The sequence below is a fragment of the Flavobacterium sp. genome (assembly GCF_040379285.1).
In the GTDB taxonomy this organism is placed as follows: Bacteria; Bacteroidota; Bacteroidia; order Flavobacteriales; family Flavobacteriaceae; genus Flavobacterium.
Genome location: NZ_JBEILJ010000008.1, coordinates 1 through 57,671 on the forward strand (window position 1 = coordinate 1; position 57,671 = coordinate 57,671).

General features: G+C 40.4%; 40 protein-coding genes, 1 tRNA gene and 1 pseudogene (1 of these 42 running past the window's edge). 28 read left to right on the plus strand and 14 right to left on the minus strand.

What is annotated here, in order from left to right; genetic code table 11:
- Both ABWO12_RS03050 and ABWO12_RS03055 read right to left on the minus strand, forming a co-directional pair.
- Positions 1 to 317 (minus strand): annotated as a pseudogene (locus tag ABWO12_RS03050) (IS982 family transposase); the annotation flags it as partial.
- 195 nt (positions 318 to 512) lie between these two features.
- Complete coding sequence (locus ABWO12_RS03055) at positions 513 to 2,621, minus strand: outer membrane beta-barrel protein (RefSeq protein ID WP_353087113.1); 2,109 nt, start codon at positions 2,619 to 2,621, stop codon at positions 513 to 515.
- Positions 2,622 to 2,913: 292 nt separating this feature from the next.
- Between ABWO12_RS03055 and ABWO12_RS03060 the strand changes: the two genes are divergently transcribed.
- From ABWO12_RS03060 to ABWO12_RS03070, 3 genes are all read left to right on the plus strand, one after another.
- Positions 2,914 to 3,516 (plus strand): Crp/Fnr family transcriptional regulator, encoded by a 603-nt coding sequence (locus tag ABWO12_RS03060; RefSeq protein ID WP_094411946.1) that lies wholly within the window; start codon positions 2,914 to 2,916, stop codon positions 3,514 to 3,516.
- Between the two features lie 59 nt (positions 3,517 to 3,575).
- Positions 3,576 to 3,929, plus strand: a complete 354-nt coding sequence (locus ABWO12_RS03065) for a hypothetical protein (protein WP_353087115.1) — start codon at positions 3,576 to 3,578, stop codon at positions 3,927 to 3,929.
- 70 nt (positions 3,930 to 3,999) lie between these two features.
- Entirely contained in the window at positions 4,000 to 4,203 is a 204-nt protein-coding gene (locus tag ABWO12_RS03070; RefSeq protein ID WP_353087117.1) for a hypothetical protein, read from the plus strand.
- 70 nt (positions 4,204 to 4,273) lie between these two features.
- Here the strand turns inward: ABWO12_RS03070 and ABWO12_RS03075 are convergent, their stop codons facing one another.
- Entirely contained in the window at positions 4,274 to 6,052 is a 1,779-nt protein-coding gene (locus ABWO12_RS03075; RefSeq protein WP_353087119.1) for an AMP-dependent synthetase/ligase, read from the minus strand.
- 114 nt (positions 6,053 to 6,166) lie between these two features.
- Between ABWO12_RS03075 and ABWO12_RS03080 the strand changes: the two genes are divergently transcribed.
- Entirely contained in the window at positions 6,167 to 8,095 is a 1,929-nt protein-coding gene (locus tag ABWO12_RS03080) for an LTA synthase family protein (protein WP_353087121.1), read from the plus strand.
- A gap of 3 nt (positions 8,096 to 8,098) precedes the next feature.
- Positions 8,099 to 8,680 carry a dual specificity protein phosphatase family protein gene (locus ABWO12_RS03085; RefSeq protein WP_353087122.1) on the plus strand — a complete coding sequence of 194 codons (582 nt, stop codon included), beginning with the start codon at positions 8,099 to 8,101 and terminating at the stop codon, positions 8,678 to 8,680.
- A 60-nt stretch (positions 8,681 to 8,740) separates the two neighbouring features.
- Here ABWO12_RS03085 and ABWO12_RS03090 read toward each other — a convergent pair whose 3' ends face one another.
- The 4 genes from ABWO12_RS03090 to ABWO12_RS03105 form a co-directional block, all read right to left on the minus strand.
- A complete protein-coding gene (locus ABWO12_RS03090) occupies positions 8,741 to 8,977 on the minus strand; it encodes a hypothetical protein (protein ID WP_353087124.1) in 237 nt (78 codons plus the stop codon).
- Positions 8,978 to 9,038: 61 nt separating this feature from the next.
- Complete coding sequence (locus tag ABWO12_RS03095; RefSeq protein WP_353087126.1) at positions 9,039 to 9,488, minus strand: hypothetical protein; 450 nt, start codon at positions 9,486 to 9,488, stop codon at positions 9,039 to 9,041.
- Positions 9,489 to 9,558: 70 nt separating this feature from the next.
- On the minus strand, positions 9,559 to 13,212 hold the full coding sequence (gene purL / locus ABWO12_RS03100) for a phosphoribosylformylglycinamidine synthase (protein WP_353087128.1): 3,654 nt from the start codon (positions 13,210 to 13,212) through the stop codon (positions 9,559 to 9,561).
- 120 nt (positions 13,213 to 13,332) lie between these two features.
- The gene (locus tag ABWO12_RS03105; protein WP_353087130.1) at positions 13,333 to 14,955 is read right to left on the minus strand and encodes a hypothetical protein; all 1,623 of its coding nucleotides are present in this window, start codon (positions 14,953 to 14,955) and stop codon (positions 13,333 to 13,335) included.
- 153 nt (positions 14,956 to 15,108) lie between these two features.
- Here ABWO12_RS03105 and ABWO12_RS03110 point away from each other — a divergent pair, with 153 nt between their 5' ends.
- The 18 genes from ABWO12_RS03110 (at position 15,109) to ABWO12_RS03195 (ending at position 38,579) form a co-directional block, all read left to right on the plus strand.
- Positions 15,109 to 15,531, plus strand: coding sequence for a PaaI family thioesterase (locus ABWO12_RS03110; RefSeq protein ID WP_353087132.1), 423 nt, complete (start codon positions 15,109 to 15,111; stop codon positions 15,529 to 15,531).
- Entirely contained in the window at positions 15,531 to 16,580 is a 1,050-nt protein-coding gene (locus tag ABWO12_RS03115; protein WP_353087134.1) for an isochorismate synthase, read from the plus strand. Before ABWO12_RS03110 ends, ABWO12_RS03115 begins: the two co-directional genes overlap by 1 nt.
- A gap of 30 nt (positions 16,581 to 16,610) precedes the next feature.
- Positions 16,611 to 17,327 carry a bacillithiol biosynthesis deacetylase BshB1 gene (bshB1, locus tag ABWO12_RS03120; RefSeq protein WP_353087135.1) on the plus strand — a complete coding sequence of 239 codons (717 nt, stop codon included), beginning with the start codon at positions 16,611 to 16,613 and terminating at the stop codon, positions 17,325 to 17,327.
- A 217-nt stretch (positions 17,328 to 17,544) separates the two neighbouring features.
- A tRNA-His gene (locus tag ABWO12_RS03125) sits at positions 17,545 to 17,620 on the plus strand.
- A gap of 68 nt (positions 17,621 to 17,688) precedes the next feature.
- Complete coding sequence (locus ABWO12_RS03130) at positions 17,689 to 18,243, plus strand: hypothetical protein (RefSeq protein ID WP_353087137.1); 555 nt, start codon at positions 17,689 to 17,691, stop codon at positions 18,241 to 18,243.
- Positions 18,244 to 19,018: 775 nt separating this feature from the next.
- Positions 19,019 to 20,959: an alpha-1,4-glucan--maltose-1-phosphate maltosyltransferase gene (locus tag ABWO12_RS03135; RefSeq protein WP_353087139.1), complete on the plus strand. Its 1,941-nt coding sequence runs from the start codon at positions 19,019 to 19,021 to the stop codon at positions 20,957 to 20,959.
- Positions 20,960 to 20,981: 22 nt separating this feature from the next.
- Positions 20,982 to 22,604, plus strand: a complete 1,623-nt coding sequence (locus ABWO12_RS03140) for a trehalose synthase (protein ID WP_353087140.1) — start codon at positions 20,982 to 20,984, stop codon at positions 22,602 to 22,604.
- A gap of 163 nt (positions 22,605 to 22,767) precedes the next feature.
- Positions 22,768 to 24,675, plus strand: a complete 1,908-nt coding sequence (glgB, locus tag ABWO12_RS03145; RefSeq protein ID WP_353087142.1) for a 1,4-alpha-glucan branching protein GlgB — start codon at positions 22,768 to 22,770, stop codon at positions 24,673 to 24,675.
- Between the two features lie 177 nt (positions 24,676 to 24,852).
- Positions 24,853 to 27,252 carry a glycoside hydrolase family 31 protein gene (locus tag ABWO12_RS03150; RefSeq protein WP_353087144.1) on the plus strand — a complete coding sequence of 800 codons (2,400 nt, stop codon included), beginning with the start codon at positions 24,853 to 24,855 and terminating at the stop codon, positions 27,250 to 27,252.
- Positions 27,253 to 27,282: 30 nt separating this feature from the next.
- Positions 27,283 to 28,101, plus strand: coding sequence for a M48 family metallopeptidase (locus tag ABWO12_RS03155; protein WP_353087145.1), 819 nt, complete (start codon positions 27,283 to 27,285; stop codon positions 28,099 to 28,101).
- Between the two features lie 71 nt (positions 28,102 to 28,172).
- The gene (locus ABWO12_RS03160; protein ID WP_353087146.1) at positions 28,173 to 29,477 is read left to right on the plus strand and encodes an MFS transporter; all 1,305 of its coding nucleotides are present in this window, start codon (positions 28,173 to 28,175) and stop codon (positions 29,475 to 29,477) included.
- Between the two features lie 30 nt (positions 29,478 to 29,507).
- Entirely contained in the window at positions 29,508 to 30,062 is a 555-nt protein-coding gene (locus ABWO12_RS03165; protein ID WP_353087148.1) for a lipocalin family protein, read from the plus strand.
- 223 nt (positions 30,063 to 30,285) lie between these two features.
- The gene (gene lon, locus ABWO12_RS03170; protein WP_353087150.1) at positions 30,286 to 32,739 is read left to right on the plus strand and encodes an endopeptidase La; all 2,454 of its coding nucleotides are present in this window, start codon (positions 30,286 to 30,288) and stop codon (positions 32,737 to 32,739) included.
- 124 nt (positions 32,740 to 32,863) lie between these two features.
- Positions 32,864 to 33,892 (plus strand): type IX secretion system protein PorQ, encoded by a 1,029-nt coding sequence (gene porQ / locus ABWO12_RS03175; protein ID WP_353087152.1) that lies wholly within the window; start codon positions 32,864 to 32,866, stop codon positions 33,890 to 33,892.
- Positions 33,893 to 33,904: 12 nt separating this feature from the next.
- Positions 33,905 to 34,597 carry a (d)CMP kinase gene (gene cmk, locus ABWO12_RS03180; protein ID WP_353087154.1) on the plus strand — a complete coding sequence of 231 codons (693 nt, stop codon included), beginning with the start codon at positions 33,905 to 33,907 and terminating at the stop codon, positions 34,595 to 34,597.
- Between the two features lie 65 nt (positions 34,598 to 34,662).
- A complete protein-coding gene (locus tag ABWO12_RS03185) occupies positions 34,663 to 35,907 on the plus strand; it encodes a nucleoside permease (protein ID WP_353087156.1) in 1,245 nt (414 codons plus the stop codon).
- Between the two features lie 220 nt (positions 35,908 to 36,127).
- Complete coding sequence (gene rpsA, locus ABWO12_RS03190) at positions 36,128 to 37,888, plus strand: 30S ribosomal protein S1 (protein ID WP_353087157.1); 1,761 nt, start codon at positions 36,128 to 36,130, stop codon at positions 37,886 to 37,888.
- Positions 37,889 to 38,078: 190 nt separating this feature from the next.
- Positions 38,079 to 38,579, plus strand: coding sequence for a fasciclin domain-containing protein (locus ABWO12_RS03195; protein WP_353087183.1), 501 nt, complete (start codon positions 38,079 to 38,081; stop codon positions 38,577 to 38,579).
- Between the two features lie 64 nt (positions 38,580 to 38,643).
- On the opposite strand, the gene ABWO12_RS03200 is transcribed toward ABWO12_RS03195, so the two are convergent.
- The 3 genes from ABWO12_RS03200 to recG all read right to left on the minus strand — a co-directional run bounded on the left by ABWO12_RS03200 (position 38,644) and on the right by recG (position 44,503).
- The gene (locus tag ABWO12_RS03200) at positions 38,644 to 39,363 is read right to left on the minus strand and encodes a hypothetical protein (protein WP_353087159.1); all 720 of its coding nucleotides are present in this window, start codon (positions 39,361 to 39,363) and stop codon (positions 38,644 to 38,646) included.
- A 136-nt stretch (positions 39,364 to 39,499) separates the two neighbouring features.
- On the minus strand, positions 39,500 to 41,923 hold the full coding sequence (gene pheT, locus ABWO12_RS03205) for a phenylalanine--tRNA ligase subunit beta (protein ID WP_353087161.1): 2,424 nt from the start codon (positions 41,921 to 41,923) through the stop codon (positions 39,500 to 39,502).
- Between the two features lie 474 nt (positions 41,924 to 42,397).
- On the minus strand, positions 42,398 to 44,503 hold the full coding sequence (gene recG / locus ABWO12_RS03210) for an ATP-dependent DNA helicase RecG (protein WP_353087163.1): 2,106 nt from the start codon (positions 44,501 to 44,503) through the stop codon (positions 42,398 to 42,400).
- An 84-nt stretch (positions 44,504 to 44,587) separates the two neighbouring features.
- Between recG and ABWO12_RS03215 the strand changes: the two genes are divergently transcribed.
- Positions 44,588 to 46,696 carry a M1 family metallopeptidase gene (locus tag ABWO12_RS03215; protein WP_353087165.1) on the plus strand — a complete coding sequence of 703 codons (2,109 nt, stop codon included), beginning with the start codon at positions 44,588 to 44,590 and terminating at the stop codon, positions 46,694 to 46,696.
- A gap of 32 nt (positions 46,697 to 46,728) precedes the next feature.
- On the opposite strand, the gene ABWO12_RS03220 is transcribed toward ABWO12_RS03215, so the two are convergent.
- Positions 46,729 to 47,169, minus strand: a complete 441-nt coding sequence (locus ABWO12_RS03220) for a lipocalin family protein (RefSeq protein ID WP_353087166.1) — start codon at positions 47,167 to 47,169, stop codon at positions 46,729 to 46,731.
- Positions 47,170 to 47,659: 490 nt separating this feature from the next.
- Between ABWO12_RS03220 and asnB the strand changes: the two genes are divergently transcribed.
- The 4 genes from asnB (at position 47,660) to secDF (ending at position 55,878) form a co-directional block, all read left to right on the plus strand.
- Complete coding sequence (gene asnB / locus ABWO12_RS03225; protein ID WP_353087168.1) at positions 47,660 to 49,276, plus strand: asparagine synthase B; 1,617 nt, start codon at positions 47,660 to 47,662, stop codon at positions 49,274 to 49,276.
- 316 nt (positions 49,277 to 49,592) lie between these two features.
- The gene (gene gyrB / locus ABWO12_RS03230) at positions 49,593 to 51,533 is read left to right on the plus strand and encodes a DNA topoisomerase (ATP-hydrolyzing) subunit B (protein ID WP_298204370.1); all 1,941 of its coding nucleotides are present in this window, start codon (positions 49,593 to 49,595) and stop codon (positions 51,531 to 51,533) included.
- 151 nt (positions 51,534 to 51,684) lie between these two features.
- On the plus strand, positions 51,685 to 52,620 hold the full coding sequence (locus ABWO12_RS03235; protein ID WP_353087170.1) for a malate dehydrogenase: 936 nt from the start codon (positions 51,685 to 51,687) through the stop codon (positions 52,618 to 52,620).
- A gap of 222 nt (positions 52,621 to 52,842) precedes the next feature.
- Positions 52,843 to 55,878 (plus strand): protein translocase subunit SecDF, encoded by a 3,036-nt coding sequence (secDF, locus tag ABWO12_RS03240; protein ID WP_353087172.1) that lies wholly within the window; start codon positions 52,843 to 52,845, stop codon positions 55,876 to 55,878.
- A gap of 283 nt (positions 55,879 to 56,161) precedes the next feature.
- Here secDF and lgt read toward each other — a convergent pair whose 3' ends face one another.
- The 3 genes from lgt to cysS form a co-directional block, all read right to left on the minus strand.
- Complete coding sequence (lgt, locus tag ABWO12_RS03245; RefSeq protein ID WP_353087174.1) at positions 56,162 to 57,088, minus strand: prolipoprotein diacylglyceryl transferase; 927 nt, start codon at positions 57,086 to 57,088, stop codon at positions 56,162 to 56,164.
- Positions 57,089 to 57,153: 65 nt separating this feature from the next.
- Positions 57,154 to 57,399, minus strand: a complete 246-nt coding sequence (gene yidD, locus ABWO12_RS03250; protein WP_353087176.1) for a membrane protein insertion efficiency factor YidD — start codon at positions 57,397 to 57,399, stop codon at positions 57,154 to 57,156.
- A gap of 4 nt (positions 57,400 to 57,403) precedes the next feature.
- Positions 57,404 to 57,671, minus strand: partial view of a cysteine--tRNA ligase gene (gene cysS, locus ABWO12_RS03255; protein WP_353087178.1) — the final stretch only. The gene runs 1,217 nt beyond the window's last position; only the last 268 of its 1,485 coding nucleotides appear in the window; its start codon lies beyond the right edge, outside the window; it ends in the stop codon at positions 57,404 to 57,406.

A 57,671-nucleotide genomic window follows, 5' to 3' on the forward strand; every position in this document is an offset into this window, starting at 1 on the left:
AATTTACATATCTCTAAAGGAATGCTGTCAACAATAAAATAGTCTTCAAAACACAGAAATTGAGCTGCTAATTTTATTCTAATTTTTTCTGAAAACAAAAACAGCTTTTTTCGTCTTTTATTAAACTGACTTCTTTCAATTAAATTTGGGATTTCGCCTAATGAAATCTGTTTGAAAAATGAATTTTCACTGTCAATTGACATAAATTATGCTGTTAAACTCAATGCAACTACTTCTATATCAGACATTTTTTTCTACCTACGCCTAATTAAATTATAATTCACAATTGCTTCGCCAATTCGCTTTGCTCGGGTCAAAGAACTTATAACTTCTAAAACTCTAAAATAATTATTAACTATATTTGTAATAAATGTTGGTTATTTGGTGACTTCAAGATGCTGATTTTCAGCATCTTTACCAATATTTTTTCAATTTATTTTACTTCAAATAATTACACCCAACGGGTTATTAAGTATCAAAACTAAACCTACAAGTTGACACTTGCAGATTTTTTAATTTCCAATAGTGGTTTGCTCTTCTTTAGTTTCCTTATTTAACAAATTAGGATCTTCTTTGGCCAATTTATTTTTGGTTGGAATTTTATAATTCAACGTAAAACCAAATCTTCTAGTGTCGTATTTACTTTCAATTAATACCGGCGTGCCAATAGCTGTTAAACCTTGTCTGTTGGTGTTAAGCACATCATCTACGAATACAGAAAGTGTTAATTGGTCTTTAAGAAATTTCTTTGAAAAGCTTAAATCCAAACTCTCATTGAAAGGTTGTTGGGCTACAAAATAGAAATAATTACCTCTTACGGTAGTGGTGTTGTAATTGGCAACAAACTTAATGTCTTTGGGTAACACAATTTGCGACATCAAGTTCAACATCCAAAATCCACGGGTATCGAGATTGGGAATTTGATGCATTTGATAGCCTGCATAAACATAAAGAAAGTTAATTTTGTCTGGATTGAAATCGAACTTCATGGTTTCTTTCAATCCTTTGGTAAACAACATATAAGGCAATGGTAATCCGATATTAAAATTGTGAATCTTAATTTCATCGATATTCACCGCAGTGTTAGAAACCTGGTTGTCATTAACAAAAACCCTGTTCACCACTTGATTGTTGGCCACACTTACATTATATCCGATAAATGCGTAATCAAAAGCACTGATTTTTACCTCATAGTTGTCAAAAATAGTGGGTTGTAATTGAGGATTTCCGGTATAGTCAACATTGGGATTTTGGTAATTGGTATTGTTCGGATTTAACGATGACGTGCTGGGCAAGCTTATCTTTTTATTGTAATTGACGTTAAAGAAAACCTTCGGAATAAAGTTGTATTGTAATGTTGCATTGGGGAAAAATCGGAATTGCTTGAACGGAATTAATTCCTCCGTATCGGTATTTCCGGTAATTTTATAATCTTCGGCTCTGGTTCCTAAAATGAAATCAAACTTTTTAAATTTTGTTTGGAATTCTACATAACCGGCGGCAGTTCTTCGAGTGTAATCCAAATTAGTAACGTCGAAGTTTTGGGTTTCAAAAGCCAATTCATCCACCAAGGTTCCTACGCTAAATTTACCTTCATCAAGGATTTTAAAGGCTTGAGAATAATCTACTCTGAAATTAACATAAGCTTGATTTGAAGTATTCTCTAAAATATCCGTGTTGAACAATCTGGAATCTAAATTAAAATCTACCTCATTTCGCGCATAGTTCAATCGGACATCCAATTTTTTATCCTTATCGTCAAAACGCTTTTGATATGTAGCCACGGCATCTTGTCGTAACGTTTTGGTTTTGCTGGCATCATTGGAAATAAAACCTTCCCCAAAACCCTCGGTATCGGCACTCGATTTGTTAAAGTTGACATCATAATTCAACAAAAGTCGGTCTTTCTTAAAATCGAAAGTAATGGCCCATATAATAAAATTATTTCTCCCTATCCTATCCGCATCAGTATCAGATAAATTAGTAATTGTGTTATCGGCTTCTTTCTTGGTGATATCGGACCATAATGCACTTTCCCTATAATTTTGGCCAAGGTTGAGTTGCCAACCGAAAAGACTGTTCTTGGCACTCAACAATAAACTGTTGTTGAATCTGGCCCGTGTTTGGTCGTACGCAGTAAAGTTAGCACCAGAACTGTAAGTAGCACTTATGTATTTTTTGGCTTTTTTACTGGTAATGATATTTAAAATAGCACCGCCGGAAGTAGCTGGAAACTCAGCACCCGGTTGGGTAATAATTTCTATTTTTTCTACCGCATTAGCCGGCATACCTTCCAAGAAAGCATTTAATTCGTTAGAAGAGATATTCAAAGGTCTGCCATCCATAAAAACATCCAATTGTTTGCCTTGGTACATCATACCCGCAACATCGGAAACAATTAATCCGGGTAACTTTCTGAGTCCTTCCAAAACCGATCCGGAATTCAAGTGCGCTTGACCGGCAAAATCAAAAATTGTTCTGTCCGCTTTTTGTTCAACCGCTTTCTTTTTTTTAGTTATGATAACCTCTTTAAGTTCATTGACTTTTTCCTTTTTTTCTTGGGCTACGCCTTTACTGATGGAGAGAATAAAAAGGCTATACGTTAAATACTTAAGTTTCATATTAAATACATTTTAATTATAAGACTATATCATTTTAAAAATGTTACACCAATAGTGTCCTAGATAAAAAAAAGAATGGTTAGTTTTTAGCTCAAAGTTTATCTTTTTGGTATACAAAAAAACAAAACTCCATTCTTTATGATGAAAATCAAAATACGCAGGGGGTTCGTTTTGAAAAGTGAACATTCAATACAATTTATATCAATAAAACAGCTATTTTTATTGAACCTGAAATTTATTTAGGACAGGATTGATTTGTAATATAAACTTGAAACCGACTAAATGAAAAACTATGAAAGAATATATTGAACAGAATAAAATTTTACTTAATCACTTTAAACCATTAGAAGAAAAACACATATTGGATGAGGTAAACTATTCTATTAAAATAAGACAAATCAAAAAAGATGAGCATATTTTAAAAGAAGGCAATTCATCTGATACAATTACCTACATTATCAAAGGATGTTTTAGACAGTATTCTGAATTACAGGGTAATGAAGTAAATTTTCTTTTTTATTTTGAAACCGATTTCGTTTTAGATTATTTAAGTTTTTTAACGAATAGTTTTTCAAAATACAATATTATAGCCATTGAAGATTCTACCATCTTAGAAATTAAAAAGAAAGACCTTAATGCGTTAAAAAGTAGAGATGTATTATGGGATTTATTCTTAAAAAATGTAGCAGAAAAAGAAATCATCAGATTATATAAAAGAAATGAAGTATTACTCACTTTAACACCAGAAGAACGCTATTTAAAACTTTTAGACGTTCATCCGCAAATAATGCAGCGAGTGTCACAAAGAAAAATAGCAACATTTATAGGTATTACAGAACAATCCTTGAGCAGAATTAGAAAAAGAATTTTTACAAAACCGCCGAACTTACCTTAAGTTAATACGACTTGCTTTAGACTAAATGTAGTTTTGTGTAAAATTCAAAACTTACTATTATGAAAATCAATTCAAAAATTCACGGTACATTAGACTACGCATCTGTTTTATTTCTTTGGGCATCACCAACTCTTTTTGGATTGCCTGAAAACACATCTTACTTCACCTATGTTTTAGGTTTTATACATTTGACCCTTACTATTTTAACCGATTTCGATTTAGGGTTAATTAAAGTGATTCCACTTAAAATACACGGCATTATTGAAGCTGTTGTAGCCGTTTTATTAGGTGTAACGGCATTGTTTTTAGGAAGTATTGAGGGTACTATTGCTCGAAATTTCTATCTGATTTTCGCAGTTGTATTAGCTGGTCTATGGTTTTTAACTGAATACAAGAAAAACACCTTAGAATAAATAAATGATTTAACATATCCCTAGGGTGAAACTATTTGAAGTAAAATAAATTTGATAAGTGTCACTCAAGATGCTAAAAAAACAGCATCTTGAAGAAAAAATTGTCTATAAAACCATGGATTATGCACCCAAAATGAAGCAAGAAGGCATGGAGGTTTGGTTGTGCAACCCCGAAAAGAAAAAGGAAGAGACGCATATATTAGTACCCATGGCCGAAACCGTAATGCGACAGGTTGCCTTTCCAAAAATGGTAAAAATAGTCTCCAAAGAATAAGCTATAACACCTAAAAAAACACCCCTTATGCTCCTGCCATTGGGGTGTTTTTGTGTGGTAAATTTTTTAGCTATTCTTCGCGATAAATGGCATCGTAAAGGTGCTGGTATTTCTCTTTTATTGCTTTGCGTTTTAATTTTAAAGTAGGCGTTAATTCACCCCCGTCAATACTCCACAGGGTGGGCGTAAGTTCAAATTTTTTGATGCGTTCCCAATTCCCAAAACGTTCATTGATTTTATCTACTTCATCCTGAATACGGGCTTTCACTTGCGGATTTTGTGCAATTTCTTCGGGTGTTTTGCCTACCGTTTCATTATGGCGTTTGGCCCATTCTCGGATAAAGTCAAAACTCGGTTGAATCAACGCAGCCGGCATTTTTTCACCATCGCCAATCACCATAATTTGTTCAATAAAAAACGATTGTTTCATGGCATTTTCAATCATTTGTGGGGCAATGTACTTTCCGCCAGAGGTTTTAAACATCTCTTTTTTACGGTCGGTAATATGCAAAAAGCCCATTTTGTCAATTTCTCCAATATCACCCGTGTGGAAATAACCGTCTTTCAAGACTTCTCCCGTCAACACAGGGTCTTTGTAATAGCCCATCATTACGTTGGGACCTTTACACAAGATCTCACCATCTTCAGCAATTTTTACGGTTACATTTGGAATCACGCGCCCCACACTTCCAACTTTAAATCCGAAGTTTTTCTGATCGTTTACCGAGATTACTGGCGACGTTTCGGTCAACCCATAACCCTCCATTACAGGCATTCCCGCAGCAGCAAACACTCGAATTAACCGATGTTGCAGCGCGGCACTTCCCGAGACCATAACATTTAATTCGCCACCCAGACCTTCTTTCCATTTGCTAAAAATGAGTTTTCGAGCTAATTTGAGTTGTAACTCATACCACGCTCCATTAGCGCCATACGGTTCGTAACGCAACCCAAGATTTAGCGCCCAGAAGAACAAGGCTTTCTTGATTCCGGATAATTCGGCTCCTTTTTGATAAATTTTGTCGTATACTTTTTCCAACAAACGCGGAACTACTGAAAATACATTGGGTTTTACCTCTTTAATATTGTCAGATAGCTTTTCAATATTTTCAGCAAAATAGATGGAAACGGAGAAATACTGATAAATGTATAATATCATCCGCTCAAAAATATGGCAAACCGGCAAGAAACTGAGGGCACGACTTTTTCCTTCTTCAAAAGGAATGCGCTCGGCACTGTCAATCACATTGGAGACAATATTTTGATGCGACAACATCACGCCTTTAGGCTTCCCGGTGGTACCAGAAGTATAAATAATTGTTGCCAAATCGGTGGTTTGCACTTCATTTTTGCGTTGCTCTACTTCGGATTGATTGGAAGCATCGGCCCCCAATTCCAACAAAGTCTTCCAAGATGAACAATCCGAAAGGTCGTCAAAGGCATACACTTCTTTTAAGTGCGGAACCTGACTGCGGATTTGACTGATTTTTTCAAAAACCAAGGTATCCGAAACCAAACAGTATTGCGATTCTGAGTGATTTAAAATATAGGCATAATCTTCTGCAGAAATCGTCGGATAAATGGGCACCGTTTGGGCACCAGTTTGTAATATACCAATATCACATACGTTCCATTCGGTACGGTTGGTAGAGGAGATGATGGCTATTTTATCATTTTTTTTAACGCCCAAACGCAACAACGCTCTCGAGATCGTATTGGCTTGGTTGATATACTCTTGCGTGGATGTTTTAACCCATTCATTCCCATACTTGGTTACCAAACAATCGGGTTTGTTGTTTTTGGACAACTGATAGTAAGGAAAGTCAAATAGTCGGCTTATCGTTTGCATAGTCAATTTTCTTGCAAATTAATTAAAATCGTCTGCTTTTACAATAAATATTTAATCTATACCGACCTTACATTACAAATTTGTAGTTTTGTTCCGATTTCGATAAACCTCTCTATGCAACGATTTCCGCGGTATAACGAATATAAAGTATTGGCGTACAGGATTTTTCTGGCCTACCTATTTTACATGGTGGTTCGGTTTTTATTTTTTGCCTACAATCCCAATTTAATTCGGGTCGAGTCTTGGACCGAATTGTTTCCTTTGGCCTACCACGGCTTGGCGTTTGACACCACAGCCATTCTCTATGCCAATGCCTTGTTTATCGTGTTGTCGCTCCTTCCTTTGGGGGTGAATACGCGAAAGGCGTATCAACTTGGACTAAAAATTCTGTACTTCACGACCAACGCTCTTTTTTATGCCTTAAATTTTGTGGATTTGGTATACTATCGCTATTCGTTTAACCGAAGTACACGCGCCTCATTGGATATTTTGGAACATGAAAGTAACAAAGTAGCGTTGATGGGGAATTTTTCGGTGAACTATTGGCATGTTTTTGTATGGTTTTTTGGATTACTTTTTTTATGGGTCTATCTTTATGAAAAACTTAAGGTTAAGACTCATTATCAAAAGTATACTTTAAAATACTTTTTCGCTTCAACAGCTACCTTTCTACTGGTTTGTGTGTTGTGTGTGGGGGGTATTCGGGGCGATTTTCGTAAAAGTACACGTCCCATCAACATGATCGACGCTAATCGTTTTGTGACCGATGCATCGCAAGCCGATTTTGTGCTCAATACGCCATTTGCCGTAATTCGAACGTGGAATGCCAATACCTTTAAAAAGGTCAATTTGGTTGATAAAGCCGTTGTAGATTCGCTATTGGTGCCTATAAAACACTACCGAAACCGTCCCAAAACCCTTCCCAATATTGTGGTATTGATTTTGGAAAGTTTTGGGAGAGAATACATTAGTGCGTTCAACACCCACGAAAAAATTCCGGGTTATCGGGGGTATGCACCGTTTGTAGATTCGTTGGCCCAACACAGTTTGATTTTCACGCGCGGCTATGCCAATGGGTACAAATCAATCCACGGCATGTCATCGGTATTGTCGGGAATTCCTTCGTTTAAAGATGCATTTACCTCATCGCCATATCCCAAACAAAAGATTGAATCCTTAGTCTCCATATTAAAAAGCGAAGGGTATGACACCTCATTTTTTCATGGCGCGCCCAACGGTTCTATGGGATTTTTAGGTTTTAGTAACATTTTAGGTTTTGACCATTATTATGGTAAAAATGAGTACGGTAATGATGCCGATTTCGATGGGGTATGGGGTATTTGGGACGAACCCTTTTTTCAGTATTTTAACCGTACAATTTCGGCCAAAAGACAACCGTTTATGGCTACGTTGTTTTCAGTTTCTTCGCATGAACCCTATGTTGTCCCCGAAAAATACAAAGGCAAGTTTCCCAAAGGCGATATTCCCATTCACCAAACCATTGGCTACACCGATTATGCGTTAAAACAGTTTTTCAAAGCCGCCCAAAAGCAACCTTGGTATACGAATACGATTTTTGTATTGGTAGCCGATCACGATAATTTGATCCACTACGATTTGTACTGCAACGATCAGTATGCACATACAGTACCCATTTTGTTTTACACGCCAGGGCATACCTACCAAGGGGTAAGTCGCGATTGGGCGCAGCAAATTGATATTTTTCCGACGCTTATGGATATGATTGGTTACGACAAACCCTTTCGCAGTTGGGGCCGAAGTCTTTTGGGAGATTCCAAGGTGCCGCCGTTTGTGATGCGATATTCTTCGGATTTATACCAAATGATGAGTGGCAATTATATTTGTACTTTTGATGGCGAGAAAGCCGTTGGTTTTTATCATAAGGATGATTATGCCCTAAAAACCAACTTAATCAAGCAACGCAATGCCGAAATGAACCAACTGGAAATGCGCTGTAAGGCTTTTTTACAAGATTATATGGAACGAATTATTGATAAAAAACTAACCTCAAAATCCAACTAAGTCATGCGTTTACGAACTAAGATTGGTCTCGTCCTACTGACCGTTGCTTTAATTGCCACAGGAAAATACGTGTATGACCGTCATATCAACCATAATTTTATGACCATTACCGAAGGAAAGGTATATAAAAGTGGGGTAATTCCGCCGGATGAAATCAAAGATTATGTGGAAGAATATGGAATTAAATCCATCGTCGATTTGCGTTTTCCGGGCACAGGCGATACAATTAATAACCCTGAATTACCACAAGAATTGATTGCTGAGCGCGATGCGGTGGCTAAAATCAAAGGCGTAAAGTATTTCAACAACGGTTCGGATCAAGTGCCCAATGAAGAAAATTTGAAAACGTTTTTTGCCATCATGGATGATTCTGCCAACTATCCGGTGCTCTTGCATTGTTACCATGGCATTGGTCGTGCGCAAATGTATTCGGCACTATATCGCATTGAATATGAAGGATGGACGCCCGATGAAGCGCGAAAAAAAGCCGCTTTCCCAGTGCAATTCAGTTCGTTTGACCACGGCACCCCCAAAGGCGAATACTTAAAGAATTACAAACCCAGACGAGCGCAAAGAGGGGAGTAATGTGACAATGTGATAATGTGTCTATGTGGCAATGTATCAATGAGTCAATTTGAAAATGAGTTAATTTTGAAGATTTGAAAATGTTCTTTCTAAGAAATATTTGTCGACTAATGACTTACGACTTGCACTAGTATATTCAAATGTTTTATCAGCTTTGATAATTAGTTTCGCCTTGAAAGGCATTCCTTGAATAGTATCAAACCAAGTTCTTACAAACATTTGATTTTCACTAGACACCTCTTTTTTACAACTTGTGAGTAAAGTCAAAAAAAATAGTAAAGCAAAAGAAATTTTCATGTTCAAGAATAAGTTTATTTTGAATGGAAAAGTACTACTTTCTAGTCACTAATCACTTCAACTATTTCTTCTTCTCCTCTTTGGCGGTAAATAGTTTCATCCGTTCGCCATTGATGAAAATCTTTCCCGCATTGAGGTGAACCGTCATTTCTACACGGGTCCAAACGGCCGCACTGCCATCAACTTCGGTATCGGTGAAGCGGTAGTATAAGTAATATTTGAGGTTGTCAAACCCTTTAACCGATTTTAACGATCCACTTTCCGAGCATTCCAATCCCCATTCTATCGAGCGCTTGGGCGAATCGTGTAGTTGGTATTGCCCTGTCCCTCCCCGTTGCAACTCTACAATGGGTTCGGCTTCTTTAAAATGATAGGTTCCAAAAATAGGGTATTCATTATTTGTTGTGATAAATAATTTTCCAGCCTCCGTTTCAATTTCTCTCACCACTTGCGCAGAGGCAAACGTGGTAAAAACGATAAAAAGACCAATACAATAGCGTAGCTTATTCATAATATGATGTTTTTTGTTGTAAATAATTTAATGAAGTCCAACGCCTAACAGAGGTCTTCCTTCGTACGCATTATCCCTGCATTTTTTCGATCCATAAGCGCGCATTCACGAACGCTTCAAGCCATGGACTTACTTCATGGGTTTCATGGGCACCGTAGTACGCCCAATTCCAAGGGAAAATTGAACGTTCAATGTGGGGCATCATCACTAAATGACGTCCCGTTTTGTCACACAACATGGCCGTATTATAATCAGAACCGTTCGGGTTGGCGGGATAACCTTCGTAGGCATATTTGGCTACAATAGGGTAGTGGTTCTCGGCTTCGGGCAAGTGGAATTTTCCTTCCCCATGCGAAACCCATACGCCCAAGGTGCTGCCCGCTAAGGTCGACAACATCACCGAATTATTTTCTTGAATCGTCACGGAGGTAAAAATACTCTCATGCTTGCGGCTGTCGTTGTGGTGCATTTTGCCATGAACCGCATGTTCGGGATGAATCAGTTCCAATTCCATAAACAACTGGCACCCATTGCAAATCCCCACCGATAAGGTGTCGGGTCGTGCAAAAAAGTTTTTCAGTGCCATGTTCGCTTTTTCATTGTACAAAAAGGCACCCGCCCATCCTTTGGCACTGCCCAAAACATCAGAGTTGGAAAATCCACCTACCGCACCAATAAATTGCACGTCTTCAAGATTTTCACGACCACTAATCAAATCGGTCATGTGAATGTCTTTTACGTCAAATCCGGCCAAATACATCGCATGCGCCATTTCGCGCTCCGAATTACTTCCCTTTTCCCGAATGATAGCTGCTTTAGGGTGTTGGGTGGGAGCAGCGGGTAATTTTCCGGTGAAATGGCTAGGAAATTGGTAGTGTAAGGGTTGTTCAAAAATATGGGTAAAACGCTCCTCTGCTTTGTTGTTTTGTGTTTGTTTTTGGTCTAATAAATACGAGGTTTCAAACCAAACTTTTCGCAAATCAGGGATCGCAAAAGTTAAGCCATCAATCGTTAACGTATCGCTTGCGACTACTTGCCCCAACGGATAAATCGTTAAGCCCTCTTTGGCGAAAGCCGCTTCAAAAACAGCATCCTGTTGCGCTTGTAGTACGAGTCCAATATTTTCGGCGAATAAAATTTTCACCACATCGGGTTCTGCAAACGCCTTTAAACTCAAGGTAGCCCCCACCTGAATGTCAGCAAAACACATTTCGAGTAAGGTCGTTAAGAGTCCGCCACTTCCCACATCATGGCCCGCCGCAATGGCTCCGTCTTTAATCAACTGTTGAATGGTTTCAAAGGCGGTTTTGAAATACGTCGCGTCTTGAATACTAGGCGTTTTGGTTCCAATTTTATTATGAATTTGGGCAAATGAACTACCGCCCAAATGGAAGTTGTCTTGCGAAAGCGGAATATAGTACAACAAGCCTGCCTGCTGTTTCGCTACGGGTTCGATGACGCGCGTAATATCTGAACAATGGCCTACCGCCGAAATAATTACAGTGCCTGGTGCCAAGACATCTCCATTGGGATATTTTTGCTTCATCGACAAGGAATCTTTGCCGGTAGGAATGTTGATTCCCAGTGCAATGGCAAAGTCGGAACAAGCTTCCACGGCTTCATATAAACGTGCATCTTCACCTTCGTTTTTGCATGGCCACATCCAGTTGGCCGACAAGGAAACGCTTTTTAAACCGTTTTCCAAATGCGCAAAAACGATATTCGACAAGGCCTCGCCAATGGCATTACGACTTCCTGCTTTGGGATCGATTAAAGCGGCTACGGGAGCATGTCCTATACTGGTGGCAATTCCTTCTTTTCCTTCAAAATCTAAGGCCATCACGCCCACATTATTGAGTGGCAATTGTAACGGACCCGCACATTGTTGCTTGGCCACACGTCCGCCCACACAACGGTCGACTTTGTTGGTTAACCAGTCTTTACAGGCCACCGCTTCAAGTCGCAACACTTGCTGTAAATAGTCGTGAATACGGTCAACCGAATAGGTTATATCATCGTACTGACGGGCTATGGTGGTATCGGTTAATAGGGTTTTGGGGGAACTGCCAAACATGTCGCTCAACGCCAAATCCATCGGTTTTTCGCCTGTAGTGGCACTAGCAATGGTGAAGGTATGATCGTTGGTAATGGTACCCACGGGGAATAGAGGCGCGCGTTCCCGCTCTGCAATTCGTTGCAAGGTATCGAGATCTTTGGCTCCAATCACTAAGCCCATGCGTTCTTGCGATTCGTTGCCGATAATTTCTTTGGCCGAAAGGGTAGGGTCGCCCACAGGCAGTTGGTCCAAATCAATATGACCTCCAGTAGCTTCAACCAATTCGGACAAACAGTTTAAATGTCCTCCCGCACCGTGATCGTGTATGGATACAATTGGATTGTGGTCGCTCTCGACCAAACCGCGAATGGCATTGGCTGCTCGTTTTTGCATTTCTGGATTCGAACGTTGGATGGCATTCAATTCGATACCCGATCCAAAAGCGCCCGTGTCAGCCGACGAAACCGCAGCACCGCCCATTCCAATTCGGTAGTTATCACCGCCAAGAATCACAATTTGGTCGCCCAATTTGGGTTCGTGTTTTTGAGCTTGTTCGGCTTTGCCATACCCAATTCCTCCCGCTTGCATAATGACTTTGTCGTAGCCTAATTTTCGATCCTTTTCTTCATGTTCGAAAGTCAGCACCGACCCTGTAATCAAGGGTTGACCAAATTTATTTCCAAAATCCGAAGCACCATTTGACGCTTTGATCAAAATATCCATCGGTGTTTGGTACAACCATTTTCGTTCCTCCATCCCTTTTTCCCAGGGCCGATCGGCTGTGAGTCGGGAATATGCCGTCATGTAAACCGCTGTTCCGGCAAGGGGAAGCGATCCCTGTCCTCCGGCTAATCGGTCCCGAATTTCTCCACCCGATCCAGTAGCTGCCCCGTTAAAAGGTTCGACTGTCGTTGGGAAATTATGGGTTTCGGCTTTGAGGGAAAGTACCGAGGTAAACGGTTTTTTGGTGTAAAAATCAGCGACATCCGCGCGTTGTGGCGCAAACTGTTTTACCACAGGGCCTTGAATGAAGGCGACATTGTCTTTGTAGGCCGATACAATCGTATTCGGATGGGCCGCCGAGGTTTTTTTAATAAGTTTAAAAAGGGAGGTTTCTTTTTCAACGCCATCAATGACAAAAGTACCGTTAAAAATTTTATGGCGACAGTGTTCAGAATTGACTTGGGAAAAGCCAAAAACTTCGGAGTCAGTTAGTTTTCGCCCTAATTTTTCAGCTAGTTGATTCAAATAGGTCACTTCTTCACCGCTAAGCGCCAATCCCTCTTGATGATTGTATGCCGCAATGTCTTCAATTTCCAAAATAGGTTCGGGTTGCACCGCAATGGTAAAAATCGACTGGTCCAAATGCGCATACGGTTGCAACAGCATGGGATCAAAGTGCGGGTTTTCCACCGTTACTTTCTGGAATTCTTCGATACGTACGATTCCGTGAATTCCCATGTTTTGGGTAATTTCAACCGCATTGGTACTCCAAGGGGTAACCATCGTGGCCCGTGGACCGATGTAAGGACCTTCGATTTCGAGTAGGTCAATTTTGTGGGTACCGCCAAATAGCCAGTTTAATTTTTGTAAGGTCTCTTCAGAAAATGGAGTAGTGGACTGAACTGCGTAAATAGTTCCTGTTTCGTTACCGAAAAAATGAATCATTGTTGTGTTGTTGTAAGTTGTCTCGCAAAGGTACGGCAAACACGAGAGGGAAGCAAATGCGTACCAAATAGTTTTTCACAGGTTTTTGACAAAAAAAAACCTCCCGAAGGAGGCTTAAGATTAAGGATTGGGAATAAATTGATATGCCCCTATACAGGTTTGTGTTGTACGTGATTTCCCCAAAATATCTTGCGTAAATGAAGATGTAATCGCAGGCATCGTGGGCGATAAATCCTCGGTAGGCCAGAGTTTATTTTGGGTGCTACTTTTTAAGCGCGGATTAAAGGTTTGACTGTTCGTCGCTTGATAACAATTGGTGAAATTGGTTGTATTTGTAGGTAGATACAACGGATTGTTGTTGGTATTATTCAAACGAATTAATGTATGGGTAAATTGGTAGGCAAACGTTGCATCGGGACCGCCTGAAGTATCTGCGTTATATTTATCCAAGCGCAACATATTTTGATTGCTGCCGTAGATGATACAATTGGTGAAATTGGCTGCATTCAAATCGCTCAAATACACCGTATCGGAAGTTTCAAGGTAGTTGCTCACCAATACGGCTACTTGTCGTGAACTGTTCCAATTGTTGTTGAAAGTCGAATGATCAAAAGTGTATGAACCGCCCAAAGTGGCTGCTAGTGACGCTTGACCACAATTGTTGATGACCACGTTATGGCCATTCACCACGGCATCCCGTGCTAAGATTCCTACATTGGCACAGTTGTAAATTTGCGTATTCGAGAGGGTAACTCGCGGTTGTTGACTATCGTCTTCGCCCACCGGGAGTCGTTTTTGAATTAGCAATCCTACCGTAGCATTTTTAATTGTTAAATGATTGATACTATTGGTGTTCAACTTCGATAATAGCATAACAGCGCCCCATTGTCCCGGAACATCACTGTATAAATTCTCTAAGCGATCGCCTTCAAAAATGACTTCATTGCTCAAATTACTGGGGTCATTGCCTGGAGGTGCTGTACCGTTAATTTGAAGCGAGGCATTTTGACTGACAATCAATCCCGAATTGGCATGAAAATGCACCCGAGCGCCGGCATCGACCACCAAATTTTTTTCATTCGGCACCATAGCATACCCATACACCACATAGGGTTTTTGATTGGTCCAATGCAATTCATCGCCATTGACAGGGTCGTTTTCACTTAAATTACTCCCAATAAACTCAATGGGTTGTCCGTTTTCATCCAGTCCCAACGAAATCGTTTCGTATACATTTTGGTTGTCGCGTTCTGGGTAAATAAAAATAGCATCTTGAATGAGCGTAACCAGTTCTACCTTTTGCACCACACTGTTGGCGTGGCGAAACTCGATGGCATCGGTGTAAAGAAAATCACTGGGATTGGCATCGGCGACATCGGAGGTAACTTCGATAAAAACAAACATACTGTCTTTGGCCAAGAGTTCCACATTTCGGAAAATTTTTCCATCTCCAATCCCGCTATTGTCCGCGTCTTCACCCGTCATTCCATCAACCATAATGCGGTAATTGGAGTTAACCCCTTTCCCCAATTGTATGGTGGGAATCGAAATATCTTTGTCAGAGTCGTTGTAGACTTTCAAGCGATACGTGCTTGATCCAATATTGGTAAAAACCGTATCCAAATAGACTGTATCCCGATTGAAACGAAGCTGAACCGTACTGGGTTCAAATTCAAAGTCATCCCGACAAGAAGTCAACATAAGACTGGTAAAAACAGCAAGAAGCAAAAGTAGTTTGCGCATGGTATGGAATGAGAATTTTGGTAAAAATAAGATTTTAGATTGATTTGTTTTCAATTTCATTAGGAGGATAACGTTTTTTTTCTGCGTTTATTCTATGTTAATACCATTGTTGTTTTTGAGGAAATGGGCTACTTTTAACGCAAATTTTAAAAAATGCAATTCGATAAAGAAAAAATGCTTCGATTGTGCAACGAATGGAGCAAAAACACTTTGATGGAAACGCTTGAAATTGAGTATGTTGATGCGGGTGAGGACTTTCTAGTTGCAACCATGCCCGTCAATTCAAGAGTGCACCAACCGATGGGTTTGTTACACGGCGGTGCCTCAGTGGCCTTGGCCGAGAGTGTGGGTAGTGCCGCCTCGATTATGTTTGTAAATCCGGAGAAACAGGAGGTAAGGGGTATTGAAATTTCGGCCAATCATTTGAAATCCAAGCGTGAAGGTACCGTAACGGCTACTGCGAAAATAGTACACAAAGGGGCTAGTATTCATTTGTGGGAAATTCGTATCGTCGATGAAAATGATAAACTCGTTTCCTTGTGTAAGTTGACCAATATGATATTACCCAAACGCTAATGGATTTGATTGCGGCCAAAGTTTCCGAAAATCTTTTATACCAAAAACCCTTTGTGTGTTATGCAAAACCCAATACACAAAAGGTGCTTGGACTTTTTCAACGATCTGCAGAATTTATTCCTTTTAATTCCGAAGAATCAGGATTTTGCATGGTTTCATTTGATGGAAAAAGTAAGTACATGCTTCGCGATTCCCATTGCGATGTATTTGCTTCTGAGTTTTCTATTGCTGAATATTCTTGGCCGGTAACTTCGCTCAACTTTTCATCCGATGACAAAGTTCATTTTGAACATTTGGTTGCCAAAGCCCTTCAAGCCATTCAACAACAACGTTTTAAAAAAGTTGTCCTTTCACGAAAAGAGTGTGTTGCGGCTCCCCATACTGATGTGTTTGCTGTTTTTCAACGTCTTTTACATTTATACCCAACCGCTTTTCGGTATCTATGGTATCATCCAGAAACGGGAATTTGGATAGGCGCAACGCCCGAACAATTGGTAAAAAAAGAAGGCCTTACCCTAAGTACTGTTTCGCTGGCGGGCACACAACTTGGACCGAATCGCGCCGAATTGGTTTGGGGTGAAAAAGAAGTACAGGAACAAAAGTTAGTTACCGATTATATCGCGGCACAATTGCAACCGCTCACTGAATCGCTTACCATTTCTGCGCCTTACACCGATGAAGCAGGAGCCTTAGTGCATTTGAAAACGGATATCCAAGGCGCATTGAAAGGCGATTGGACAGCGGTAGTGGACGCCTTACATCCAACACCGGCTGTTTGTGGTTTTCCGAAACAAGAAGCCCTAGGGTTTATTCAGGATTACGAGGGCTATGATCGCATGTTGTATGCAGGATATTTGGGCGAATGGAATAAAAACTTCAGTAGCTATCAAGAGGGCGACTCCGATCTATACGTCAATTTACGTTGTATGCAATGGGAAAAGGAAGTTGTCGCTATCTATGTAGGCTGCGGTATAAATGAAGGCAGTAATCCTGCAAAGGAATTTATGGAAACCGTAAACAAATCGATAACGGTAAAACGCGCCTTGTAATTATTCGTTATTTTTGTAAAAAATCAATACATGAAATTAGATATTCTTGCTTTTGGAGCCCATCCCGACGATGTTGAGTTGGGGTGTAGTGGAACCCTTGCCAAAGAAGTAGCGCTAGGTCGGAAAGTAGGTATTGTAGATCTCACGCGCGGGGAATTGGGCACCCGAGGTTCCGTGGAAATTCGTAACCAAGAGTCCGCTAAAGCTTCCGAAATTTTAGGCATTCATGTGCGCGAGAACATGGACTTTCGCGATGGTTTTTTTACCAATGATGAAGCCCATCAGTTGAAAATTATTCAGGTGCTTCGCAAGTACCAACCCGAAATAGTGATTTGCAATGCCATTGACGACCGGCATATTGATCATGGTAAAGGGAGTAAATTGGTCTCCGATGCTTGTTTTTTATCGGGATTGCGAAAGATAGCCACCGAATGGGAGGGAAATGCGCAACACGCATGGCGTCCCAAAGCCGTCTACCATTATATACAATGGAAACCTATTGATCCCGATCTCGTGGTGGATATCACGCGCTATATGGACCAAAAAATGGCGTCTATATTGTCGTATGGGTCCCAATTTTACGACCCCAACTCCAAAGAACCCGAAACCCCTATTGCCACAAAAAACTTTTTAGACAGTGTTCGGTACCGCGCTCAAGATTTGGGGCGCATTGTAGGTGTTGAACATGCCGAAGGATTTACGGTAGAACGGTACGTGGCTGTGCATTCATTGCGGGATTTGATTTAAATATCCACAAGTCGTTTGCTTGGGGGAAAACGGTTGACGAATGGGAGGGGTTAATTTCTAACTTCCTTGCCATCAGGGATCTTTTCCAAAACCCCGTGGAGAACGGAGGAAAACACTTTTGATGCAAATAATTTTCTTCAAAAAATCTTTGTAAGAGAAAATCTTTACGCTATATTTGCAACCGCAAAAGTGGCTAGGACCTAATTGCAACATACACGGTGATTGTAGCTCAGTTGGTTAGAGCGTCGGATTGTGGTTCCGAAGGTCGGGGGTTCGAGACCCCTCATTCACCCTAAAGCCCTGAATTTTCAGGGCTTTTTTAGTTTTTATTCCTTTCTTTTTATACTTTTGAGAAAACGAAATGATGAAGTATTGCATTTTTTTATTCCTTTTTTTATGGCCTTTTTGGGGATGGGGACAGGTTCAAACGAAGAAAAAAAAGACACCCAAAACAACGACTACGGCCACCCATTCCGAGAAATCAAAACTTCCCGATGAGATCGATCGTACACTAAAATTGAAATTGGCCGTAATTCAATATTTTGTAGCACAACCCGATGATAAAGGAGAGACTCTTTTTTGGCAAACCAAAGGGAAACTAACCTTTGGCATTGTGAATTATACGGAAGTACAGAATCCTGTGTTTAAGGATTTGTTTATCAAGCAGTACCATGAAATGTATAAAGAATACATCCTTATGATTTCGCAAGGCGATGTGGCAGCTACCAATAAATTTATGCAACTTCTGGTACGGCACGAATTGGAATACCGTGCACTTTTAACACCAGAGCAACTCACCTTGTACCGCAATGCGTTTCAAACCATGGAAACTTCCAATCGACAAACCTATGATTCGTATACGGGTTTATTTTTTTCCGACTCGTTATTGCAAGCGTACCAAAACGGATTTCGATAGTCACAAAGAAGCTGTCACTATATTAAAATTTGAGGCGTTTATTTATTTGATTCAGTTTTTACTAAAAGTTTAAATATTGTTAAGTTGATAAAATTGTTGTTATGTTTTTGTTGAACGAATAGGGATTCTACATCGGAAGTGCGTAGCTTTCTTTTATGTAATCTTTAAATCAAACATATACAAAGCCAATCTTTTTTTTGCAAGAAAAACATAAAAAAAACCTTCTCAAGTTTTGAAACGGCTTCTTGTTTTTTGGATAAAGAATTAGAACTGCTTCACTGACAAATTATAAAAAGGGTTTAAAGTTGAACCGACCTGCGTGAGGGGCCTGACTGCCGGCATGCAGGTAGCGTGGAAAGCCCACAGTGTAGGGCCTCGAAGCGAGTACTTGCAACGAATGACCCGACCCGAAGGGGCACACACAAATTATTATGAGTTATAAGTTATGAATTATGAATTATGAATTAGCCTGCCTGGGGTCTACCCGCCTATGTAGGAAAGATAAGTTATGAGCTGTGTTTGCTGAATGGCAGGTATTGTATCATTTGAAAGCTTTTGCTGTAACAAGTTTGCTATGGGGTTTAGAATACGTAATGCTGATTATTATATATTGGCTACTTTTTCAAAAACTGATTTATTTTACTTTATTTAGTTCACAATTGTCAATATCGGTTTCATAAGCTTACTGTTTTTTAAAATATCCATAAATTTGTGTAGTAGTGTTTGCATTATATGTTTTTTTCCTAAATTTAAAAAGTTCATAAATACAAAAATAATGCAAGATCAAAGACGTGTTATCTTAGAAAATATAGCCCCTCAAGTTGATAACGGAACTTTCCCTATTAAGCGAATTGTAGGGCAATCGGTTCAAGTGACTGCCGATGTTTTGGCTGATGGGCATGATGTTTTGGAAGCCGCCATTCAATACAAATTTGAAAAAGACAAAAAGTGGACGGAAGTCCGTATGCATGCACTTCCCAATGATGTTTTTTCGGGACAATTTACTGTTGAAAAGCAAGGAAAATACGTTTATTTTGTCGAAGCTTGGGTCGATTACGCCTTAAATTGGCAATATGGCATTACCAAAAAAATCAACGATCATCAGCATGTAAAATCTGAATTACTCGAGGGCGTTGAATACCTCCAACCATTACTAACACTGGTGTCGGCCTCAGAGAAAAAATTTTTATCGGAATTAACGACTTGGTTTTCAGATGAAAAATATTATAATGAATCTATAAAAGCTGCTGTTTCAGAGGAGCTCAAAGCTGTTTTAAAAAAATATCCCACAAAACTCTTAGCGAATCAGTCGCAGGAATATTCGATTTATGTCGATCGAAAGAAAGCGTTGTTTAGTACATGGTATGAATTTTTTCCTCGCTCAGCGTCCTCAATCCCTGGACAACACGGTACGTTTAAAGATTGTGAGGCCCTACTACCACGAGTGGCAAAAATGGGATTCGACACCTTGTATTTTCCCCCTGTGCATCCTATCGGGGAAGTCAATCGCAAAGGAAAGAACAACGCTACGGATGCTGCTCCTGGCGATGTCGGTTCTCCATGGGGTATTGGTTCCCATCATGGGGGACATATAGCGCTGCATCCTGACTTGGGGCCATTAGAAGATTTTAAATCACTAGTATCTACGGCACAATCGCTTGGAATTGAAGTAGCGATGGATTTTGCTTTACAAGCTGCTCCCGATCATCCTTGGGTGAAAGAACATCCGCAATGGTTTAAGTGGCGTCCCGATGGAACGGTGCAATACGCTGAAAATCCACCTAAAAAATACCAAGATATTCTTCCCATCTATTTTGAAACCCCAGATTGGAAAAATCTTTGGAGCGAACTTTTACGTTGTGCTTTATATTGGGTTGAAGAGTGTGGAATTCGTGTATATCGTGTAGATAATCCCCATACAAAGCCTTTTTATTTCTGGGGTTGGCTAATCGCGGAAGTGAAGAAAAAGCATCCCAATGTATTATTTTTATCGGAAGCTTTTACACGTCCCAAAATCATGCACGAATTAGCGAAACAAGGATTTACGCAGTCGTATACCTATTTTACTTGGCGCAATTCGAAATCAGAATTACAAGCGTATATAACGGAACTCACGCAAACCAATCAGAAGGAATTTTTCCGACCTAATTTCTGGCCTAATACGCCCGATATCAATCCGTTTGCGTTACAAGGTGCCAATGAGAGTATGCATTTACAAAAGTATTTTTTGGCAGCAACTCTAAGCTCCTCAGTGGGTATATACGGTCCTGTATTTGAATTTATGGTTTCTGATGCTGTACCTGGGAAAGAGGAATATTACGACAGTGAAAAGTATCAAATCAGACATTGGAATTGGCTGCAGGAAAATAAAATCTCGTTGTTAATCACCAAAATTAATTCCCTTCGTCACGAAAATGCGGCCTTACAACAAACAAACAATATTGAATTTTGCGATACCGATAACGACCAAATCATTGCCTACTATAAATATGACGATGCGAAAACCAATGAAATACTAATGATTGCAAGTTTGGACGCCTATTACACCAAACAAGCATGGGTTCGTCTACCGCTCGTCGCTTTGGGGATCGGTGAGGGACATCCGATTACGGTGGTCGATTTGATTACTGGAAATAGTTACCATTGGGATAAGGAATGGAATTTCGTGGAGCTGCATCCTGCTTTACCGTTCCATTTATTTATAATTATCAAATAACCCGAACAAAAACGCCTAGGCCATGAAATTGGACAATCAGGAAACTTTTGCCACCCCATTTGCTTTTAAAAGTGAGTGGAAAAACGCGATTAACGATGATGAGTTTATCAAAGTTTTCTCTTCAGATATTTTAGAGAATTACATCATCAACAAGCGCTGGTATGGTGGAAAATCAAGTACACTCAAGTATATTGAAGTTGTGGATCATTTTAAAATTACCTCAAAGAAGAACACCTATTACGGTGTTTTATTGGAGGTCAATTTTAAAGAAGCCTTTTTCCAACACTATTTTATGCCAATTGCCTTTATGACCTCCGATGAATTGGATACGAGTACCATTATTTCTCCGGCAAGGTTTGCTCACATTGATGGGTATTTAGTTGATGCGTTGCATCAAGAAGATTTTCGGAAGTTACTCTATGATAACATCGCTCATTCGACGCATAATAAAGAGTTTAAACTCGTGTTTCACAAAGGGATGCACTTGGGTAATGTGGCTTATAAATCCTCCAAATTCATGGGGGTAGAGCAAAGTAATACTTCTATAGTGTACAACGATAGTTTTGTATTAAAAATTTTCCGTCGTATTTATGTGAGTACCAATCCCGATTATGAAATCAGTCGCTTTTTGACCGAGCGCATGGAATACAAAAACACCCCCGCCTATATGGGTAGTATTAATCTCGCGCTTCCTGAAGGAAATATAACTTTGGGATTAATGCAAGAATTGGTACCCAACCAAGGCGATGCATGGAAGTTTATGCTTGACCATTTGGATACGGTGTTTGATACGTTAACACGTAAAAAAATCAAAGTCAGCAAGCTGCCACAAATTCCCATGTTTAGACGTTTGAAAATTCAAGAAATCCCCCCTGAGATCATTGATTGGGTAGGATTGAGTCTTTTTTTACGCATTCAAACGTTAGCGCTACGCACAGCTGAAATGCATGTAGCGCTTGGTGGCGATAGTCATGACACAGCTTTCACCCCCACGCGTTACAATGGCGATTACTCGGTTTGGTTGAAGAATCGTTTGCTGTACCAATTCCAAAATCGCTTAAATATTATTGAAAATAGTTTGCATAAACTTGACGGATTGGCACTTGAACTAGCGCATCAGTTTCTTGAACATAAAAAATTAATTCGTAAACACTTTGTAGATTTCGATTGGACCAAAATGAAGTCCGAGCGTATCCGTATCCACGGCGATTATCATTTGGGACAAGTCTTGGTCAACGGCGATGATTTTTACATCTTGGACTTTGAGGGCGAACCCGAAAGCACCATACGCGACCGAAAAGTCAAACAGCCTCCTCTGAAGGATGTGGCTGGCATGTTTCGATCATTTCATTATGCAATTTATGCTACCATTTTCAACAACCGCGACAAGTATCCACAGGATCAAGAGGAATTGTTTGACGCTGCCGAATTGTTGTTCCGTTACTTGATAGGTGCCTTTTTGGATACCTATATCGAAAAAGTTCAAGCCGGAAACTTAAATATTGGCTACAGTCAAGAAATCGAATTTCTGTTGAAGTATTGTCTTCTCGAGAAAGCGGTCTATGAGTTGGGCTATGAGTTGAATTCTCGTCCTCGTTGGGCGGTAATACCTCTGCGCGGTATTCAAAGCATTATGAATTATTAGGAGCCACAGCACCAGTTTTCAACATAACGCCGCTCCGGCTATACACTGTATCTCACTCCGTAAACTCTGTGAGGATGCCGCTACTATCCGGGCTAAAAAAGAAATAAAAATTACTAACCTTAAAACCTAACAGGTTTCAAAAACCTGTTAGGTCTCACACCACATGAATCCAGTACAACACCACTCCCTCTTTACCGATTTCGACATCGATTTGTTCAAAGCCGGTAAAAATTTTAAACTATACGAAAAATTAGGCACCCACCTCCTCGAAGTTGATGGCGTTCAAGGATGCTATTTTGCCGTTTGGGCGCCCTCGGCCAAAAATGTATCCGTAGTAGGCGATTTCAACTATTGGGTGGAAGGCCAACACCCACTTCAAGTGCGTTGGGATAGCTCGGGCATCTGGGAAGGGTTCATTCCCGGAATTGATAAAGGCACCAAATATAAATTCAAAATACAATCCAATCACGGCGATGTCATCACCGAAAAAGCCGATCCCTTTGCACTTTATTGTGAAACGCCACCGCACACCGCCTCGGTAGTTTGGGATTTGGACTATAAATGGAAAGATGCCAGTTGGATGAAAAATCGGGCCAACCACAACGGTTTGGACAAACCCATGTCGGTGTATGAAGTGCATTTAGGGTCATGGAAACGCAACCTTGAACAAAATCGGTCGTTGAGTTATATCGAGCTCGCTGAGGATCTTGTGAATTATGTAAAAGAAACCGGATTCACTCATGTGGAGTTTATGCCTATCATGGAATATCCCTTTGATCCTTCTTGGGGCTATCAGTTGGCAGGGTATTTTGCCCCAACTTCGCGCTTTGGCAAACCCCAAGATTTTATGTTCTTGATCGATAAATTGCACCAAGCGGGGATAGGCGTGATTCTCGATTGGGTACCGTCGCATTTCCCGAGCGATGCTCATGGTTTAGGCTTTTTCGACGGCTCTCATCTGTATGAACACCCCGATATTCGAAAAGGCTATCACCCCGATTGGAAAAGTTTGATTTTCAATTATGGTCGCAATGAAGTCCGGTCGTTCTTGATTAGCAACGCCATCTTTTGGCTGCAATATTACCATGCAGACGGTTTACGTGTCGATGCGGTCGCCTCTATGTTGTATTTAGATTATTCAAGAAAAGACGGGGAGTGGGAGCCCAACATGTACGGAGGAAGAGAAAATCTCGAAACCATCAGTTTCCTCAAGGATTTCAACGAAGCCGTATATCAAATGTTTCCCGATGTACAAACCATTGCCGAAGAAAGTACCAGTTTTCCTATGGTGTCACGCCCCACTTTCTTGGGAGGTTTAGGTTTTGGTATGAAATGGATGATGGGCTGGATGCATGATACCTTGCAGTATTTTAAAAAAGAACCCATTTACCGAAAATACCATCAAAACGACATTACTTTTTCAATGACCTATGCCTTTACCGAGAACTTTATGTTGCCATTATCACATGATGAAGTCGTTTACGGAAAGCATTCTATTCTTGGACGAATGACCGGTGATGAATGGCAACGATTTGCCAATCTTCGGTTGTTGTATGGCTATATGTTTACACATCCCGGCACTAAATTGCTATTCATGGGAAGTGAATTTGGCCAAAGTGGGGAATGGAATTTTGAGCAAAGTCTCGAATGGCACTTGTTGCAATACGATTATCACAAAGGAATCAAACAATACATTACCGATTTGAATGCCTTATACCGCAATACTCCTGCCTTGTATGAAAAACAATTTTCCGCCGAGGGGTTTGAGTGGATTAATTATAGCGATAATGAAAATTCTGTCTTGGCCTACATTCGCAAAGGGACCCACGAAAAAGAGCACGTCATCATCGTTTGTAATATGACTCCGGTTGTTCATGACCATTACCGTATAGGGGTTCCGAAAACAGGAAAGTTAAAGGAGCTATTCAACTCCGATAAATCCGAATATGGGGGAAGTAATGTGGTACATCACCAACCGGTCAAAGTTGATAAACTTCCCTGGAACGGACGAGATTTTTCAGCCGAAATTCAGTTGCCTCCGTTAGGAATGGTCGTTTTTACACTTTCGTAGTGCCTAACATGGAAATATTTGCTTAAAAGTCCGATTCCCCTCGGACTTTTTTAATTTAATATAGTAACAAAGAAAAGCTATTCACACCGCAAACGTTGTAGTTAAAAATAAGAATATTAGGTTGTTAATTTATCGCTTTCAACTTTGTAAATTTGACACTTTTACATTTACATTCTTATGATTATTAATACCGAACTGGAGTATAAAGGCGATTTATTTCCGTCCACGATAACCTCCTACACCAAAGAAGTTGATTCTATCGATTTCTTTACAGATAATAATGTAATCATGCGTGTTACCGTTTTGCGCGATAGCATGATTCGTTTTCGATTTACGGCCAAAGGGTATTTTAGCAATGATTTCTCCTATGCTATAGACAAAAGTCAATCCCATGGTTACAATGTGTTGGAATTGAACGAGTTTGAAGATCATTATAAAATACAAACGAGCAAAGTATATGTCATCGTTCAAAAGCAAAGTGCTCGTGTGGGTATTTATGAACTCGATGGCGCTCCGATTGTCGAAGACGAGCTGGGTTTTCATTGGGAAGAATCCTATGAATTTGGGGGAAATATTGTCAAAATGAGTAAAATGTCTCCCGAAGGTGAAAGCTTCTATGGATTAGGTGACAAAGCCACCCATCTAAACTTAAAAGGCAAACGCCTCGAAAATTGGGCTACCGACCAATATGCCTTTCATAAAGATCAGGAACCCTTGTATAAAGTTGTTCCTTTTTACATCGGACTACGCAATACTAAGGCGTACGGTATTTTCTTTGACAATACTTTCCGTTCCTTTTTTGACTTCAGTCATGAACGTAAAGGAGTCACAAGCTTTTGGGCCGATGGGGGTGAAATGAACTACTATTTCATCTATGGACCCAAAATGAGTGATGTGGTCACCACCTATACCCATTTGACCGGAAAACCCGAATTGCCGCCTCTTTGGACGCTGGGCTACCATCATTGCAAATGGAGTTATTATCCTGAAGCTAAGGTGAAAGAGATTACTTCAAAGTTTCGTGAACTCCAAATTCCCTGTGATGCTATCTATTTAGATATTGATTATATGGAGGGTTTTCGTTGCTTTACCTGGAGTAAAGAGTATTTTCCAGAACCCAAGCGTATGGTGCAAGAATTGGCCAAAGATGGGTTTAAAACGGTAGTTATCATTGACCCTGGGATTAAAATAGATAACGAGTATTGGGTCTACAACGAAGCGCTCGAAAAAGATTATTTCTGTAAACGTGCCGATGGTCCGTATATGAAAGGAAAAGTGTGGCCAGGTGAATGTAATTTTCCAGATTACACCAATCCTGAAGTGCGCGAATGGTGGGCTGGATTGTTTAAGGAGTTAATTGCCGAAATCGGTGTGAAAGGCGTATGGAACGATATGAACGAACCTGCGGTCATGGAAGTTCCTACCAAAACTTTCCCGCTAGACGTTCGTCACAACTATGATGGTAACAATTGCAGTCACCGCAAAGCCCACAATATTTACGGTACCCAAATGGCTCGCGCGACCTACGAAGGCGTGAAGCGATTTGCCTTCCCCAAGCGTCCGTTTATTATAACCCGTTCAGCCTATTCGGGAGCACAACGCTATACTTCTTCTTGGACTGGTGATAATGTGGCTACCTGGGAACATTTATGGATTGCCAATGTGCAAATGCAACGCATGTCCATTTCAGGCATGGGCTTTACAGGGAGCGATATCGGAGGTTTTGCCGAACAACCCAGTGCTGAGTTGTACGCACGTTGGATTCAATTGGGTGTGTTTCACCCCTTTTGTCGTACCCATTCTTCGGGACACCATGGCGATCAAGAACCGTGGAGTTTTGGGGAAGAAGTCATTGAAATTACACGAAAATTTATCGAACTACGCTACCAATTATTGCCGTATCTCTACACCATGTTTTGGCACTATATCAACGATGGAATTCCGATGTTGAAACCATTGGTGTATTTTGACCAAGAAGATCCCCAAACGCATTACCGAACCGATGAGTTTTTATTTGGAAATCAAATTTTTGTCTGTCCCATTTTAGAACCCAATGCCCTAGGACGTCGCTTGTATTTACCCCAAGGCAACTGGTATAACTATTGGACCCAAGAACTGGTTCGCGGAAAACGAGAGCTTTGGGTAAGTACCGATTTTGACCAAATCCCCATTTTTATCAAAGAAGGTGCTATTATTCCCAAATATCCTGTTCAACAATATGTGGGACATATCGAAAGTCCCGAATTGCGTTTGGAAGTGTATTTCAAATTAGGGAAAGAAAAATCGTATGTCTACGAAGATGCTCAAGATGGGTATGATTATACCAAAGGGCGATACAGTAACAAAACCTTTAGCCTAAACGGAAAAGAAAACGAACTTTTTATTACGCAACATCAAGAAGGTTCTTTTGAAACGCAATACCAAACGATCACGATTCAAGTGATTGGATTGCCTTTTGACGTGAAAGGAATTGAAATTGACAATGAAAAAATTCTTTTTGACAAAGAAGCAATTAACGTGGCTGAAGGGATTGTTATCGACAAGGATTTCACCGAATTGCATATCATCGGAGTGTAAGTTTTGTATTTTTGTGTAAAATTTAACCCTATGAATTACAAAAAGTTGACCTCCGGATTCGTTGCCATTTTACTTTTTGCCGCATGCGCCTCCAATCCTTTTACAGGAAAGAGTACTATGGCTTTTGTGCCAAATAGCGAGTTATTGCCTTCTTCTTTTCAACAGTACAGTCAATTTTTGTCCGAAAATAAAGTGGTGACCAATACACCCGAAGCCCGCAAAGTGGAGCAGATTGGCACCAAAATCAAAGTGGCCGCCGAACGTTGGTTGCAAGCCAATGGGCATCCCGAATACCTTAAAGATTACCAATGGGAATACCGATTGGTAGAAAGTAAAGAGGTCAATGCATGGTGTATGCCGGGAGGGAAAATTGTATTTTATACCGGTATTCTTCCCATTACGCAAACCGATGCAGGTTTGGCGACCGTCATGGGACATGAGGTAGCACATGCCTTATGCAACCATGGCCAACAACGAATGAGTGCAGGATTATTACAACAATTGGGAGCCATAGGCGTTGGCGCCGCTGTAGGAAATAAATCCGCAGAAACCCAACAACTCGCCATGACCGCTTATGGAGTTACCACACAAGTAGGAGGGATGATGCCTTTTAGTCGTAAGCATGAGAGTGAAGCGGATAAAATAGGACTTTTACTGATGGCCATTGCGGGGTATAATCCCGAGGAAGCCATTCCGTTTTGGGAGCGTATGGGCGCTAAGTCGGGAGGACAAGCCCCTCCGGAGTTTTTAAGCACACACCCTTCTGATGCTACCCGTATGGCGCAAATTCGCGAATTGTTGCCTGCCGTAAAAACCGAAGCTGCAAAATTCGGAGTTAGCTTTAAATAAATCATTTTATTCTTCTATATTTGAAGTCATCACAGGAGTTGTGATGACTTTTTTAATTGTATTCATTCGATATGTCAAATCTTCCTAAAGGCCATCCTAAGTTGTTGAATGCATGGGCATTCTATGATTGGGCCAACTCGGTGTATAGTTTAGTAATTGCTTCTGCTATTTTTCCGATTTATTATGAGCAAATCTTCGAGTTAGCAAACCGAAAAAACGCATTATTTCTAGGATATAAAATTAAAGCAACCGCTATGATTTCTTTCGTCACTGCTTTTGCCTTTATTTGGGTCGCTATTTGTTCCCCTTTTTTGTCGGGAATTGCAGACTACTTAGGAAATAAGAAGTCTTTTTTACGCTTTTTCTGTTATATGGGCGGTTTGTCATGTATTGGATTGTATTGGTTTGACATTGAAAATCTAACCCTTGGATATGCCTTTTATTTCTTTGGACTCATCGGATTCTGGGCTAGTTTGGTATTTTACAATTCCTACCTGCCCGATATCGCATTTCCGGAACAACAAGATCGGGTGAGTGCACGCGGATTTTCGATGGGTTACATTGGTAGTACGATATTGCTCATTGTCAATTTGGCCATGGTGATGTCGGTAGAAGGTATGGAGAAAATTGCCATGATGAAATACTCGTTTATTATGGTAGGCGTTTGGTGGATAGGATTTAGTCATATTACCTACTATTATTTACCCAAAGGTAACCGCACGAATGTACCGCTAACCAAAGATTTTATTTTCAAAGGATTTCACGAGTTGAAACAGGTCTGGAAGCAAATGCAACAAAACCTACCCTTAAAACGCTATTTGAACAGTTATTTTGTGTTTATCATGGCGGTTCAAACCGTGATGCTAGTGGCTACTTATTTTGGTGCTACCGAAGTACAATGGGAGAATCCAAGTCAAAAAACGACGGGGTTAATCATCAGTATTTTATTGATTCAATTGGTGGCTGTCTTGGGTGCCTTTCTTACTTCACGGGCTTCAGAAAAGTTCGGCAACATTAAAACATTAATTTTTCTCTGTGCCTTTTGGGCTGTACTCTGTTGCTTTGCCTATTTTATAACCTTGCCCATTCATTTCTATGCTACGGCGGGATTTGTTGGCTTGGTAATGGGTGGTATACAATCATTGGCACGTTCGACGTATTCAAAATTATTACCCGAAACCGACGATACGGCCTCGTTCTTTAGTTTTTATGATGTTACCGAAAAAGTAGGTATTGTTATCGGAATGACCATTTATGGCGTCATTGATCAAATTACTGGTTCCATGCGTAATGCCATTGTTTTTCTAGGACTATTTTTTGTATTCGGATTGATTCTATTGTTTCGGGTTCCTAAAAATGTAAATCTGAAAAACTAATTTTATATATTTGAAAAAATTTTAACAACAATGAAAAAATTAAGTTTCCTAGCCTTAGCTGTATTTGCCCTCTCTTTTTATTCATGTGATGTTGAGCCTGTAGATCCTGCGGCTATAGCCAATGCAGCTAACAATCCAGGTGTAGGCGGAAACAACGGCGGAAGTGGATCTGCTATAACAGGGACATATATATTGACAGCCTTTAATACAAGTGTACCAACGGATCTTAACAATGACGGTACAAGCTCCATTAATCAAATGTCTGAAACCAATTGTTTTAATAATTCACTTTTGACATTAAATACTAATGGAACCTTTACAGCAGATACCAAAGGGGTTGAAATTGATTTAAATACGACCCAATTAGCTTGTTTTGTAGATCCAGATATCAATGGGACTTGGACTCTACAAGGAAATACATTAAGGTTGTCTTACACTGAGGGTGGCGTACCTTATACTGATGAATATACTGTTGTTGGAAATACCTTGGTTATGGTTATTGAAGATGGATCAATTGTAGGAACTACTGGAGGTAACCCTATCTATTTGAATTCTGATATTACCTTCATCTATACAAAACAATAATTAGATAACATAAAGTTTACTAACCGCCACTTTGGCGGTTTTTTGTTTTATGGCATAAATGTTGACCTTTTTCTGATGAAAACATCGATGAATAGCAAAAAGCCTTTATTTAATGGGTTTTTCTTGGTTATATATCGATTTTTTGATGGGTTTTGCCATAGCATCTCCTACCTTTGTTTACGGAATTGTTAATATTTAAATGTCATTTTGACAAAAAGCCATTATGTCGAATCAAAAACTTATCTCTTTTGACAGTTTGTCCTTGCAGGACTTCAATGCCGATGCGGAAATGATCCCGCTCATGACTCCCGAAGATGAGGAGGAAATGGCCAATGAGGACTTGCCCAAGACGCTTCCTATACTCCCTTTACGCAATACGGTTCTTTTTCCGGGGGTTGTAATCCCAATTACAGCCGGTCGTGATAAGTCCATTAAACTGATCAATGATGCCAATGCCGGTGATAAAATCATTGGTGTTGTGGCGCAAAAGAATGAAGATATTGAAGATCCATCGATAAACGATATCTATCCCATCGGAACAGTTGCTCGAATTTTACGGGTGCTCAAAATGCCCGATGGTAATGTAACGGTTATCCTTCAAGGGAAAAAGCGTTTTGAAATCGATGCCATGATTTCAGAAAGGCCTTATTTTAAAGCTGATATCAAAGAAGTCCCTGAAAAGCGTCCAGGTGTTTACGATACCGAATTCAACGCTATTATTGACTCTATGCGTGAATTGGCCATCGAAATCATCAAAGAAAGTCCCAATATTCCCACCGAAGCTACTTTTGCCATTAAGAATATTGAAAGCCAATCGTTCCTTATCAATTTTATTTCTTCCAACATGAACTTGTCTGTTCAAGAGAAGCAAAATTTGTTGGAAATGAATGTATTGAAAGAACGTGCCCTGGAAACATTGAAATATATGAATGTCGAGTTGCAAAAATTGGAACTCAAAAACGATATTCAAACCAAAGTGCGAATTGATCTTGATCAACAACAACGCGAATATTTCTTGCACCAACAAATGAAAACCATTCAGGAAGAATTGGGTGGGGTTACATATGAGCAAGAATTTGAAGAAATGCGGCAACGTGCCAAAGCCAAAAAGTGGGACGAGAAAACGGCTAAAAATTTTGAAAAAGAATTTTCTAAATTCCAACGTATGAATCCGCAATCGCCTGATTTTGGTATTCAACGTAATTATTTGGAATTGATTCTCGATTTGCCTTGGGAGCACTTTTCAAAAGACAAGTTTGATCTGAAAAATGCCCAGAAAATATTGGATCGAGACCACTTTGGATTAGAAGATGTCAAAAAACGAATCATTGAACATTTAGCCGTTTTAAAACTCCGTAATGATATGAAATCGCCGATTTTGTGTTTAACCGGACCTCCAGGGGTAGGGAAAACGTCGATTGGTCGATCGATTGCGGAAGCATTAGGGCGCGAATACGTTCGTATTTCACTCGGTGGTTTGCGCGACGAAGCTGAAATTCGAGGCCATCGTAAAACCTATATTGGAGCGATGCCCGGTCGTATTATTCAAAACATCAAGAAAGCAGGAACTTCCAATCCCGTTTTTATACTAGATGAAATCGACAAACTCTCTATTAGCCACAACGGCGATCCCTCGTCGGCTTTGTTGGAGGTTTTAGATCCCGAACAGAACAATTCGTTTTATGACAATTTCCTCGAAATGGGTTACGATTTGTCGAAAGTAATGTTTATTGCCACTTCAAACACCATGTCGACCATACAACCTGCTTTACGCGATCGTATGGAAGTCATTCAAATGTCGGGTTACACGATTGAAGAAAAAGTCGAAATTGCACGTCAACATTTGGTTCCCAAACAGTTAAAAGAGCATGGGTTAACATCAAAGGATTTGACTATTGGTAAAAAACAATTAGAAAAAATTGTAGAAGGGTATACCCGTGAATCTGGCGTGCGTGGATTGGAACAAAAAATTGCTCAAGTCATACGAAATGCCGCGAAATCCATCGCTTTGGAAGAAGCATACAATGTGAAATTGACTGATGAACATGTAGTGACAATTTTAGGTGCTCCCAAATTGGAACGCGATAAAGCAGAAGGCAATGAGGTTGCTGGGGTAGTAACTGGCTTGGCTTGGACTTCGGTTGGAGGTGATATTTTATTCATCGAATCATCGATTTCGAAAGGAAAAGGGAGTCTTACTTTGACCGGAAACCTTGGGAATGTAATGAAAGAATCAGCAACTATTGCATTAGAATATATCAAAGCCAACGCCGAGTTATTTGGATTAGATCAAGATATCATTGGCAAGTACAACATTCACCTCCATGTACCCGAAGGGGCCACACCCAAAGATGGACCCAGTGCAGGTATCGCCATGTTGACTTCGATTGTTTCTTTACTGACCCAACGAAAAGTGAAGAAAAGTTTGGCTATGACTGGTGAGATTACCCTTCGTGGGAAAGTTTTACCCGTAGGAGGAATCAAAGAAAAAATCTTGGCAGCCAAAAGAGCCAATATCAAAGAGATTATTCTATGTCATGAAAATGAAAGTGACATCAATGACATCAATGCTGAATACCTCAAAGGGTTGACTTTTCATTATGTCAAAGAAATGCAAGAAGTAATCACCTTGGCACTTACCACTCAAAAAGTAAAAAATGCCAAAGCGATCGCATAAAGCAATCCATTTTTCATAGAATAGCGCTGGGATATCCTGGCGCTTTTTTTTGGCGTCATTTTCAGAGTCCCGTTAAAAATAATATCTTCGCATTTCCGTTATACCCTTTGTGTTGTTCAAAACTATGACCCCTAAACTGCAACTTTTATGTGTGCTGCTTTGTACTTCCCTTGGGTGGAGTCAAGTGGGAGGTCGTTCGGTATATCAGTTTCTTAATTTAGTCACCTCTCCACGTCAAGCGGCCTTGGGCGGAAAGGTAATTACCCTGTACGATTCGGATGTCAATCAAGCATTATTCAATCCAGCTACTATCAATCCTGAAATGGACAATCATCTGGCGGTGAATTATGGCAGTCTTTTTGGAGAAGTAACATATGGCACAGCAGCCTACGCCTATACCTATGATCGTCATGTTCAAACGTTTCACGCGGGAGTGAACTATGTCAATTACGGTTCTTTTCAAGGGTATGACGAATTCGGAACACCCACCAATACGTTTACAGGAAGTGAAATGGCACTGTCTTTGGGCTATGCCTACAACATTCCTTTTACGAGTATATATTTGGGTGCCAATGCCAAACTTATTTCCTCAACGTTAGAATCGTATAGCTCGTTTGGCGCGGCCGCCGATTTTGGTTTTTTGTTTATCGACGAACGCAATGATGTCAATTGGGCGCTTTCGGTGCGAAATGTGGGCACTCAAATCACCACTTTTGCGGGTACGCGCGAGCGTCTCCCTTTGGAAGTTCTTATTGGTGTTTCGCAAGAATTGGATAACGTACCTATTCGTTGGCATTTAACCTTGGAAAATCTACAGCAATGGAATGTGGCATTTTCCAACCCCAATCGAGCCGTGGGTACCATCGATGGAGGGTCAAATGAAGAAAAAGTAGGTTTCATCAACAATGCTCTACGTCATGTCATTTTTGGAGTGGAATTGTTTCCTCGAAAAAGTGTTAATTTGCGTTTGGGGTATAATTTCCGTCGCGCCGAAGAATTACGCATTGTAGACCAACGAAATTTTTCGGGAATTTCAGCCGGTTTTGGGTTGAAAATGGGACGATTGAAATTTAATTATTCCTATTCAAGGTATACTTTGGCGGCCAATACAAGTTTGTTTGGGTTGACCATTAACCTTCAAGATGATTATTAAAATTTTATTTTATTGAAAAAAATTACCATTGCCATCGACGGATTTTCCTCCACAGGGAAAAGTACTTTAGCCAAACAACTAGCGCAACAACTAGGCTATGTTTATGTGGATACAGGGGCCATGTACCGCGCTGTAACCTTATACGCGATGCAACACGGATTCGTATCTCCCCATCATTTGGATGCCGAGGGGCTAACAGCCGATCTCAAACAAATCACGCTGCATTTTGTGTTTAATGCCGAGTTGGGTTACGGTGAAATGTACCTCAATGGCGTCAATGTTGAACGCGAAATCCGCACGCTAGAGGTCTCATCATTAGTAAGTAAAGTTGCCGAAATTTCTGCGGTTCGTGCCAAATTGGTCGAACAACAACAAGCCATGGGAAAAGAAAAAGGGGTGGTGATGGATGGCCGCGATATTGGTACCGTGGTATTTCCCGATGCGGCATTGAAAATATATATGACGGCTAGTCCAGAAACGAGGGCGCTACGGCGTTTTGCTGAGTTGCAGGCCAAAGGCGATTCGGTTACGTATGAAGCAGTGTTGCAAAACGTAAACGAGCGGGATTATATCGATACCCATCGGGCCGATTCCCCCTTGGTAAAAGCGGATGATGCTGTAGAATTGGATAATTCCAACCTAAGCCGGGAAGCCCAACTACAACGCGTAATGGAATGGGTAGCTGCCAAAACGAAAACGATGTAATCCTTTGTGAATCTCATTTATTCTCGTAGCTTTACGAGCTTGATTAACCAAAACGAATAATAATTATGAGTGTAAAATACAGACTAATTTTCATGAACTTCATGCAATTCTTTGTATGGGGAGCATGGTTGATAACGATTGCTAATTATTGGTTTGGAACGCGTCAATGGGATGGAACACAATTTGGATTAGTGTTTGGAACCATGGGAATAGCTTCTTTATACATGCCTACCATCACAGGAATTATGGCCGACCGTTTTATTAATGCCGAACGACTGTATGGTATTTTACATTTATTATATGCCGGAGTCTTGTTTTATTTACCTCAAGTAAATGATCCATCTACCTTCATTTATGTGATGTTATTGGCCATGAGTTTTTACATGCCAACAATCGCTTTATCTAACTCAATCTCCTATACAGCTTTAAAAAATAGCCCAAATAGCGATGTAGTGAAAGATTTTCCGCCTATACGGGTGTGGGGAACAATTGGTTTTATTGCAGCTATGTGGCTCACTAATTTAACAGATAGTAAGGCTACTGAATATCAGTTTTATATCGCAGGAATTGGTGCCATTGTTTTAGGACTGTATTCATTTTCTCTTCCAAAATGTCCACCCCAACGCAATACCGAAGAGAAGAGATCACTTGGATTGGAATCGTTTAAGTTATTTGGCAATTATAAAATGGCTCTATTCTTTATTTTTTCTATGTTTTTAGGAGGCGCTTTGCAATTAACCAATGCGTATGGGGATGTATTCTTAGATGAATTCAAAAATGTGGCTGAATATAAAGATTCCTTTGTCGTGAAATATTCGACAATTATCATGTCAATTTCTCAAATTTCAGAGACGCTTTTCATCTTAGCCATTCCGTACTTCCTGAAACGTTTTGGCATCAAACAAGTGATGCTAATTTCTATGTTGGCTTGGGTATTGCGTTTTGGACTTTTTGCCTATGGAAATCCAACCGATGGGTTATGGATGATTATATTATCTTGTATTGTATATGGGATGGCTTTTGATTTTTTCAATATTTCTGGGTCACTTTTTGTTGAAACTTCAACTTCGGCTACTATTCGTTCCTCAGCGCAAGGGTTGTTTATGATGATGACCAATGGATTTGGAGCGATATTAGGTAGTTTCACTTCCGGTTGGGCCATTCAAAAATATTATACCCATGACGGTGTACGCGACTGGCACAACATTTGGTTAGCTTTTGCCGTGTATTCACTTATTATTGCTATTCTATTTGCCCTTTTCTTCAAACACAAACACAATTCCGAGGATGTGGCTCAAGTGAGTCATTAATATACTATACCAAACCCTTTCTTCGGAGAGGGTTTTTTGTAGCTAATGGCTTAATTTTCTGTATGAAATGTTTTGAGGTTAAGAATAAAAACGTACTTTTGCACACCTTTTGGCGAAGAAGAGTTTCCAATTGGTATTGAATCATTTACGTAAAACACTGTTGTGTATTTTACTCGCTCAAGAAACTCGAAAAGCACAGCATACAAATAGAATCATCAGCATGGCTGAATTAAACAAAGATCAAGTAGCGTTTTTAAATGAATTTAACTGGCATAACTATGCCGAAGGAATCGACGCAGTAGACGAAAACAATTTAAGAGAATTTGAAGACTTAGTTGCTAAGACTTTCATTTCTACCGACAACGAAGAAGTGGTTGAAGGTGTGGTTGTTCGTATTACTGACCGTGACGCTATCGTTGATATTAATGCAAAATCGGAAGGTGTTATTTCTTTAAACGAATTCCGTTACAACCCAAACTTGAAAGTTGGGGACAAAGTAGAAGTATTAATCGATGTACGTGAAGACAAAACAGGACAATTAGTACTTTCTCACCGTAAAGCAAGAACAATCAAATCTTGGGATCGTGTAATCTCAGCTAACGAAACAGGAGAAATCGTTAACGGTTTTGTGAAATGTAGAACTAAAGGAGGTATGATCGTTGACGTATTCGGAATCGAGGCTTTCTTACCTGGTTCTCAAATCGACGTGAAACCTATCCGTGATTACGATGTATACGTTAACAAAATGATGGAATTCAAAGTGGTAAAAATTAACCACGAATTCAAAAACGTTGTAGTATCACACAAAGCGTTGATCGAAGCAGATATCGAAGTTCAGAAAAAAGAAATCATCGGTCAATTAGAAAAAGGTCAAGTATTAGAAGGTGTGGTTAAAAATATCACTTCTTACGGTGTATTCATCGACTTAGGCGGTGTAGACGGATTAATCCACATCACTGACTTGTCTTGGTCACGTATCAACCACCCAAGTGAAGTATTGGAATTAGACCAAAAATTGAACGTGGTTATCTTAGACTTTGATGATGAGAAAACACGTATCCAACTAGGTTTAAAACAATTACACGCTCACCCATGGGATGCTTTAGGATCTGAATTATCAGTAGGTGATAAAGTGAAAGGTAAAGTAGTGGTTATCGCTGACTACGGTGCTTTCATTGAAGTTGCTGAAGGTGTTGAAGGATTGATCCACGTTTCTGAAATGTCTTGGTCGACTCACTTACGTTCGGCACAAGATTTCGTAAAAGTAGGTGATGAAGTAGAAGCTGTGATCTTAACCTTAGACCGCGATGAGCGTAAAATGTCTTTAGGTATCAAACAATTATCACAAGATCCTTGGACGGATATTACCTCTAAATACCCTGTTGGTTCGAAACATACTGGAATTGTTCGTAACTTCACTAATTTCGGTATCTTCGTTGAATTAGAGGAAGGAATCGACGGTTTAGTATACATTTCTGATTTATCTTGGACGAAAAAAATCAAACATCCATCAGAATTTGTTAACGTAGGTGATAAATTAGATGTAGTTGTGTTAGAATTGGACGTAGACGGAAGAAAACTTTCATTAGGTCACAAACAAACAACAGAAAATCCATGGGATAAGCACGAAGCAGCTTACGGTGTAGGAACGGTTCACAGCGGAACTATTGCTGAAATCGTTGACAAAGGCGCTACGGTTGATTTCGGAGATGATGTGATTGCTTTCATTCCTGCACGTCACTTAGAAAAAGAAGACGGTAAGAAATTGAAAAAAGGAGAATCTGCTGAATTTAAAGTGATTGAGTTCAATAAAGAATTCAAACGTGTAGTAGCTTCTCATACCGCAATCTTCAGAGAAGAAGAAGAGAAAAACGTAAAAGCAGTAGAAACTACTTCTACTAACGCTCCCGCTTCAACTTTAGGAGATAACAATGACATCTTAGCTGAATTAAAAGCTAAAATGGAAAAAGGTGAAAAATAATCACTAGTTGATTAACACATATTTTAAAATCCCGGACTTAGGTTCGGGATTTTTTTTTACCCAAAAAACCAATAGTGTATTCTTGTCGTATATGTCTAAACAAATAAGATAGTAATACTTAAAAAAAATTGTTATGAAAACAAGAAATCAATTGGTTCAATTCGTTTAAGCCGGATTATTATGCTCAGGTATTGCTTTTGCGCAAAGTGAAAAAACAGTCAATGTAGGCGGAGCTCCCAGGTATCCTTCCAAAAACATTGTTCAGAATGCTCTCAATTCAAAAGAGCATACCACTTTAGTGGGTGCCGTAAAAGCCACCAGTTTATTCGATGTATTGCAAAGCGCTGGACCATTTACCGTTTTTGCACCCACCAATGCTACCTTTGATAAATTACCTGCAGGAACCGTGGTCTATTTGTTGAAACTCGAAAATTTAGAAAAACTGCAAACGGTATTGAAGTTTCATGTCGTTGCAGGAAAATTTTCTGTCGAAGAGTTGATGAATCTTGTCAAAAAAGGGAAGGGGAAAGCAACATTAAAAACGGTATCCGGTGGCGAATTAACAGTCACACAAAAAGGCAATGCACTCTCGGTGAGTGACCGAAATGGAAATGTAGCTACCGTTACCATCGGCAATGTTTTCCAATCCAATGGTGTTATTCATGTGGTAGATACCGTTGTGTTACCGTAAATAGTTAATTATGTTTTGTTAGGTTTAAAATGAAAAGACAGATTCGTAGATGAATCGGTCTTTTTTAATTTTCTTTGAAGGGACGGTTCCAAATTTCACTATTGAAGTTTTTACCCATCATAAAAAAGTAATAGGCAACCGTTGCGACTATAGATTTGAAAGCAAACAAAAATACGATAAAGGGCGCCCATAAGAGGGTGGAGCCTAATTTATTTAGGGGCATTACCCAAGTGAATAACGCACTTACTACCAAACTAAAGATCATAAAAGTTACGGCATTTTTAATCGGCCAATATTTCCACTTTCGCCAGGGTGACACGTCATTTCCCCACTGGTGAATCAAATAGTAATAATCATTACCCAAAGGAGCAAACAACAATGGATCGTCATAATTTTTAAGACTAAAGGTCTTGGAAGGCGCCGCGATTTTCAATCCTTGTAACGAAACACCATGTATTTTTTCTAAATTTTGAATAGCATCAATAGCTTCAATCGGAAAATCTTGTTTAAATAACGTGATGTCCAAAAAGCGAAGTCGATAGTCGATACACAACTTTTTGATGTACCTTTCATGGTAAATACGCTGTGTGTCCAATAAATCAAATGTGAGCGCATTTGGTGTGGAAAAAAGCGACTCTTCTACAGTAGCACACGCATTGTAAGCGACTAACGTTCTTGTTTTGCTCGTTTTGCGTAACGAATCAACGAATGACTGGGGGGAAGAAATCTTGTTGCGGACTTGCTGTAATTCCACCGCTAACGATCTTTTTTCAAGCAATCTCATGGTGAATTGGTAAAAGTTTGACAATTACGAATTTAAAAGAAATTGCAAACGTATAACGATGAACTTTCGTTAATTTTTTACCTAAAAAAAGCCATCCTTTACGACGGCTTGATTTTTTATAATTAGAAGCTTTGATTTAACGCAGTTGTGCTCCCACTTCATTTTGAAAGACGGTCTGTAATTTGCCCATGATTTTATCAATCTGCGTGTCGGTAAGCGTTTTGGTCGTATCTTGGAGAATAAAACTCAAGGCATACGATTTTTTGCCCTCCGGTAAATTTTTGCCTTCATACACATCAAATAAGTTTACTTGTTTTAGCAAACTTTTTTCCGTTTGACGTGCTAATTTATAGAGACTTTCAAAAGCAACACTTTGGTCTACTAATAAAGCGAGGTCACGACGAACTTCAGGGTACTTCGCAATGTCTTGGAATTTGATTTTATTGGAAATCATTTTGATGATCAGGTCCCAATTGAAATCGGCATAAAAGACTTCTTGCTTTATGTCAAAATGCTTGATAATATGTTTTTTAACCACTCCAAATTCAACCAATACATCATTGCCGAATCCCATGGAAATTCCTTCCGAAAACACATCGTTTTGTACGGGTTTATCCTCAATCTTATGGTATCCTAATCGATCAAATAGGGAGAGAATCACCCCTTTGAAAACAAAGAAATCGGTAGGTCGTTGGGTTTCATTCCAACTTTCAGCAGTTCGATTACCCGTCATTAAAACGGTTAGATGTTTTTTCTCCTGATAACCCGATAACAATTTGTGATACGTTTTCCCAAACTCAAACAATTTCAAATCCGCATTCTTACGGTTGATATTGTACGACAACGCTTCCATGCCCGAAAACAACATAGACTGACGTAAGGTTGCCAAATCATTACTCAACGGATTCAACATCGAAACATTGTATTCTTCTTTCAATTGGGGCGATAACTTTACATAATCGCCTGTCGTTAGCGAATTGGCCATCATTTCATGAAACCCTAACGAATTTAACTGGTGGGCTACGATATTTTGTAATTTATAATCTTCGGTGCGTGGGGAATTGGCTACCGTAGCACTGATTTTCTTGGTAAAATTTACATTGTTGTATCCATACACGCGAAGAATTTCTTCAATCACATCAATCTCGCGTTGCACATCCACACGATAAGCCGGGATAATTAATCCCAATCCAGCATCGGTAATGCTATTCACCCTAATGTCCAATGACGCTAAAATCTTTTTGATGGTTTCCTTCGGAATTTCTTGACCAATTAATTTAAACGCTTTGTCAAAATTCAAGAAAACAGAAAAATCCTCTACTTTTTTGGGATATAAATCCACTACATCCGAAGTCATTTCACCACCAGCTACTTCCATAATCAACATCGAAGCTCTTTTTAATGCATATTCGGTAATATTGGGATCGATACCGCGCTCAAAACGAAACGAAGCATCGGTACTCAATCCATGGCGTTTGGCCGTTTTACGAATCGTAACGGGATTAAAATACGCACTTTCTAAGAAAATAGAAGTCGTCGTTTCAGTCACTCCAGAAGATTTACCACCGAAAACGCCCGCCATACACAACGGACCGTTTTCATCACAAATCATGAGGTCGTCTTCATGCAATGCCCGTTCGGTATCATCCAAAGTGACAAATTTAGTTCCCGCAGCTACCGTTTTTACAGTGATTTTTCCATTGATTTTGGCAGCGTCAAAAGCATGTAACGGTTGACCCAATTCATGTAAAATATAATTGGTGACATCCACAATGTTATTTTTCGGGCTGAGTCCAATGGCTTTTAAACGGTTTTGCAACCATTCAGGAGAGGGTTTCACTTTAATCCCCGAAATCGTAACGCCACAATACCGTGGACATAACCTAGCATCCACAACATCAACGGGAATCTTTAACGTGCGTTTGTCTACCTTAAAGGCTGAAACCGAAGGTGTGATTAGCTCAATGTTCTTATTGCGAAGTAACAAGCCTGCACGTAAGTCTCTAGCGACCCCCATGTGCGACATCGCATCGGCACGGTTGGGTGTTAATCCAATTTCAAACACTTCATCGTTTTCAATTTTTAATACTTCAGCAAGAGGTGTTCCTGCTTTTAATTTGACATCCAAAATCATAATGCCCTCGTGATTGGTTCCTAAACCCAATTCATCCTCAGCGCATATCATACCGTGGCTTTCTTGGCCGCGAATTTTTCCTTTTTTGATTTCAAATTCGTTCCCCGAAGCATCAAAAAGTAGCGTACCTATCGTGGCCACAGGTACTTTTTGACCCGCCGCAACATTAGGAGCCCCACAAACAATCTGTACTGGGGCATTGCCATCGCCTAAATCAACGGTGGTTACTTTTAATCGATCGGCGTCAGTGTGTTTTTCGCAGGTTTTGACTTCACCCACTACAACCCCATCAAGACCGCCTTTCACCGATTGGTATTTTTCGACTACTTCCACTTCTAGACCTAAGTCGGTCAATAAAGCCGCTGTCTCTTCTGAAGGTAAATCTATTTTTAAAAATTGCTTGAGCCAATTATAGGAAATTCGCATGATTGTATTGATTTTGACGGGGGCAAAGATAGCGATATCAGGCGGGATAGTAAAAATTATTTGAAGTGATTTCCATCTTTTGTATTCCTAAAAAGAAGGTAAAAAATGTATTATTTGGATTACTTTAAACGGGTTCTACTAGAGCTTAACGAGCCAACATCTCTATATTTTACTGAATTCATCAATTATTTTTGAAAAGTTTGTTGTGTAAATAAAAAATCCTATAATCGCAATGTACCCGATAATTCTTTCAAGGTTGTTTCAAAAATTTTGGATTGAAAAAGAGCATTACTGTTGCGAATCTTAGCGTCAATATATTGTTATTGTGCCGTATGGTATTCAAAAGGAATGAGGGTGACGATTTTGAATTTTGCAAATGTGAAATCTAGATTTTACGCACCTAGAGTCAAATTATTAGCTTCAATTGTCGCAATACATTGTATTAACTTAACGCTTTTACTTGCTACGGTTGCATCAACTAATATAATTCCAAATGTTCTTTTTCCGACTTAATGCAAGAAACACAGCACGTAACGTTTGGTGTTCAGGGCGTTCCATCGTGGGGTCTTTTTTCAACAATTCTAAAGCATAGCTGCGTGCCAACTGCAAAATATCTTTGTCTTTTACCAAATCGGCAATCTGCAAGTTTAAAATTCCACTTTGTTGGGTACCCATGATATCCCCTGGACCGCGAAGTTTCAAATCGACTTCGGCAATCTCAAATCCGTCGTTGGTTCGGCACATGGTTTCCAAACGGGTTTTGCTCTCTTGACTCAATTGGTGGCTTGTCATCAAAATACAGTAACTCTGTTCGGCACCACGACCCACGCGCCCGCGCAATTGATGCAGTTGCGACAGTCCAAATCGCTCGGCACTTTCAATCACCATAACGGAGGCATTGGGAACATTGACTCCAACTTCGATAACTGTAGTGGCCACCATAATTTGGGTTTTTCCTTGCGCAAATCGTTGCATCTCGGCTTCTTTTTCGGCAGGTTTCATTTTGCCATGAACGATCGAAATCGCATAATCGGGTAGGGGGAAATCCCGCGAAATGCTTTCATACCCGTCCATTAAATCCTTGTAATCCATTTTTTCACTTTCTTGAATCAAAGGATAAACAATGTACACCTGACGGCCTTTGGCAATTTCATCTTTCAAAAATTTCCATACTTTCAATCGATTTGCATCGTAACGGTGGACTGTTTGAATGGGTTTTCGCCCAGCGGGTAATTCATCGATCACCGAAATATCAAGATCGCCATACAAACTCATGGCCAGTGTTCGCGGAATGGGGGTGGCAGTCATCACCAAAATATGCGGCGGTACGGTATTTTTTTGCCACAAACGACTGCGTTGCGCTACCCCAAATTTGTGTTGCTCATCGATTACGGACAACCCCAGGTTTTGAAACTGCACTTTATCTTCCAACAAGGCATGGGTACCAATGACAATCGAACAGCTTCCGTTGTCGAGGGCAGCAAACAAGCGGTTGCGTTCGGCCGTTTTGGTTGAACCCGTAAGCAATTCCACCTGAAGTCCCAAGGGAGCTGCCAACGCTTGAATACTGTTGTAATGTTGCTGTGCCAAGATTTCGGTCGGGGCCATCAAGCAACTTTGGTAGCCGTTGTCGGTTGCCAAGAGCATCGTCATAAAGGCAACAATCGTTTTCCCCGAGCCCACATCGCCTTGTAGCAATCGGTTCATTTGCGCCTGACTTCCCAAATCGTTCCGGATTTCTTTAATCACGCGCTTTTGGGCATGGGTAAGGGGAAAGGGAAGGTGTTGGGTATAAAATGTATTGAAATGCGTGCCCACTTGGGTAAAGGGCATCCCTTTAATCTTGTGTTTGCGCACCAAGTTTTTGGTAATCAATTGCAATTGGATAAAGAAAAGCTCTTCAAATTTCAACCGAAATTGGGCCTTTAACAAGCCTTCCTGATCTTTTGGAAAATGAATTTGCCACAAAGCTTCGCGTTTGGAGACGAGCTTTAAATTCTCCATCAAATAGACAGGAAGGGTTTCCCTAAATTGTCCCTCCGTTTCCAAAAACAACTGCTGCATCATTTTAAGTAATGTGCGGTTGGAAATTCCTTTGTTAGCGAGTTTTTCAGTACTCGGATACACAGGTTGGATAGTGGTGCGAAGACTATTTTGATGTTCCTCGAGAACTTCCAATTCAGGATGGGCCATCGACGGAGTGCCTGCATATTGCGCTACACGACCAAATGCAACGTAAGGCTGATTGAGTTTGAGATTTTCTTTTATCCACTTATGGCCTTGAAACCACACGAGTTCCATTTCTCCTGTATCATCGATGAACGTAGCTACCAACCGACTTTTTGTTTTGCCGGTTTGCACTGTTTTCAGATGCACAATTTTTCCAATGACTTGAACCTCTGTGGGACTGTTGGTGAGTTGGTTAATGGTATAGTACCGCGTTCTGTCGATATAGCGATTGGGAAAAAGTTGCAACAAATCGCCATACGTATGGATCTCCAATTCACTGCGCAATAACGCTCCGCGCTGGGGGCCAACGCCTTTGAGGTATTCGATAGGAGTTTCTAAAGTTGGGGACATACAACGGCCATTATCCAAAAGGCTAAGATACTTTAAAAACCTGAATTTCGAAATCTTCCGTTATCTTTGTCCAAAGCCTTTGTTATGCGTTTTTACTCTTTATTTTTTTCGTTGTTTGTTGCTGGGTGTCTTTGGAGTCAATCGCCTGTAGCTGTTGATTTTACTGACTTGAAAGCTACAGTGTTTCCAAATTTTGAAACCAAAGAAGTAAGCGGACATTGCCAGTTTACATTTGTCGTGAAAGCGCCTACGGATACCCTTCGAATAGACGCCAAAAACATGCGCTTTAGTTTGATGATGCTCAACGGAAAAGCGGTCGAATACAGTGCCAACGAGCGTCAGTTGCTTTTGTACACCGGATTTAAAAAAGGGAAAAATCGCTTGTCGTTTTCGTACACAGCCCGTCCCAAACAAGCGTTGTATTTTGTGGGAACCGCCGACGATTATCAAATTTGGACCCAAGGACAAGGCAAGTATACCAGCCATTGGTTGCCCAGTTTTGATGATGTAAATGAAAAGCTGACCTTTTCCCTCAGTGTGACCACTCTTGAAGATGAAGTCGCTAATTTCCAACGGTTAACCGCTATCAGTAATGGCGAACTTGTAAAGAAAGAATCGTTTCGTGCCATCCAAGAAGGAAAAGCATACACGACATGGAGCTATCAAATGAAAAAACCGATGGCGTCGTACTTGGTCATGTTGGCGGTGGGGAATTTTGATCAAAAAACAGCATCGAGTGCTTCGGGAGTTCCGTTAGAATCCTATCTCCAACCCAAAGATGCCGATAAATGGGCAACGACGTATTGGCACAATGAACGGATTTTTAATTTTTTAGAAAAAGAGATTGGGGTAAAGTACCCGTGGCGAATTTACCGACAAATTCCCGTACGCGACTTTTTGTATGCGGGTATGGAAAACACCACGTCGACCCTTTTTGCTCAAGATTATGTGGTCGATAGTGTGGCCGTAAATGCTAAAAACTACTGCAATGTAAATGCCCACGAATTGGCCCATCAATGGTTTGGCGATTTGATTACAGCCCAATCAGGGAAACACCATTGGCTCCAAGAAGGATTCGCTACGTATTATGCTTTATTATCTGAAAAAGAGTTGTTTGGAGATGATTACTTCTACTATCAATTGTACCGAAATGCCAACTTAATCAAGGCGGCGGCCAAAAACGATACGGTACCCATTTTACATGAAAAATCGAGTTCGTTATCGTATTATCAAAAAGGAGCATGGGCCATACATTACCTTCGGGATCAGGTGGGGAAAAAGGTGTTTGATAAAATTGTAAAAGCGTATTTAAAAAAGTATGCATTTAAAAATGTGGTCACTGCCGATTTTTTGGCGGTGGTGCAACGCTATTCTGATTTTGATACGGAGGCGTTTCAGCAACGTTGGTTGGAATCGGCGAAGTATCCTGAAACCGATATCAACCAGTGCTTGGCGAAAAGTGCTATGGTTCAAGCCTTGGTGCAACTCCAAAAAGAACGCAGTCTCCCGTTGGAAAGCAAGCTTTCTCGGTATACCACCCTGTTAAAGTCGGAGGCGTTTTGGCCTTTGAAAGCGGAAGTGCTTTTTCAACTTAAGGGGCAACCCCTTGCGCAAACCGAAGCATTGTATCGTTTGGCTCTTGAACGTGGGAACCTTGAAGTGTTGACCGCGGTAAGTGAGCTGCTCACCGATATTCCAGAAAGTTTGAAAGCAAGCTATGAAACCTTGTTGCAGGCGCCTTCCTATGTGGTGCGGGGCAATGCTTTGGTTCATTTGTTAAAGCGTTTTTCCAACGATCGGATGCGTTATTTTGAAATCGCCAAAGACTGGCGTGGCGCCAATGATTTGGGATTGCGGATTGACTATTTGGGGGCGTATTTGGTTTTAATGCCTGAAACGAATCCCGATTATGCCTCGTTGAAGGCGGAGTTGATCGAATTTACAACGCCCAAGTACGAAAGTGTCACTCGAATTCCGGCCTTTCAACAAGCTGTTTTCCTTTTTCCTCAAGAAAACGAAGTACTCAAAAACTTGGTCAATGCTACGCAACATCCCAAATGGCAGCTGGTCAAATATGCACGTGATACGATACGCAAATTGATCAAACAAGAGGCGTTTCGCGAACAATTTACAGCCTTGATTCCCGAACTCTCGACAGACGAGCAAACGGAGCTGCTACGCTTACTCAAGTAAGGTACATTTAGATGAAGCTTAGCAGTATAAAGTTAAGTTTTCTCCAGCACCAATCGCGGCAACCAATGGACTTTAGAACTGAGGAACAGCAACTGTTGTGGTTTTACAGCGGCGCTTGTATTGCGGGGCGAAGGAGCGATCCATCGGGCTTTGGTCTCAGAAAAATCCATAAGGTTTTGGGAAGTATCCGAAGTGGAAGTGGCACTTGTAAAAGTGATGACGTTTTTTTCCAACACCCACGTTCCGTGTCCTTCTTTTTGGTCTTCCACAGGGATTCTATTTTTCAATTTGGAATAATAGGTAAAGGTAAACGTGCCGTCATTTTTCAAGGTGATTTGATAATCCAAAATATCCAATTCGACCGTAAGGATATGCCGCGTATACGTTCCAACGCAGTCGGTTGTTTGCGCCATAAGGGCTTGGGAGATGAGGCACATCAACAAAGCGAGGAGTCCTAATTGGGGTGTTTTCATTTTCATAGAGAGTGTGGAGAATAATTTAAAAAAAAGGGTATTGAAAGTGACTGCAAAAGGTTTTACTTCACCAAAGATAATTTTTTCTCTTAAAAGATTCACTTTGTTTTCGAGTAGGAGGGTATGTTTATCATTATATGTAATGTAAATGGTTGTTATTTAGAGTATTGTGTTATTTCAATTAAAAGTAAGCTATTTTTTATATGTGTAGTATTTTTTTGTAAGTATTTCTACAACGTTCTGATTTTATTGGCTTTATTCTAGATTATCTTTGTTATTTTTTACAAACACAAAAAAATCAATTAATTGTGATGGATAGCTGTCTTACAGTTTTACAGTTTTATAGATTATACAGCTTATTTAACTTTATTTATTTTTTAAATCAATTGCGATAGGTTTTAAATTAAAACTAAAAAACACATATTAGTTTTAAAATAATACAATATACTCCAATTTTGCTACCACAATAAAACAAATAAATAGAACGCGTATGTGTGGATTTTTAGCTATTATAGGAAAAGGAAAAGACGAAAAATTGATTGAAACCTTGTCAAAACGCATGGCCCATCGTGGTCCCGATGAAAGCGATATACATATTACCGAACAAGGACATATTTTGAGTCATGAACGCTTGTCAATTATAGATTTACATTTAGGAAAGCAACCCATTCAAGGAACCAAATCGGCTTGGATGGTGCATAACGGTGAGATATACAACCATCATGCGTTGCGTGAAGGCGTGTTGAAAGGACATACCTTTCGCACCAAATCCGATTCAGAGGTCATTGTCCATTTGTATGAGGAATTTGGTTACGATTTTGTCGATCAGTTGGATGGCGATTTTGCTTTTGTAGTTATCGATGGTGATCACTACATCGCAGGACGGGATCCGTTAGGGGTAAAACCGTTATACTATGGAGTAGACGAACGCGGTCGCATGTACTTTGCTTCCGAGATGAAGGCCTTGGCCGATCAGTGCACTACCTTTTCTACGTTTCCCCCAGGGCATTATTACACTCCTGAAACGGGTTTTGTGAAATATTACAATCCCCAATACGAAGATTATACGGCTTGTGTGGAAGAAGCCGATTTAGCCTTACTTCGCGAAAAACTGACCGAAGCCACCCGCAAACGCTTAATGAGTGATGTACCGATTGGCGTATTGTTATCGGGAGGTTTGGATTCTTCCTTAACGTCCTCTATTGCCTCTCGTTTGTTGAAAGAACAAGGCAAAACCTTGCATTCGTTTTCGATCGGGTTGGATCCTAATGCCCCCGATGCGGTGGCCGCTCGAAAAGTAGCTGAATTTTTGGGTACAGAACATCATGAGATTCATTTTACCATTGAACAAGGGATAGAAATCTTAGAAAAATTAGTGTGGCATTTAGAAACCTACGATGTGACGTCTATTCGGGCAAGTACACCGATGTATTTCTTGGCCAAAGCCATTACCAAAAAAGGGATCAAAGTGGTACTGTCGGGTGAAGGGGCCGATGAGGTGTTTGGCGGGTATTTGTATTTTAGAAATGCTCCGTGTACGGTTGATTTTACCAAAGAGACCATCGAACGCGTACAGAAGTTGTTTACGGCCGATTTATTACGTGCTGACAAGTCGACTATGGCCCACGGTTTGGAAGCCCGCGTTCCGTTTTTGGACAAAGCTTTTTTGGATTATGCGATGCTGATTAAAGGCGAAGAAAAACTACCTAAAACCTATAATGGGGTTGAGAAATACATTTTGCGCAAAGCTTTCGATACTCCCGAGCAACCCTATTTGCCCCAAGAAGTGTTGTGGCGTCAGAAAGAACAATTTTCGGATGGAGTTGGATACAACTGGATTGATACTTTGATCGAATACTGCTCGGCCCAAGTGACCGATGCGCAGATGGAACAAGCCTCGGAGTTATTCCCGTACAATACACCAGCGACCAAAGAAGCCTATTTCTACCGTACGATATTTCACAAACATTTCCCACAAATGAGTGCGGCACAAACCGTGCGTAAGTGGATTCCGAAATGGCAAGAAAACCAAGATCCGAGCGGTCGCGCCAATACAGCCCACGTGCAAGCAGATCCTGAAATCGCAAAAACCTCATTAGCCGTGTAAATAATTTTTTTTCAATTAGAAGTTTAGTTTGTTTGTTTGAAAATGCCTGTAGTTGCCACTGCAGGCGTTTTCGTTTTAGGAAGAAAATTAGAGTTCCTGTGGGTGCCTATCATTTTTATTTTCTAGCACTCTAAAAATCAAGGGTATAGAAATAGGATTTAAAATAGGTCTTTTTTAGGCTTTATTCTTGATTTAAAAGCCGAAACGATTATTAAACATAAATGTTGATAACTTAGCCTATAAATCGCCTTATAGCGCTTTAAAATCATCTTTGATTTTTTATATTTGCGTGTTAGACAAAATTCTGAGATTTTTTATGAGCGAAGAAGTTAAAAAGAACGCGTATTCCGCCGACAGTATTCAGGCGTTAGAAGGAATGGAGCACGTACGGATGCGTCCTTCCATGTATATTGGGGATACCGGCGTGCGCGGATTGCACCATTTGGTGTATGAAGTAGTGGACAATTCCATTGATGAAGCTTTGGCAGGCCATTGCGATACCATCCGTGTGACCATTAATGCCGACAATTCGATTACCGTTGAAGATAATGGCCGGGGAATTCCGGTGGATTTACATAAAAAAGAAGGCGTTTCTGCGCTTGAGGTTGTCATGACCAAAATTGGAGCTGGAGGGAAGTTTGATAAAGATTCCTATAAAGTTTCCGGTGGTTTGCACGGCGTAGGGGTTTCCTGTGTGAATGCGCTCTCGGATCATTTGCGTGCTACCGTGTACCGCGATGGTAAAGTATGGGAGCAAGAGTACGAACGTGGAAAAGCGATGTATCCGGTAAAACAAATCGGAACAACGGATAAACGCGGAACGACCGTTTCGTTTAAACCCGATGGAACGATTTTTACCCAAACCTTAGAATACTCCTACGATACGTTGGCGGCGCGTATGCGTGAATTGTCGTTTTTGAACAAAGGGATTTCCATTACCTTGACCGATTTGCGTCATACCGATGATAAAGGTAATCCTGTTGCCGAAACGTTCCATTCGAAAGAAGGGTTGAAAGAATTCGTTAAATTCTTGGATGGAAACCGAATGCCGATCATTGCTAGCGTGATCAATATGGAAAACGATAAAGGCGAAATTCCAGTGGAAGTAGCTTTGATTTACAATGACAGTTACTCAGAAAATATTTTCTCGTATGTGAACAATATCAACACCCATGAGGGAGGAACACATTTGCAAGGGTTCCGAATGGGATTAACGCGTACGTTGAAAAAATATGCCGATGCTTCAGGGATGTTGGACAAACTGAAATTTGAGATTTCTGGGGACGACTTCCGTGAGGGATTGACGGCCATTATTTCGGTAAAAGTAGCCGAACCACAATTTGAAGGGCAAACCAAAACCAAATTAGGGAACCGTGAGGTAGTTTCACCCGTATCGCAAGCGGTTTCGGAAATGTTGGAGAATTATTTGGAAGAAAATCCGAATGACGCCCGCACCATTGTACAGAAAGTAATTTTAGCCGCACAAGCGCGTCACGCTGCGAAGAAAGCGCGCGAGATGGTACAACGCAAAACCGTTTTGGGTGGTGGTGGCTTACCGGGGAAATTATCCGACTGTTCGGAACAAGATCCCGCAAAATGTGAAATTTACTTGGTAGAGGGGGACTCTGCGGGTGGAACGGCCAAGCAAGGGCGCGATCGTAATTTCCAAGCGATTTTGCCGTTACGCGGAAAGATTTTGAATGTGGAAAAAGCGATGCACCACAAAGTTTTTGAAAACGAAGAGATTCGCAACATCTTTACCGCACTCGGGATTACGATTGGTACCGAAGAAGACAGTAAGGCGTTGAATTTGGAAAAATTGCGTTACCACAAAGTGATCATCATGACCGATGCCGACGTGGATGGTAGCCACATTTCGACCCTAATTTTGACGTTCTTCTTCCGATTCATGCGCGAGTTGATTGAAGCGGGTCACGTGTACATTGCGTCACCACCTTTGTATATGGTGAAAAAAGGAACAAAAAAAGAGTATGCTTGGAACGACGACCAACGCGATTTGATTTCGCAACAAATGGGGGGTGGAACAAGTGTACAACGTTATAAAGGTTTGGGAGAAATGAATGCGGAGCAGTTGTGGGAAACTACAATGGATCCAAGTATGCGTACGCTACGTCAGGTGACGATTGATAACCTGACTGAAGCTGACCGTATCTTTTCGATGTTGATGGGGGATGAGGTGCCACCGCGTCGCGACTTCATCGAGAAAAATGCAGTGTACGCGAAAATTGATGCCTAGCGAAATTTGAAAAAGGATGTCCTAGCCCTGATGGTAGTGGAAATCCTTTTTTGTTTTATCCGGTTACGGTACAACAAAAAAGATTGAAACGGACAGCGGGAATAGCTTCAAAAAATAAAAAATAATACAAACCTATTAATTACATTTTACAATGAAAGTTACGATAGTAGGAGCAGGAAACGTAGGCGCAACATGCGTAGATGCGATTGCTCACCGAAGAATTGCCAGCGAAATTGTGGTCGTTGATATCAAAGAAGGCTTTGCTGAAGGGAAAGCGATGGATATCATGCAAACGCAAACGACTTTAGGATTTAATACGAAAGTCGTAGGTAGCACCAATGATTACAGCAAAACGGCGGGTAGTGATGTGGTGGTGATTACTTCGGGAATTCCGAGAAAACCCGGCATGACCCGTGAAGAGTTGATTGGTATCAACGCGGGCATTGTTAAAGGAGTGGCGGAACAATTGTTGGTCCATTCTCCAAATGCGATTGTGGTGGTGGTTTCCAACCCGATGGACACGATGACGTATTTAACGTTAAAAGCAACGGGCTTACCGAAAAACCGTATTATTGGTATGGGAGGTGCGTTGGATAGTTCGCGTTTCAAATATTTCTTATCTCAAGCCATGGACAAACCGGCGAATGACATTCAGGGGATGGTGATTGGCGGACACGGCGATACTACCATGATTCCGTTGACACGTTTGGCTTCTTACAATGGCGTGCCTGTTTCTCAATTTTTATCGGAAGAGGCTTTGGTGAAAGTAGCAGCAGATACGATGGTTGGCGGGGCTACATTAACCGGCTTGTTAGGGACATCCGCATGGTATGCACCGGGTGCTTCAGTAGCGTATTTGGTAGATGCCATTTTGAACGACCAGAAAAAAATGATTCCATGTTCGGTGCTGTTAGAAGGCGAATACGGTCAAGACGATATTTGTATGGGTGTACCTTGTATTATTGGTAAAAACGGGGTAGAACAAATTGTGGATATTGCCTTGAACGATTCGGAAAAAGCGTTGTTTGCGAAAAGTGCCGATGCGGTTCGCGCGATGAATGGTGATTTGAAATCGATTTTAGGATAATTTAATCCTTTCAAAATAGAAATGAGACCGCATTTTTGCGGTCTTTTTTTTAATAATAAGTGTCCAAATAATTTGTTAATCATTTGGTTAATTTTATATTTGCACGTTTCAAAAAATCTGTCTGCGGGATAGACTGTTGGTTTTTTCTGAGAATCAACCGCTTAGCCTGCGATGGATGTTTATGGTGAAGAGTTAACAAAAATTAATTAATTTTTAGGAGTAATGCAGAATAAAGGACTCGTTAAGTTTTTTGCAATTTTATTTGCTTTGGTAAGTATTTACCAGCTTTCATTCACTTTTGTAGCGAATGGAATTAAGAAAGACGCCAAGGCATATGCCGAGCAAAAATTGGCACAAATCAAGAAAAAACCTATCCCAGGGCAACCTCTTCCGGAGTTGAATACACTGGAGGTAAGTTATTTGGATTCATTGAAAAAAGTAGAGGTTTTCAGTCTTGGTTTTGCTGACTACACCTATGAGGATGTAAGCAACAAACAAATCAACAAAGGGTTGGACTTAGAAGGAGGGATTAACGTAATCCTTCAGATTTCAGTGAAAGACGTATTACGTGGTTTGGCCAATGAGTCTAAAAATGCAGTTTTCAATAAAGCGTTGGATAATGCGGCCAAAATTCAACAAGGAAACGAGTCGTATTTAGATGCCTTCTTCCGTGCTTTTGATGAAGCATCAGCGGGGACTTCTGTAAAGTTAGCTTCTCCTGATATTTTTGCCAACCGCAACTTGTCGGATGAAATCAACTTCAACATGACCAATGATCAAGTGAAGAAAGTCATCCGTCGTAAAGTTGACGAGTCGGTAGATTCAGCTTTTGGAGTATTGCGCAAGCGTATTGATAAATTTGGGGTAACCCAACCGAATATTGCCAAATTAGGACAAACTGGTCGTATTTTGGTTGAATTGCCAGGGGCTAAAGATGAAGACCGTATCAAGAAATTGTTACAGTCAACTGCGCAATTGGAGTTCTGGGAAACCTACCGTGTGGATGAGTTGGGAGGCTTTTTACAGACGGCTAATGAAGCGTTGAAAGCGACTGAAAAAGCAACAACGGCTACCACTGCGCCTTCTGCCAATGACTCTATCGCGAAGATGTTGGGTAACAGCAAATCGAAGGATACTGTGGCAGGAGCCAAAGGCAACAATCCGTTGTTGGATAAATTTGTTTCTATTGGTGGCGGTCCTGTATTAGCGATTGTTTCGGTTCAAGATACGACCAAAGTAAATAACTATTTACGTCGTCCAGAAATTCGCAACTTACTTCCAGCCGACAAGCGTTTTGCGAAGTTTGTATGGAGCAAAGGGACTACGACGAAAGATCCAAAAACAAAGAAAGAGAGTCAAACGTTTGAATTGTATGCTTTAAAAGGCAACAAAGACAACAAGGCACCTTTAAGTGGTGGTGTTATTGTGGATGCACGAGATACTTTTGACCAAATGGGTAAACCAGCGGTTTCGATGCAAATGAACGGTCAAGGTGCCAAAGTTTGGGAAGAAATGACTGGAAAAGCCTATACCGACAAAGGATTCATTGCCATTGTATTGGATAATGTGGTATATTCTGCGCCGGGTGTTTCTTCGGGTCCGATTGCCGGTGGACGTTCTGAAATTTCAGGAAACTTTGATGTGGCTGAAACCAAAGACTTAGCTAATGTATTGCGAGCAGGGAAATTACCAGCGGCGGCAGAAATTGTTCAATCGGAAGTGGTTGGACCTTCTTTGGGTCAGAAAGCCATCGATGCTGGAACGATTTCTTCTATTGTAGGATTGATTTTAGTATGTTTCTGGATGATGTTCTACTACGGAAAAGCGGGCTTGTATGCCAATATGGCATTGATTGTAAACTTGTTGTTCTTGTTTGGTATTTTAGCAAGTTTAGGAGCGGTATTGACCTTGCCAGGTATTGCAGGTATCGTTTTGACTTTAGGAACTGCGGTAGATGCCAACATTATTATATACGAACGCGCCAAGGAAGAGTTGCGCGATGGGAAATCATTGAGCGATGCAGTACGTTCTTCTTACGGATGGAAAGGAGCAATGCGTTCGATCATTGATGCCAACGTAACACACGTATTGACTGGAGCCATTCTTTTCATTTTCGGTACGGGTCCTATTCAAGGGTTTGCGACCACTTTATTGATTGGTATTTTTACGACTTTGTTTACATCGATCTTTATTGCACGTATTTTCATTGACAAAGACGTAGCGGGCAACAAACCGTTGGCCTTTACAACACCAATTACCAAAAACTGGTTTACAGGGTTCAATTTTGATTATATAGGTATTAAAAAGTATTCGTATATCTTCTCTTCGTTAGTGGTAGTCGTAAGTTGCGTTTCGTTTTACTTCAATGGATTGGATGAAGGTGTTGACTTTGTAGGAGGACGTACGTTCCAAGTGAAGTTTACCAATGCAGTAGAGCCTTCTGTTATCGCTGAAGCCTTGACGAAAGAATTTGGTACTACTGTTGAAGCTAAAGTTTTTGGAGATGACGACCAGTTGAAAATAACGACCAAATACAAAATTAAAGACGAGTCTGTTAATACAGATAAAGAAGTAAATGAAAAACTTTACAATGCTTTAAAAAGTTATTTCCCAGGCACTTCATATGAGCAATTCATCAATAATTACGATGGTAAAAAGATTGGTGTTTTACAGTCTTCCAAAGTTGGGGCAGCGATTTCAGCCGATATCAAAACCAACTCTTTCTGGGCGGTTATTGGTGCTATGGCGATTGTTGGATTGTATTTGATTATTTCATTCCGTAAATGGCAATACTCTTTGGGAGCAATTGCTGCGGTTTTCCACGATGTGATCTTTGTATTGGGCGTGTATTCATTGTTCTACAAATACGCACCGTTCCACATGGAAATGGACCAGCATTTTATTGCTGCGATTTTGACCGTAATTGGATACTCTATGAATGATACGGTAATTGTATTTGACCGTGTGCGTGAATACTTGGCCGGTGATCGAAAAGGACACTTTAAAGATGTTGTAAACGCTTCTATTAATACTACCTTATCCCGTACGTTGAATACTTCTTTGACGATGATTATGGTATTGTTAATCATGTTTATCTTTGGAGGTGAATCGATTCGTGGTTTCGTATTTGCGATGTTGATTGGTATTATTGTAGGAACCTATTCCTCATTGTTTATTGCAACACCGGTATTGGTTGATACAATGAATAAGAGCGCTATTGATGATATTGAAAAACGTCACTTCACTGATCAGCAGTAAGCGAATTTAAACTGTACAAAAAACGCCATTCCTTTGTGAGTGGCTTTTTTTTTGAACCGAATTTATCTCCGCTTTGGGTTGTATTCCCGTAATTAAAGAACAGTTTGTTTGCTGAATTATTGTCTAAAATAGTGTTGGGTAGAAACAGTAATAGTTTCGCTGTAAATTCAACCTAAGTCAAGCGATTTGCCGCTTCGTTATGGAAAGGAAAAAGAGGGACCCTTTTTTTAGGGCACAAAAAAAACGCCCCGAAAGGCGTTAGATAATATGATAAGTAAATTTATTATAATTCAATATCTTCAGGTAACGGTTTTTCAGCCATAAATAAGAAGTATAGTCCTACGAGTATAAAAGGGATACTTAACCATTGTCCTGTAGTAAACTGTCCGAAAACATCTTCTAACCCCCCTTGTTTTGACTTGACAAATTCCACAGCAAAACGAATGGACCAAAGCGCAATTAAGAATACCCCAAAGATAAGTCCGTGTTTCTCTGCCGCTTTGGTTCGCCAATATAAAAAGAACAGTAAGGCAAAGACGAAGATGTAACAAAACGACTCATACAATTGCGCGGGATGACTGTAAGGTACTTGTGCTAGGAGGGAGGCAAATTTAGGATTGCTAACGAGGGCATCATAAGCGGCATCGGGATTCGGGATACCTGTTTTGGCCATGATCGTTTCGGGACTGTAATATTCTCGCACAAATTTAACCGCAAAAGGATTGGAGGCATTCGTAGCTAAACCTGTAATTTCAGAATTAAAAAAATTACCAATGCGGACAAAAACAGCGCCACTTGCTACGGGGATAACTACACGATCGAGTACCCAAAGTAACGGTCGATTGATGATTTTTTTACTGTAAAAATACATCGTTATAATGATAGCAATAGCGGCACCATGACTGGCTAAGCCTGCAAAACCGGTAAATTGAAATTCAGGTTCAAAACGAAAGGGTAGGAGGATTTCTAGTTTATGGTTTTTAAAATATTCCCAATCGTAGAAGAAGACTTGTCCCAAACGCGCGCCCAACAAAGTGGCTAAAACCGTCCAAATGAACAAAGTGTCCAATTTTTCCATGGATTCTTTTTCATTTTCATAAATACGTTTCATGATATACCACCCCAAAGCAAAGGCGATAACAAACATGAGGCTATAAATACGGATGGTCAAGGGTCCAAGATGGATACCTTCCATAGGGTTCCAAATCATTGTTTTTAGGTATTATATTACCTCCAAAAATAAGGAATTAATTTGGGGTGTGCCTTAAAAATATGTTATAAATCCGATTGATTTTTTGGGGGGACAGGGTCGTAGCCCGATTTTCCCCAAGGGTGACAGGATAGGATTCGTTTGATACCCAGCCAAGTTCCTTTGATAGGACCGTGTAAGCGTAAAGCTTCCATACAATAGTTGGAACAGGTAGGGTGAAACCGACAATTAGCGGGCGTATAAGGTGAAATGGCTACTTGATAAAAACGAATGACTATCAGTAGGGGCGCTACGATAATTTTTTTGAGCATACGTTTACAAGGTAAATGTTGTCCCGTCTTTACCGTCTTTTAGTGTGATTCCTAAAGCGGCCAAACGATCGCGAATTTCGTCGGAAAGTCCCCAGTTTTTATTGGTACGGGCTTGGTTTCGCATGGCAATTAACATTTCGATGACCCCCGATAATTTATCGCTGTGAGAGGCTTCTTTTTTACTGTTGCGAATTCCCAAAACTTCAAAAATAAAGGCTTTTAATGTTTGTTGCAAACGTTCTATATCAGCATCAGTCAATGTTTCCTTTTGA

Coding starts and splice junctions, on each gene's coding strand:
- ABWO12_RS03055 (WP_353087113.1), bottom strand. CDS start 2,621: ATGAAACTTAAGTATTTAACGTATAGCCTTTTTATTCTCTCCATCAGT.
- ABWO12_RS03060 (WP_094411946.1), top strand. CDS start 2,914: ATGAAAGAATATATTGAACAGAATAAAATTTTACTTAATCACTTTAAA.
- ABWO12_RS03065 (WP_353087115.1), top strand. CDS start 3,576: ATGAAAATCAATTCAAAAATTCACGGTACATTAGACTACGCATCTGTT.
- ABWO12_RS03070 (WP_353087117.1), top strand. CDS start 4,000: ATGCTAAAAAAACAGCATCTTGAAGAAAAAATTGTCTATAAAACCATG.
- ABWO12_RS03075 (WP_353087119.1), bottom strand. CDS start 6,052: ATGCAAACGATAAGCCGACTATTTGACTTTCCTTACTATCAGTTGTCC.
- ABWO12_RS03080 (WP_353087121.1), top strand. CDS start 6,167: ATGCAACGATTTCCGCGGTATAACGAATATAAAGTATTGGCGTACAGG.
- ABWO12_RS03085 (WP_353087122.1), top strand. CDS start 8,099: ATGCGTTTACGAACTAAGATTGGTCTCGTCCTACTGACCGTTGCTTTA.
- ABWO12_RS03090 (WP_353087124.1), bottom strand. CDS start 8,977: ATGAAAATTTCTTTTGCTTTACTATTTTTTTTGACTTTACTCACAAGT.
- ABWO12_RS03095 (WP_353087126.1), bottom strand. CDS start 9,488: ATGAATAAGCTACGCTATTGTATTGGTCTTTTTATCGTTTTTACCACG.
- purL (WP_353087128.1), bottom strand. CDS start 13,212: ATGATTCATTTTTTCGGTAACGAAACAGGAACTATTTACGCAGTTCAG.
- ABWO12_RS03105 (WP_353087130.1), bottom strand. CDS start 14,955: ATGCGCAAACTACTTTTGCTTCTTGCTGTTTTTACCAGTCTTATGTTG.
- ABWO12_RS03110 (WP_353087132.1), top strand. CDS start 15,109: ATGCAATTCGATAAAGAAAAAATGCTTCGATTGTGCAACGAATGGAGC.
- ABWO12_RS03115 (WP_353087134.1), top strand. CDS start 15,531: ATGGATTTGATTGCGGCCAAAGTTTCCGAAAATCTTTTATACCAAAAA.
- bshB1 (WP_353087135.1), top strand. CDS start 16,611: ATGAAATTAGATATTCTTGCTTTTGGAGCCCATCCCGACGATGTTGAG.
- ABWO12_RS03130 (WP_353087137.1), top strand. CDS start 17,689: ATGATGAAGTATTGCATTTTTTTATTCCTTTTTTTATGGCCTTTTTGG.
- ABWO12_RS03135 (WP_353087139.1), top strand. CDS start 19,019: ATGCAAGATCAAAGACGTGTTATCTTAGAAAATATAGCCCCTCAAGTT.
- ABWO12_RS03140 (WP_353087140.1), top strand. CDS start 20,982: ATGAAATTGGACAATCAGGAAACTTTTGCCACCCCATTTGCTTTTAAA.
- glgB (WP_353087142.1), top strand. CDS start 22,768: ATGAATCCAGTACAACACCACTCCCTCTTTACCGATTTCGACATCGAT.
- ABWO12_RS03150 (WP_353087144.1), top strand. CDS start 24,853: ATGATTATTAATACCGAACTGGAGTATAAAGGCGATTTATTTCCGTCC.
- ABWO12_RS03155 (WP_353087145.1), top strand. CDS start 27,283: ATGAATTACAAAAAGTTGACCTCCGGATTCGTTGCCATTTTACTTTTT.
- ABWO12_RS03160 (WP_353087146.1), top strand. CDS start 28,173: ATGTCAAATCTTCCTAAAGGCCATCCTAAGTTGTTGAATGCATGGGCA.
- ABWO12_RS03165 (WP_353087148.1), top strand. CDS start 29,508: ATGAAAAAATTAAGTTTCCTAGCCTTAGCTGTATTTGCCCTCTCTTTT.
- lon (WP_353087150.1), top strand. CDS start 30,286: ATGTCGAATCAAAAACTTATCTCTTTTGACAGTTTGTCCTTGCAGGAC.
- porQ (WP_353087152.1), top strand. CDS start 32,864: ATGACCCCTAAACTGCAACTTTTATGTGTGCTGCTTTGTACTTCCCTT.
- ABWO12_RS03185 (WP_353087156.1), top strand. CDS start 34,663: ATGAGTGTAAAATACAGACTAATTTTCATGAACTTCATGCAATTCTTT.
- rpsA (WP_353087157.1), top strand. CDS start 36,128: ATGGCTGAATTAAACAAAGATCAAGTAGCGTTTTTAAATGAATTTAAC.
- ABWO12_RS03200 (WP_353087159.1), bottom strand. CDS start 39,363: ATGAGATTGCTTGAAAAAAGATCGTTAGCGGTGGAATTACAGCAAGTC.
- pheT (WP_353087161.1), bottom strand. CDS start 41,923: ATGCGAATTTCCTATAATTGGCTCAAGCAATTTTTAAAAATAGATTTA.
- recG (WP_353087163.1), bottom strand. CDS start 44,503: ATGTCCCCAACTTTAGAAACTCCTATCGAATACCTCAAAGGCGTTGGC.
- ABWO12_RS03215 (WP_353087165.1), top strand. CDS start 44,588: ATGCGTTTTTACTCTTTATTTTTTTCGTTGTTTGTTGCTGGGTGTCTT.
- ABWO12_RS03220 (WP_353087166.1), bottom strand. CDS start 47,169: ATGAAAACACCCCAATTAGGACTCCTCGCTTTGTTGATGTGCCTCATC.
- asnB (WP_353087168.1), top strand. CDS start 47,660: ATGTGTGGATTTTTAGCTATTATAGGAAAAGGAAAAGACGAAAAATTG.
- gyrB (WP_298204370.1), top strand. CDS start 49,593: ATGAGCGAAGAAGTTAAAAAGAACGCGTATTCCGCCGACAGTATTCAG.
- ABWO12_RS03235 (WP_353087170.1), top strand. CDS start 51,685: ATGAAAGTTACGATAGTAGGAGCAGGAAACGTAGGCGCAACATGCGTA.
- secDF (WP_353087172.1), top strand. CDS start 52,843: ATGCAGAATAAAGGACTCGTTAAGTTTTTTGCAATTTTATTTGCTTTG.
- lgt (WP_353087174.1), bottom strand. CDS start 57,088: ATGATTTGGAACCCTATGGAAGGTATCCATCTTGGACCCTTGACCATC.
- yidD (WP_353087176.1), bottom strand. CDS start 57,399: ATGCTCAAAAAAATTATCGTAGCGCCCCTACTGATAGTCATTCGTTTT.